Here is a 55,269-nt window from a genome sequence, read left to right as displayed (position 1 = left end):
CAAATGCCCCGCTCGGGTGGATGCCGACGTTGGTCGGCATATCTACAGGACTACAAGCCATCCACGCATGGCGTGGATCTACCGGCGCGTTGTGGCAATCACCAGCGTGGCAACCATGGCAAGCCCGGCCGCGACCCACAGATTCGCATGCAGGCCCACGCCATCCAGCAGCCGTCCACCGCCCCACGCGCCCATTGCGATGCCGATATTGAACACACCGACATACAGCGCGGTGGCGATCTCCACCGCGTGCGGGACTGCCTTCATCATCCAGCTCATCAGGCCGACCGACACGCCGCCATAGGCCAGGCCCCACAGCAACAGCACCACAATGCCGCCGGAGGGTGTGTCGCCCAGCCACAGGAACAACAACGGCGTCAGCAGCAGGCCGCAAGAGATCGCCAGCAGCATGCCGCGCGGGTGACGAGCGGCCAGTGGTCCGGCGATGAAGTTGCCCGCGATGCCCGCCATGCCATAGGCGAACAGCAGCGCGCCGATCCAAGCGGCATCCACGCCCGATCGCAGGGTCAGCAACGGGCGTACATAGGTGAACGCAATGAAGTGACCTGCTACCAGCAGCAGCGTCAGGCATAGGCCGCGCTGCAGGCCACGGTGGCCGAGCAGCCGCACGAACTGCGCCGGGCGCACCGACGCCACCACCGGCAACGCGGGAACCACCCACAGTTGCAGCAGCATCACCGCCGCACTGAACAGCGCCATCGCTGCGAACGCGAAGCGCCAGCCCAGGGCGTCGCCGATCAGTGCACCCAGCGGCACCCCCAGAACCGATGCTGCGGCCACGCCCCCGAAGATGATCGAGGTGGCCAGGCCGATGCGATGCGCCGGGACCAGGCGTGCTGCCAGCCCACCAGCGATGGCCCAGATCCCGCCCATGCAGAACCCCACCAGTACGCGCGCGGCCAGCAGCCAGCCGATGCCGGGTGCCAGCGCCGAAGCAACGTTGGCGACCAGCAGCAGCCCCAGCAGCACGCACAGGATGCGACGACGATCGATGCCACCGGCTGCGATCACCACCAGCGGTGCGAACAGGGCCGCCAGCAGGGCCGGCAGCGAGATCATCAGGCCGGCGGTGCCGGTGGACGCGCCGAGATCTTCGGCGACAGGGGTCAGCAGGCCCACCGGCAGCATTTCGGTGGTGACCACCGAGAAGGTGGCGAGGCCAACCGCAGAAACCGCCCGCCACGGATGGCGATGCACAGGCGCGGCATGCGCAGGCGATGAAGCGCTCACGGGATGATGCCTTCAGGGGTGGATGCGGCAGCCGGGCGCAAGGCACGTCGCGCGAGAACGGCCAACAGCAGCACGCCCCCGCCTGCCACCAGTGCAACGACAAAGCCGCTGCGCACGCCCCCCGCATCGACGCTCTGCCCGGACAGCGCCGCGCCCAGCGCCACGCCGATGTTCAATCCGGCCAGCAGCCAGGTCATGCCCTCGGTCAGGCGCGATTCGGGTACGCGTTGTTCGACCAGCGACATCGCCACGATCATCGTCGGCGCGAAGAACACCCCGGCCAGCAGCACCGCCACGGCCAGCGCGGGCAGGCTGCCGACCCACGGCAGCGGCAACGTGGTCAGTGCGGTGGCCACTGCGCCGGCCAGCAACAGGCGCCGCAACGGTGCCTGCAGCTTCAGTGCCCCGAACAGCAGGCCCGCCGCGCAGCTGCCCAGCGCATAGGCCGACAGCACCAGGCTGGCGGCAAGCGGCTGCCCCCGCTGTTCGGCGAAGGCCACGCTGGTGATGTCGACCGTACCGACAATCACGCCCATCGCCAGCATCAGCAACGCCAGCAGGCGGATCTCCGTGTGCCGCAGCAGCGAGCCCGACGGAGTTGCACCTTCGTGCTGCTGCAGCGGCGGCTCGGTGCCCCGCTGCAGCACCAATGCGGCGACGCCGACCACCAGCAACAGGGCGGCCGCCAGTACGCCGGCCTGTGGCCATACCGCCACCGACAGCCCCACTGACAACGGTGGACCGACGATGAAGGTCACCTCATCGAACACGGTCTCCAGCGAATACGCGGTCTGCAGCTGCGGGCGACCGCGATGGATCGCAGTCCAGCGTGCGCGCACCATTGCGGACACGCTGGGCATGCATCCAGCCAGCATGGCGGCGACGAAAAGCGCCCAGTCTGGCGCAGCCAGCAGCGTGCACGCGAGCAGCAGCAACAACCCTGCCGCACTGGCCGCAGTAGCCCATGGCAGCACCCTGCCCTGCCCGCGCCGGTCGACCCAGCGCGATACCTGCGGCGACAGCAGCGCGTAGGTCAGCACGAAGGTGGCAGACACCGCACCGGCCAAGGCATAGCTGCCGCGCAGCTGCGACAGCAGGGTGATGATGCCGATGCCGGTCATCGGCAGCGGCAGGCGGGCCAGCAGGCCGGCCAGGGCGAGGCCGGCGGTGCCGGGGGCGGCGAACAGGTCGCGGTAGGGGGTGGCCATCGGGATCTCCAGGGCAGCGGCTTGCCTGGCGCTCCCGGCGCCACGACAATACATACAGAGCGTATGAATAAGAGGCTACATTCATACGCGCCGTATGTAAACAATCATGCACTGCGTATGTAAGGAGTTCCGGATGGTCCGTCGCACCCGCGCCGAGATGGAAGAAACCCGTGCCAGCCTGCTGGCCACCGCCCGCCGCGTGTTCAGCGAGCATGGCTATGCCGCCACCTCGATGGATGACCTGACCGCCCAAGCCGGCCTGACCCGGGGTGCGCTCTACCACCACTTTGGCGACAAGAAGGGCCTGCTGGCCGCGGTGGTCGCCCAGCTCGATGCCGAGACCGACCTGCGCCTGCAGGCGATCAGCGATGGCGCGGATGATGCCTGGGACGGTTTCGTACAGCGCTGCCGTGCCTATCTGGAGATGGCGCTGGAGCCGGAGATCCAGCGCATCGTGCTGCGTGACGCGCGCGCGGTGCTGGGTGGCGCCTCACCGGAATCGCAGCGCCACTGCGTGCACTCGATGCAGCGCCTGATCGAACAGTTGATCGCGCAGGGCGTAGCGATGCCGGTGGATGCGCAGGCGCTGGCATCGCTGATCTACGGCAGCCTGGCCGAGGCCGCGTTCTGGATTGCAGAGGGCGAGGATGGCGACGCGCGCCTGCGGCAGGCGACGACGGCGCTGGAAATGCTGTTGCGTGGCTTGAAGTCGGCCGGGTGAGGCCCATCCACGCATGGCGTGGATCTACTGCGGCATCCGCTCTGGTAGAGGCCAACCTTGGTTGGCCCTTCTGCGGCATCGCGCGCAACGCGTGCCAACCAGAACCATGGCATCAGTAGATCCACGCCATGCGTGGATGAAGCTTTGTCGCGCAGCGCGTGCCAACCAAGGTGGGCACCTACCGGGGAACGGTGGGCCACTCGCGCAGCACCGACACCGGCACGCCCATGCGCGCACAGGCGCGGCTGGCGAGGCCATCGGGCAGCGCACGGCGGAACAGCGGCGCCATACCCTGCATCAGCTTCGCTGAAGCGGCCGCCTGCGCACGTTGGCGGCCGCTGCGTTCAAGCATGCCTTCGGCCCAGTCCGGCAGCAGTGCCGCACCGGCGCCAAGGAACACCTCGCGCGACAGCCCCGGCACCGGTACCGGCAGGCGCACGCCGGACAACACCTCCAGCACTTCACGCGAGCGCTCGTCCACACGCAGCTCCGGTTGCCGCGCGCAGAAGTACGCTGCCACCTCGGCTTCACTGCGCGGCACATCCACCGCACCCAGTGCCTCGGCCACGCGGCGGTACTCGTCGTAGTAGCGGTCGGCGATGTACGCCGGCACCTCGCGCCCGTAGCGACGGAAGCCCTGCAGGAAACCAAACGCCTCAGTCACGTGCACCCATGTCAGCAGTTGTGGATCGTCCGCCGCGTAGGGCTCGCCCTGCGCGGTCTGGCCGCGGATCTGTGCATGGATGCGGCGCACCTTGGCCACCAGCGCCTCTACCTCCCCGCTGGGTGCATAGCTGGTACCGGCGACAAACGCGGTGGTGCGACGCAGGCGGCCCACCAGGTCCTGGCGGAAATTGGAGTGGTCGTAGACCCCGGCCAGCGCGCGCGGATGCAGGGTCTGCAGCATCAGCGCACACAGGCCCCCGGCCAGCATCGAGGGGAACTCGGCGTGCAGGCGCCAGGTCACGCTGTCAGGTCCAAACCAGCCCGGGTCACCCAGCGGCTGGTCGTAATCGATGCCGCTCTGGCCACGCGGGAAGGCCTCCAGTACCCAGCGCCGGATCGGCGCGGTGACGGGGCGGGAGAGTCGCTGCAGCAGAGCCGGCATCGCAGGTCCAGGAAAAGCGAAAGAGTGGCCGCGAGTTGCGCGGTCAGCCCCGATTCTGGGCGATCACGACGCCGGCGGCGAGTCTTCGCACTCAGCCACGGTTTCATGTGCGGCCGCAGCACATTTCACCCTGCGACATCCTGTCGCAGGCTCCGGCCTCGATGCTGCGATGCAGCAACATTCACCGATTCAGAGAAGGCCCTTACGCGGCTTGGCATTGCGCCCATTGCACGGCTCGCTGGAAGTGCTAGAACTGGACTCGCCACACCGTCCAATGCTGATCGACGCACGTTCCACAAGGAGCCAGCCATGATTGCTTTGTTCAAGGGTTTGGGAATTCTGCTTCGCGACAACGAGCTCTACAGCAGCCCGTTCGATAAACAGGTTGCGCATTGGCGCAATCTCAGCGAGCAGCAGATCCGCGATGAAGTAGCCGTGCTGGCGCAGGCCAAGTGCCAATGGCTGATCGCCTCGATCGTCGGCTGGCAGGCGGCCTCGCTGCTGATTCTTGGCCTGATCGCCAACTACCTGTGGCGTGACGACTTCCATATCACGTTCACCCGCGTGGTAGTCGTGTTCGGCTCGTGGGTCTCGATCCTGTTCGTGATCTGGTTCATGGCCAACATGTTCGATCAGCAGGCCGGTTTCGAGCGCTGGATGAAGGCGTTCAACAGTCGCGCACGCATCAGCTCCAAGGCCGACAGCGTCGAGCACGTGGCCGAGGCCCTGGAACTGGCCGAGCATTACCCGGAAGTACTCGATTACAAGCAGGCGGTCACCGCCAAGCGCGAGCTGCGCCACGAGGACATCCGCATCATGACCGAGATCGGGCGCATGAAGCAGCACTCCGAACTGGTCGGCCGCCTCAACCACGTGGGCGAGAACGAGCACCACCACGACCTGACACTGCAGCCTGCCTACTGACCCTTCAGGGAAGCGGGGGGACCCACAATGCCACCGTGATCACTCACGGTGGCATTGTTCTTTCCGATCCTCGCTGACGCACTGGGCGAAGCCCTTCGGCAGGTCCCTGAACTCCTGAGTGGTGCCGACCGCCAACGCGAACGACCGTATCAGCGCTTTCGCACACGCGGCGTCAGGACGACAGGCCGGGTCCAGCAACAGGTAATGGCACTGACCGCTGCGGCTGGCCATGCACTCAAAACGCGCCACGCCGTCCACTACCGTGCGCTTGCTGTACAGCGTGTCCACGCCATTGGCAGTGGTGCGGGTGATCGCGGTTTCGGTGGACTTCTGGCAACCGGCAAGCGCCAGTGCAGCGAGGCCTGCAAGCAGGAAAAGACGCATGCAATGCTCCTGGTAGCGGAAAAGTGCGGTGCGGCTACATGCCGCGGAACAGGCTCATGAATGGTTGGCTGACAACCAGTGTTTCCGTCCGGCCCCGCAGCCGCAGCACACCGCGCCCGGTATCGTCGCGGCTGACCGCCGCCACAGCCTTCATGTTGACGATGGTCGAGCGGTGGATCTGGCGGAAGTGCTGCGGGTCGAGTACTTCCAGCAGTTCGCGCAATGGTGTGCGCAACAGGCTCTCGCCGGCAGCGGTGACCACGGTGGTGTACTTGTTGTCGGCACGGAAGTAGGCGACATCTTCCAGCATGATCAGCTGCGTCTCGCGGCCGTTGCTGGCGGTGATCCAGGCCAGCGGCGGGCGCTCGGCAGCACCCTGCGATGGACCCAGCCGCTGCAGCAGGCGTTCAAGCACGGCGTCATCCTGGCGCGTCGATGGCAGCCGCGACAGGATGCGCTCACGCGTCGCCAGCAGGCGTTCGTCACTGACCGGCTTCAGAAGGTAATCCATCGCGCCCTGCTCGAACGCGTCGATGGCGTACTGGTCATAGGCGGTGACGAACACCACCTGGGTGCGCGGGCTCAGCTCGGACAGCGAACGCGCAACTTCGATGCCACTGATGCCGGGCATGCGGATGTCGAGGAACGCGATGTCCGGCTGCGTCTCGGCCAGCTGCTCCAGCGCACTGGCGCCGTCCTCGCACTCGGCCACCAGCTTCAGCTCCGGCCACAACCGGCGCAGCTGTTCCACCAGTGACTGCCGCAGCAGTTCCTCGTCTTCGGCAATGAGGGCTTCAAGCGGCATGGCTGCGCTCCTTGTGTGTCTGCGGCAAGGTCATGGTTGCGGCCACACCGCTGGGGAAGTTGGCAACGATCGCCACGCCGGCCTGCTCGCCACAGGTCAGGCGCAGGCGTTCGCGCAGGTTCTTCAGGCCGATGCCGGTGCCGCTGGTGCCCTGGCCGAAACCGAGCCCGTCGTCGGCGACGGTCACGGTCACATGGTCATCGAAGCCACGCGCCAGGATCCAGATCGTGCCACCGCCGGGCTTGGGCTCCAGGCCATGCTTGATCGCGTTCTCCACCAGCGTCTGCAGTGCCATCGCCGGCAGGTGCACGCCATGCAGCTCATTCGGTACCTGCACTTCCACCGCCAACCGTGCGCCCATGCGGATGCGCAGGATCTCCAGGTAGGCGCGCGTGCGTTCCAGCTCCACCCCCAGCGTCGACACCGACTCGTCCACCTGCGGCAACGAGCTGCGCAGGTACTGGATAAGGTGGCCCAGCATCTGCTCGGCACGTGCCGGGTCGGTGCGGGTCAGCACCTGCGCGTTGGCCAGCGTGTTGTACAGGAAGTGCGGCTCCACCTGCGCATGGAGCAGGTTCAAGCGCGCGACCGACAGTTCCTTTTCCACCTGGGTCTGTTCGGCCGCGGCCTGCTCATCGCGGCGCTGGTCGGCCACGCGGCGGCTGATCGCGCGGGTAACCGCTTCGGCGTTCTCGAAGTTGCTGCCCTCATCCAGCGCCAGCAGATCGGCCCACCAACCGGCATCCGGTTCGAACAGCAGAGTGACGGTACTGGTGCCCTGCCCCGGCGTGACCGTCGCCAGCACGCTGTTGCGCTTGATCGCCAGCCGCGCCGGCAGGTTCCAGCGCGACGGCTGGCGGCCATTCCAGAGGTCCACCCGGCGCACGTAGGCGCGCACCTGCAGGCTGCCGGCCGAGCTTTCCACGTCTTCCACGCGCGGAAGTTCGGCAATTGCCGCTTCCACCACGGCATAGGCCTGGCCGGCATCCATCGGCAGTTCCACCTGGCGGCGCTGGCGCCCGGACAACGTGGTCGAATCCAATCGGCCGGCCACCAGCCAGACCCGGCGCACGTGGGTAATCGCGCTGCCCAGCGCGGAGATCATCAGGAACATCGCCAGCAGGCCGAACACCCAGCCCGGGCCATCGTTCATGCCGCTGAAGATGCCGCTCCAGACCATGCCGGCGACAACCAGCGCGGCGGCCCAGGCCAGCAGGTGGCGGATCAGGAGAGAGAGGCTGGCGAACACGGCGGCGCCTTGGAGGAAGGGGGTGAGCCGAGCATAGGGCGGCCCGCCGGGCAAACAAGCGGGCTGCGACGAAGGCCGGAAAAGCGGGGATGGAAAGCCATCTGGTAGTGCCGGCCGCTGGCCGACTCCCCACTTTCTCCGCATGCATCACAGGGATGCCGGCCAGCGGCCGGCACTACCCGGGAGGCGCCGGGCGAACCCGGCGCATGCCCTTACTTGCGCTGGTCGGCGCTGGCGTCACGCACGGCGCGGAACGATTCGTCCTTGCTCCAGTTCGGCCAGCTGCGCGTGTTGGCCAGCTGGTTGCCGAGCGTGTACAGCACTTCCAGGTCGCGGGCGGCACCGGCAAACACCCAGTCCGGCTGCCATTCGTCGCCCTGCTGGTGGTAGCGCTTGGCGGTGTAGTCCTCGGAGGCCTTCTTGCCTGCGGCCACCCCGCCGTCCACCCAGTCCTGGCCGGCCGACCACGACAGGGCCGGAACGCCACGCTTGGCGAACGGGAAGTGATCGGAGCGGAAGAACAGGCCGGCTTCCGGCTTCGGGTCCGGGGTGTAGCGGATATCCCAGCCCTTGGCCACGTCCTTCAGCTGGTCCAGCAGCTCGAAACGCGCGGCACCGTAGATGCCGAAGTCACGCGACGGCCCGAACGGCGCCATGCCGTCCATGTTGATCACCGCCACGGTCTTTTCCAGCGGATACAGCGGATGGGTGGCGTAGTACTCCGAACCCAGCAGGCCCTTTTCCTCGGCGGTGACCGCCAGGAACAGCACTGACCTCTCCGGACGCTTGGCCTTGGCGAAGCCACGGGCCAGTTCGATCAGCGAGGCGGTGCCACTGGCGTTGTCCAGTGCGCCATTGAAGATGCGGTCGCCACGCGCGTCGGGCTCGCCCACGCCGATGTGGTCCCAGTGCGCGCTGTAGACGATGGTCTCGTCCGGGTGGCGGCTGCCTTCCAGGCGTGCGGCCACGTTGTGCGAGGTGATCACTTCGGTCTTCACCGCGTACTTCGCGTCCAGGCTGGCGCCGGTCAGCGGCACCGGGGTGAAGTCGCGCTGCTGCGCCTTCTTCTTCAGCGCCTCGAAGTCCTGCCCGGCCGAGCGGAACAGCTCCACGGCCAGGTCGCGCTGGATCCAGCCTTCCAGCAGCGGGTGGCTGTCGGCCGGGTTGTCGCGCACCACGTCGAACATGGTGTTGGTGTTGGAGCCGGCCACCGTCGCCCAGCCGTACGACGCCGGTGCGGTCTCGTGCACGATCAGCACGCCCAGCGCACCCTGTCGGGCGCCTTCTTCGTACTTGTAGGTCCAACGGCCGTAGTAGGTCATGCCCTTGCCGTCGAAGTCACCCTGGCCGGTCTCGAAGTCCGGGTCGTTGATCAGCACGACGGCGATCTTGCCCTTCAGGTCCACGCCCTTGAAGTCGTCCCAGTTGCGCTCCGGGGCCTTCACGCCGTAACCGAGGAACACCAGCGGGGCCTTGCTGATGTCGACGTTGCTGGCCCCGTTCATGGCGGCGCGCACGGCAATCTGCTTGCCCTGTTCCAGCGGCAGGGTCTTGCCTCCCTGGTGCAATGCCAACTGCGGCGCGCCGACGATGTCGCCCTTGCGCAGCGGCACGGCCTGGGTCCACAGGCGCTTGCCGTCCTTGAGGTCGCCGCCCGGCTGCAGGCCGGCGTCGGCGAACTGCTTGCTGAGGAAGGCGATGGTCTTTTCTTCGCCGGCGGTGGCCGGGGAGCGGCCTTCGTAGGCGTCGGAGGCCAGTTCCTTGACGTCGGCGGAGATCCGCGCGCCATCGAATTTCGGGGTGGCCGCCATCAGTGCGCTCGACACCGACAGGGCCAGCAGGCCCAGTGCTACTCGTTTCATTGCTCTCTCCAGCAGGAAATCCTTCTGGAGTGTAATGGGATTCGGCAGGGCTGCGCCCTGCACCTGCCGATGCCAGGGCAACAGCAACAGCAGAAGCAGGCATTCGGTGGGATGGCGGGGTGGGTCCGGTTGCGGGGGACGCCGTAGACCCGTCCTTGGGGGCTTGGCCGCGGCATCCATGCCGCGGACACCCCCGCAACCGGACCCACCCCGCCTTCGACAGCTTCCCGGTGCTGTTGGTAGGTGTCGACCTTGGTCGACACGCATGGAAAACACGAAGGGGTCAGATCCCTTTCCCGGCGGGAAAGGGCTCTGACCCCATCGGTGTGTTGCTTGAGCCTGTTACCAGTTCGGGTCTTCGGCCGGCGCGGCAGCGGGCTTGGGCTTCGGCTTGGCGGCCGGGCGTGCGGCAGCTGCGGGAGCGGCCGAGGCAGTCGCACCTGCGGCGGCGGCGGCCGGCTTGCTGCCCAGCTTCTGGCGCAGTTCGATCTGGCCCGGGCGGAAACCGCCGCGCATCGCGTCGACGCCGTCTTCGATGGTGCCGTACGAGGTCTGTGCGGCCACGCGGTCGATGCGGATGGTGCAGCACGGGTGTTCGCTGCGGCCCAGCGAGCGGCCGGTCTGCGGGTCCTTCAGTTCTTCGCCCAGGCGCACGGCCTGCCAGCGCTGGCCGGCCTGCACGGTGTCACCGCCCTGGCTCAGCACCACCTGGTCACCGTCCACCGAGACCACCGACACCGGAAACAGCGTGGTGACGATGCTGGTGCCGATCTGGCCCGACAGCGATTCCATCATCGCCGCGGCCATGTTGCGGCCGTTGACCACGCGCGGCAGGGTGCTGGGGCCGGTCGAGGCCAGCTGGTGGTCGAAGCTGTCGGACATCACCACCTGGCCGGTAGTGGCGTTGATCAGGCGCAGGGTGATGCGGCCGCCACCGGAGTACGAGGTCACCTGGCGGTCGGACATGCGCAGGTTGCGCACGCTGCGCGGGTACTCGAAGCGTTCGATGGTCGGTATCAGGATCAGATCGGTCGCCAGCTGCTGGCCCACGCGCGCGGTGTCCTGCAGGCGCACGTTGCCGCTGTTGATGTGGTCGATCTCGGCCTGCAGTTCGTCGCCGAACTCGCGGTCCAGCACGATGAAGCGCTGGGTCTGGGTCAGCGTGTCGGACAGGCGCGCACGGATCGCGTCGGCCACTTCATCGGCATCCACGCGGCCATCGCCTACGGCGTAGCTGCCGGCCTTGGTGCGCGGCAGTGCAACCACGATCTTCGGCTTGCCCTGCTCGTCCGGTGCGCGGTACTGGGCGATCTGTGCACGCACGCGCACCTTCCAGTAGCTGCGCATGCTGCGGTGGGTCACGTCGGAATCGAACGAGCTTGCACCACGCTTGGCATCGACGCTGACCTTCTCGTCGTAGCTTTCCCTGACGCTGGCCGAGGCCGAACCGCTCTTGGCCGAGGCTTCGCCGGACGCAGTGGCCGACGCCGAGCCCTTGAAGCTCCAGCCTTCATCGCTGGCGCGCACGCGGGCGATGGTTTCCTCGTCCAGCTGCCGCACTTCATCCTGCGACAGGATTTCATAGCCCAGCACCGCGCCCTGCGAGCCGGCGATCATCTGCTGGGTGAACGCGTCGGCGCGGATATCGCCGACGTGTTCGCCATCCACATCCACATGCAGGCCTGCACGCAGGCCCTGCATCTGGCTGGCCACGCGTACGCCGTTGACCTGCGCCACGGCCGACTGCAGCGCCGCCAGCACCGCCAGTTCCGGGGTGCTGCCGATGCCGTCGGCTTCGCGCGCGACCTGTGTGGTGCCGCCGAAATCCGGCGTGCCACGCAGGGGCGCTGCTTCCACTGGCGCATTGCTGGCCAGTGCACTGGTTGCCTTGTCCTTGGCGGGCGCGGCGGCCGGGGTGTCCTGCTTGCCGCAGGCTGCAAGCAGCGCGGCGGCCAGGCCCAGGCCGATCAAACGGGTTGTCATACGCATGGAGATTCGCCTCGGATCAGATCGAGTCGAGCATCGAGTCGGCGTTGGACGGCACCTTCACCTTGCTCTTCCTGGCGAAGGTCACGGCCGACTTGGTCGAACCGTACAGGCCCTGGATGAAGCCCGGCGATTCCTTGGCCACCCATGCGCCCGCTGCCAGCTTGCGGCCAACGGTGGCCAGCTGGGTCGCGCCCAGGTTCTTCATGCCGGCGGTGAAGCTGCTGGCTTCGCCGCCCAGCTTCTGTGCTTCGGCTGCCGACGCCAGCAGCGAGACCAGGCCTTCGGCGTAGTGCTGCTTGGATTCAGCGTTCAGTTCCGGCTGAGCGGCCTGGCGCTCGTTGATCGCGGCCTGCGCAGCTTCGCTGACCGACACCGACTTCTTCATCGCATCGACGCTGACCGAACCCGACGACAGCGCCTGGCGCTCGGCTTCCAGCAGCTGCACCTGCTCGGCCAGGCCGAAGGCACGGGCGAACGAGGTCTGGGCCTGCAGCGAGTGCGACTGCGAGCTGACGAAACGACGCACCAGCGCTTCCTGCGCGGCTTCGTCCGGAGCGGCGGCGCTGGAGGCGCTGCTGCTGGAGGTGCCGGTGGCGGCACCGGCCAGGTCCTTCAGCTTGCCCAGGCCCGCGTGGGCCGGCATCGACAGGGTGGCGGCAGCGATGGCCACGACAAGAGCGGTATTGCGGATCATATGAGTGTCCTTTGGGAGAGACGGCCGCGAAGCGGCACGTGGGAATCGGTAACCCCAGCGCGATGCCGAGCGAGCTCGGCACCCACCGGGTGGCGGATCAGCGGACTGCCTTGACGTTCAGTTCGTTGATCATCTGCTGGGCGGCCTTCTCGGCAGCCAGCTGCAGGGCATTGGTACGGGCCACGGTTTCATTCGGGCCGGTGCCGGAGAACTGCACCGGGCCCACCGACGACACGGTGCGCGGGAAACGACCGGTCACGTCCAGCACCTTGCCGGTGACCGTGACGAACACGCGGGTGTTGCCGCTGGCCGGATCGCGGTCGCGCATGCCGACGTCCAGGGTACCGACGGCGATGTAGGGGATGTTGGCCGCACGGATGCCGTTGGCGGTATCGCGCAGGGTGGCGGCAGACAGGTCGTTGCCGGTGCTGAAGTCCTTGCGGATGCGCTCGATGCTCAGCAGGCCGCGCGATTCGCCTTCCACGTACTCGGCTTCAACCACTTCGTAGCCGGCGGCGCTGAAGGCACCGGTCATCGCAGTGTTCACTTCAGCGGCGTTGGCCACCTTCCAGCTGATGTTGTCGCTGCGCTGGGTGGTGCTGCCACCGCTGGTGACCGACACCGAACCGTTCTGGTTGATGCTGCCGTTGGTGCTGACCGAGTTGCTACGGAAGCTGTCGCCTTCACGGGTGTTCTCGCTGTAGCTGCTGCTGGCGTCGACGCGGCGGTATTCCTTGTCCTGGAACGACTGCACGGTGTCCTGCGAGCGTGCCATGAACAGGAAGGTCAGCAGCGAACGCTGCGAGGCGGTGGCACCGGCCACGGCCGAACCTGCGTCCAGCTTGGTCTGCAGCAGCGTGGTGTTGATCTCGGCGCGGACAGTGACGGTGTAGGTCTTGGCCTTCTTGTCTTCGGTGTCCGACAGCGGCACGGCGCTGAGCACATAACGGTCGATCTCGCCGATGAACTCGGCGCGGCGGGCTTCGAACAGGCGCAGCTTGGCCGCACCGGTTTCAGCGATGTACGCCTCCAGTGCATTGACCTTGGCCTTGTTCAGGGCCTGGGCGCGGGTGTCGGCGCTCAGGCGCAGGCCGTAGCTGGCCGAACCGGTACCGCGCGAACTCGCGGTCTGCGCGGCGACCGGCGAGGCCACCACCAGCGCGATGAGGATGAGCAGGATGGTACGCATCAACGACATGACTTGATCAACTCCTGGAGGGCTTGGGTCTGCTGCTGCAACGGGCGGCCGCCCGGCTTCTGTTCGTCCAGCCATGCGCGCGAATCGGCACGCTTGGCGGCGGCGCCGGCGAAGGCATCGAAGCCGGCCAGCAGGGTTTCGTAGCTGGCCGACCACTGGTCGACCTGCCACTGCGTGACCGGCACCACCTTGGTGGCGCCCTTGCGCAGCGGCTGTTCGAAATAGACCTTGCCGGAGAACGGTTCGGTCACTTTGGCGGTGAAGAATGCGCCGAACAGCATCGTCTTCATCGCCGGGGTTTCATTGATGACGCCGTTCTTCAGCGCATCGACCTGCACAGTGATGACGTAGTCCGGCTCGGGGATCTTCAGCTGGTAGACCTTGCCGTCGGCAAAGCGGGCGGCCATCGCACCACCGATCGCCTGGCCCGAGGCCGGCGGCAGCAGGCCGACGCCGGTATTGGACGACAGCGTCTTGGACAGTTCATGGGCCAGCGTGGCGCGCAGCGGGGTTTCCCACTTCGGGTCGGGCAGCTTGGCGCGGACCGCGTCGGACAGGGTTACGCCACCGACCTGCAGGCGACGCACGGCGGCATCGGGCAGCTTGGCCTGGGCGAGACTGGCGGCCAGCACCTGCGACAGGCTGGTATCGGCGCTGCCGTACAGCAGATCGGCGACGATCGCGTCGATATCGTCGTTGTCCGGCCGGTAATCCTGCACGTCGATGCGCTGCAGGGTCAGCGGATAGGACGCGATCACCTGGCGCTCGCGGAAATCGAAGAACAGTGCCTGCAGGGCCACTTCCACCAGCACTTTGTACTGGTTGCCGATCGGCTCGACCGAGACCAGTTCGCGGTCCAGTGCGGCGGCCAGCACCGTCGCGCTGGTGGTGCCGTCGAGCATCGCCACCGGCTGGTCGATCAGCTCCAGGTTCGCCGGCGGCCGGCGCTTGAGCGCCTGCGCCAGGGTCTGGTTCAGCGGGATCAGGCCGCGCTTTTCCAGCACGGCATGCGCATGCGGCGTGGTCGCCTGCACGGCAGCGGCATCCGCGGTATAGGCAAAACCGGCCCAGTAGGCCTGCTGCGATTTGTCAGCCGCCTGCGCGGCCATCGGCCACACGGCCAGGCACAGGGCACAGGCAAGCAGGCGCGCAAAAGCGCGCGATGCGCTCTTCGTCCTTGAATACATCCAACCGCTCCTCGGTCAATACGCACGGAATGCGGACGCTGATGCGTCCGCTGGGCGCGAAACATAGCCGCTCAGGCGCCTGCCGACAAGTGCTGCGTTCGTCGCAGTCACTCCTGGGGCGGCAGTCCGGCCCGTTGGCGCAGCAGGCCCCGCTCCGCCTGGTTCTGGCTGAGTCTGGCGGCTTCGGCAAAAGCCTGACGCGCGTCGAGGTCGCGCCCCAGCGCCTGTAGTATCTCCGCGCGCACCACCTGCAGGGGCGCGTACTCGCGCAGGCGTGCATCCACCAGCAGCGGCTGCAGTTGTGCCCACGCAGCGAACGCGCCCTCGCTGCGCAGCACCGCCACGACCCGATTCAAAGCGACAACCGGCGAAGGCATCACCCGCAGCAACTGGGTATAGAGCGAAGCGATACGTGGCCAGTCGGTGGCTTCAGCCCGACGCGCAGCCGCATGGCAGGCGGCGATGCGCGCCTGCAATACATAGGGATCATCAGCACCACCGGCGGCCAGCGCGCGGGCCAGCACCTGCTGCCCGCGTTCGATCTGCAGCCAGTCCCAGCGCGCGCGGTTCTGCTGGTCCAGCAGCACCGGCGCGCCCTGCGCGTCGGTCCGTGCCGCAGCACGCGATGCCTGCAGTTCCATCAGTGCCAGCAGGCCCAGCACCGGCGGCACCGGCAGCCGGTGCGCCAGGATGCGTGCGAGCCGCAGTGCCTCCTCGCACAGCGCCGGACGCATCCAGTCATCGCCGGCGCTGGCCGCGTAACCTTCATTGAAGACCAGGTAGATCGCCTCCAGCACCGAAGCCAGCCGCTCGGGCATCGCGTCCGCGCGCGGCACCTCATAGGGCACCTGCTTCTGCGCCAAGGTGCGCTTGGCGCGCACGATGCGCTGGGCGATGGTCGGCTCGGGCTGCAGGAACGCACGTGCGATCTCGACGGTGGTCAGGCCACCGAGCAGGCGCAGGGTCAGTGCCACCCGCGCATCGGCCGGCAGCACCGGATGACAGGCCACGAACATCAACCGCAGCAGATCGTCACCCAGATCATCCTCCAGCGCCTGGCTGTCATCCGGTGCCGGCAGCGCCGCTGGGTGCAGTTCCTCGCCCCACTGCGCATGCTGCTGCGCCACCCGCTGGTGTTGGCGCAGCACATCGATGGCACGGTTGCGCGCAGTGGTCATCAGCCAGGCTCCGGGGTTGTCCGGGATGCCCTGTTCCGGCCAGCGCTCCAGCGCGGCCAGCCAGGTGTCCTGGGCCAGCTCCTCGGCACGGCCGACATCGCCCCCGAGCAGCCGCGCCAGGCGCGCGATCAACACCGGCGATTCCATCCGCCAGAGGGTTTCCAGACGCTGCGTCAGTGCGGGATCGGGCATGCGCCGATCACAGCACGCAGGCCCGGCCCGCACAAGCGCCGCAGCTCACGCTTCAACAACCGGCTTGAAGCCGCCCCAGAACATGCGCCTGGTATCGAACGGCATGTCCTTCGGGCCCAGCGACGCCAGCCGCGGGTCGGCCATTACCCTGGCGTTGATGCGGTCGCGCGCCGCGCGCGAACGGAACACCACGAAGGCGACGATCACCGTTTCGCCCGGCTTTGCCTTGACCGCACGCGGGAACGAGGTGCTCTTGCCCGGTTCCACATCGTCAGCCACGCATTCCATGTACTGCAGCGCGCCATGGTCCTTCCACACCGCACCGGCCTTGCGGGCAAGGCGGCGGTAGGCCGCCACCTTGTCCTGTGGGCACGGCAGCACGTAAGCATCCACGTAAGCCATGAGGGTTCTCCCTTGCGGCGGCCGTCAGCCCGGCTCGCCGTCCATGTGTGCGATTTCCCAGAGATGGCCATCCAGGTCCTGGAAGCCGCGCTGGTACATGAAGCCGTAGTCGCGCGCCGGCTGCGGTTCGCTGGCACCTGCAGCCAGTGCCTTGTCCACCAACTCGTCAACTGCCTTGCGACTGGGGGCCGAGAGCGCATTGATCACTTCCGTGTGAGTGTGTGCATCGGCAATCGGCTTGTTGGTGAACTGCTGGAAAAAAGGTTGGGTCAGCAGCATCACGTAGATGCTCTCGCTGATGACCATGCCAGCCGCATCGTCATTGGTGTAGGTGGGATTGAAGCTGTAGCCCAACGCGGTGAAGAACGCCTTCGACTTCCCCAGGTCCTGCACGGGCAGGTTGACGAAGATCATCTGCGGTTGTGGTGCGCTCATCGGTGAAGCTCCTTGTGGATGACAAAAAGGGGGATCAGGGCTGCTTCATGCAGTTGACCATCCACGGCTTGCCGTAGCGGTCGATCAGCATGCCCCAGCGGTGGGCCCAGAACGTTTCGGCAATCGGCATCTGCACCTGGCCACCTTCGGCCAGCGCCGCGAACACGCGCTCGGCTTCCTCGATGCTGTCGACGTCGACATTGATGGTGGTCGAGCCACCCTCGCCGCCGCCGGGACCGTCGGCCGCCATCACGATGGCGCTGCCGATCTCCAGCTGGCTGTGCGCGACGTGGTCCAGGGTTTCCGGCGGCATCTCGTTGCAGCCCGGCGAGCCGTCGGAGGGCGGCATGTCGCGGTACTTCATTTCCGAGGTGACCTGGCCACCCAGCGCCTTGGCGTAGAACGCCATCGCCTCATGGGCCTGGCCGCTGAAGCCGAGGAAGGGAATCAGTTTCATGGCAATACTCCGTTGTGCGGTTCTAGGGCAGTAGTGCCGGGTCGTGCCCGGCAGGGAGATGAATCGGGTCAACCTTCCAGCTGTGCACGCAGACGCTGTTCCTGCTGCTGTAAGTCGGGGGTGAAGGCTTCACCGAAGTCTTCGGCTGAAATCAGCGGACGCAGCTCCAGCGTGCCGCCACTGTTGAACGGCGCACGGCTGGCCCATTCAACGGCCTCGTCCAGCGACCGCACCTCCCACAGCCAGAAGCCGGCGATCTGTTCGCTGGCAGGACCGAACGGACCGGCCTCGACCTTGGGTGCCCCGCCGCCGAAATGAATGCGACGGCCGCGCTGGGTGGCGTGCAGGCCTTCACCGGCGAGCATGATGCCGGCGGCCACCAGTTGTTCGTTGAAGGCGCCCATTTCGGACAATTCCTGTTCGCTGGGCATGCGGCCGGCTTCGGAGTCGGCGTTGGCCTTCACGATCACCATCACTTTCATTGCGGTCTCCCGTGGGGACGCGTGGTGCGTGCCCTTCATTGGGTACAACGAACCAGGGGGCTGGGAATCGACACGTCTGTTGGAAATTTTTTTCTTGCGCGGAAAGCGCGCCTTCGGCGAGGGTCGGCGAACGGCGGAGCCCCTCCGTGGTGGGGTTGGGTTGGTCGCTGAAAGCTGGGTTCCTGTGGGCGGGCCGGGCGGGTGGGATTGGCGGGGACGCCGTGAACCCGTCCATGGGGGCTTAGCCGCGGCATCCATGCCGCAGATACCCCGCCAACCCCACCCGCCCGGCCCCAGACAGATTCCGGTAGCCGAACCACCACGGGAAGATCAAGAGAAAAAGGCAGAAGCAAAGGCAACAGCAACGGCGGTTGGCTGGCGGGCTCGGCTTTGCGAGCGAAGCGACCCGCTTTTGCTCTTGTTTGTGATTTTCCGTGGTGGATCAGCTGCAGAGATCTGTCCAAGGCCGGGTGGGTAGGCGGGGCGGGGGTGTCCGCGGCATGGATGCCGCGGCCAAGCCCCCATGGACGGGTTTACGGCGTCCCCCGACCCGCCTACCCACCCGGCCAACCGCCAGAAACCCAGCTTTCAGCGACCAACCCAACCCCACCACGGAGGGGCTCCGCCGTTCGCCGATCCCCGCCGAAGGCGCCGCCTCCCGCGCTGCAACATGCTCACGCGCAAACCTGCGCGATCATGGACACTCCGCCCCCCGCCAGGACCGTCCCATGCAGCAGTACCTGCTTCTGATCTATATCGAGCCTGCCCTGCTGCAGGCCCTGCCCATCGAAGAATTCAACGCGCTGATGCGCGACTGCCTGGCCCACGCCGACAAGCTGCAGGCCGAAGGCACGCTGCTGGCCGCGCAGAAACTGCAGCCGGTCGACACTGCACAGACCCTGCGCGTGCGTGATGGCAACAGCCGTGTTCTCGATGGCCCGTTCGCCGAAACCCGCGAACTGCTGGCCGGCTTCAACCTGATCGTCGCCCGCGACCGCGACGAAGCCATGCGCATCGCCCGCGACTTCCCATGGGCGCGCTTCGGCAGCATCGAGGTGCGGCCGCTGGAAGACATGGACGCCGAGCGCGAACGCTGCGGCGCCCCGGCTGCCGCTATGGCAGCAGCCGTACTCTGATCTCGCGCGGGCCGACGCCTTCGTTGCCGCTGTAGTCGCGCACGCTGGCGCGCACGATGTACTCGCCCGGCGGCAGCGCCGCCGGCTGCCAGCGCCCGGTTTCCATCAGGCCGTCACGCACGGTGTTGGTGGCCAGGTAACGGAAACGGGTCACCGCGCTGCCATGCACGGTGATGCCGCTGTCGGGGGCGTAGGCCACCCGCACCGCCTCCTTCTGCGGCGGCATGCGGTTGAACACGATGTTCCAGCGCGGCTGCTCGTAACCCTGCAGCGGCTGTCCGCCGGCATCGAGGATCTGGTAGCCCACCTGGTACATGCCCAGGCGACGACGCGGCAGGTTGTTGTCGACCTGGTCCCAGGCCTCGATCACGATCTGCACGCCGCGGCCCTGGCGCGCCACCATCACCACGCCATCGCTGCCGGCGGCCATCGGCTGGTCGTTGTCATCCAGCAGCGCCACATCGGTGATGCGCGGTGCGAAGTGGTCGGCGTAGTTGTGGAAGCCCAGCGCCACGGCATTGGTCTCGAAACCACCGGTACCCACGGCCAGGTGCACGTGCGCCTGGTTGTTGATGCTGCCCAGGCGGTCGCCGACGTGGATGCGCATGCCGCGGCGCACGCGCATCCGCTCCAGCTTGCCCTGCTCGTCATACAACGCCTGCCAGCGCGCATCGTAGGGCTCATCGCGCGGGGTGCGGCCGACCCGCATGTGGATGTACTTGAGGCGGTCCACCGCCAGGCCCTCGGCCTGCTCGCCCAGGTTCCAGGCGGCCACCGGGCTGCTGATCTTGCCCTCGGCAATCGCCAGTACGGTCTGGCCCACGTCACCGCGCACGTCGAAACCGCCATGCAGGTGGTGGCGGCTCTCGCCGGTGAAGTTGCCGCGCACCTCACCCAACGTACCGACCACTTCATGCCAACCGTCCTGCGGTGCCAGCGGCCAGCGACCGCCCGTCTCAGGCAACGCCGCATCGGCAGCCGGGCCGACCAGTGCCGGTGCCGGTAGTTCGCCCACCGGCAGCGGGCGCAGGCGATGCAGACGGTAGCTGGCGGCGTCGGCCACCAGCACGCTGCCATCGGCATCCATCGCCAGCCCGCTGGGGCGGGCCAGGCGCGGCAGGCGACCATTGCCAACCAGCGCGATCTGGTGACCCTGCGGCGTCACCTGCACGATGCGGCCATCAAGATCGCCCACGTACAGCACACCGTCGTGCGTGGTGGCCAGCGACAGCGGCCCATTGATCACGCCACCGGCGGCGACCACGGTGCTCACCGTGCCGTCGGCGCCTACGCGGCGCACCGCGTTGTTGAACAGGTCGGCCACCAGCAGCGCGCCCTGCGCATCGAAGGCCAACGCCACCGGCGTGTCGAAGCGCGCAGCGGCGCCGGTGCCATCGGCCAGGCCCGGCCGATCGCCGCCGGCCAGGGTGCGCACGTTGCCATCGGTACCGATCACCCGGATGCGGTCATTGAAGGTATCGGCCACGTAGACCTGGCCCTGCGCATCCACTGCGATGCCCATCGGCGCATCGAAGCGTGCCTGCGCGGCAGGGCCATCGGCGTGGCCCTGTTCGCCACCGGCCAGCGTGGTCACCTGGCCATCGGTGCCGATGCGGCGGATGGCATGGTTGCCGGTGTCGGCCACATACAGGTTGCCCTGCGCGTCGGCGGCAATGCCCGACGGCGTATTGAAACTGGCCTGCAGTGCCGGGCCATCAACGCGCCCCTCGCCCTGCCCGGCCACCGTTTCAACGCGACCATCGGGCAAGCGGCGGCGGATCCGGTTGTTGTCGCCGGCATCGGTGAAATAAACGCTGCCATCGGCACTGCGCAGCAACGCGTACGGATCGGCGAAACGTGCCTGCGCGGACGCGCCATCGCGGTCACCCGGGTGGCCATCGCCGGCCAGCGGTTCGATCTGCGCGGTCCACGCCAGCGGCGTGGGAACCGGACCCGCCGGTTCAGCCAGCGTATGCAGCGGTGTCTCCCACCAGGTTGCGGCCAATGCCACTACCGTCGCCAATGCTACGCCTGCCGCCATCCATTGCCACCGTGCCATCGTGCTGCGCTGCCTGCCTGCTGTCTGAAGAGGCACCGACAATAGTCGCTGAACGCACGATCCGCCATGGCCAATCGTGCGGTCAAACGCCAGAGTTCCATCCATCGCGCTTGTTCTCGCTGGCTGCAGCGGGTTCAATGCGGTTCCCACGGATGGAAATCCTCCATGCCCCGCATCCTCCCCGTCGCCGCCCTGCTGTTTGCCGCATTGGCCAGCACATCCGCCACTGCTTCGATCACGGTGGTGCCGCAGAAGCCGGCCGTCACCGCCGATGCGATGCACCAGGCCTATGCCACGCGATGGGATGAAGCCATCCAGCAGTCGCGCAGTGGCAACACGCTGGGCGCACTGATCGCAATGGAACGGCTGATGGAAGATCCGATGCTGGATGATTTCGATGCCGAACACCGCGGCCGCGCCGCGCAGGTGGCCGGCTGGACCGCAATGGTGCAGAAGAAGCCGGAGCAGGCCCGACGCTACCTGCAGCGCGCACAGGAAGCACTGCCGGACGACGCGCAGATCCTGCTGACCCTGGTCTCGGTGGAACTGTCCGAGAACCAACCGGCACCTGCCACGAAGCACCTGGTGCAGGCGCTGAAGCATGCCGACGCGCCGTTGCCGGTGGACCACCACGCGATCAACTACCTGCAGTTCCGCCTGCGGGACCAGCCCCAGCAGCGCATGGAACTGCTGCAGGCGCTGTTCGACAACGGCTGGAAGAGCGGCGGCCTGGAACCCACCGGGCTGTGGCTTGCACTGGCCACGCTGCAGGCCGACAACGGCCGTGGCGACAGGATTCCCGCCACGCTGGCGCGCATCACCGGCCCCGCCGAGATCATCCGCCTGCGCAGTGACAAGCGGTTTGATCGCTATGTCGACCGCGCCGATGCCCGCTTCGATCCGGTGCAGGCTGCACAGAAACACCTCGACGAACTGCGGGTCTCCGACCTGCTCGACCGGGCGCTGGACGCACGCATGGCCGAGTTCAGCAGTACGCTGCTGATGCTGGACCGCAACGAGGAAGTGCTGGCACTGACCGATGGCATGGCCGGTGCGGCGGCCGAAGGTGAGTCGCCCTCGGCGGCGGAAGCCGAATGGGTGGCATGGCTGCTCAACAGCCGGCTTACGGCGCTGCGCCGGTTGGGCCGTACCGACGATGCGCTGGCCACAGCCAGGCTGGCCGCACGCATCGGTGCGCTGGGCCCGGATGGTGCCGAGCACCAGTTCAACGTCGGTTTCGTGCTCAGTTCGCTGGGCCGCATGCAGGACGCTGCTGCCGCAGTGAATGACATGCCAGGCCTGGCCGGTTACGGCAAGGCGGCCCAGGCACTGCTGCAGTTCGCTGCCGCCCGCGAACGCGGCGATGCCCAGGCAGTGGAAGCCGCCCGCTCGGTGATCCTTGCCCAGCGCGACGACGCACGCCTGTTCCATCGCGAGATGCTGCTGGACGAAGGCAACCTGGACGGCGCAGCCGCAGTGCTGATCGAACAGCTGCGCTCCCCCACCGACCGTGGCGAGACGCTGGCCTCCCTGCAGGACATGCACACCTACCCCTCGCTGCCCGGTGACGTGAAGATCGATGCGGCCTGGCGTGCGCTGAAGCAGCGCGCCGACGTGCAGGCCGAGGTGGCACGCGTCGGCCGCATTGAGCGCTACGACCTGGTCAGCGCTTCCACTTCGCGCTGAGCCGATTTTCTGTGGCGCCGAGCGTGGGCTCGGCACTACACCTTCCGCCTAGCGGGCTGGCACCTCGGTACGGATGCCCATCGCTTCGCGGTAGCGTGCATACAGGGCCATCACCTTGTCCACATAGGCCAGGGTTTCGGCGTAGGGCGGCACGCCCTTGTAGCGGGTGACTGCACCGATGCCCGCGTTGTAGGCGGCCGCCGCCAACGGCCGATCGCCGTTGTAGCGGCGCAGCAGCGCGCGCATGTAGCGCGCGCCGCCCTCGATCGACTGCTGCGGCGAAAACGGATCGCGCACGCCATATTCCTGTGCGGTCTCCGGCATCAACTGCATCACGCCCTGTGCGCCCTTGGTCGAGACCGCCAGCGCATCGAAGTTGCTTTCGGCATGGGCAATCGCGCGCAGCCATGCGTCATCGACACCCGTGGCCTTGGCCGCGGCCTTGAACTGCTTGGCGTGCTGCGCCAACTGCGGCTTGCCGACCTTGCCCAGGCCTTCGTGGGCAGGTTCGCCCGGCGGCGTGGCCACTGTGAACTTCAGGAACACCCGCGAGCCGGGCAGGTTGCGGGTGGAGTAGACCAGCACGCCATCCTGCTCGCGCTCGTACAGCACGCCGCTGAACACGCCCATGTTGCCCCACAGGTTCGGGGTCTGGATGGCGTTGTCGTCGATTTCCTTCGGGGTGCAGCGTGAACCGGGTTCCGGCGCGGTGGCCAGGCTGACGGTGTTGCCCTGCACGCAGCGGTAGACGGTGCGCGCGGCGGCCAGCCCGGGCCACAGGCTGGGCAGCAGCAACAGCGCAAGCAGGAGAGGGTGACGGGGCATGGCGGCCGGATCATCCGGCCGCGCCCGCTAATGTTGGGTGAATGGGGGCCGGCAGGGCTGCGCCCTGCACCCGCGCGGGCACCGGCGCCGGCGCCGGCGCCGGCGGCGGTAGAGTCGACTGTCAGTCGACTATCGCGCGCAGCGCGGGGTTTTCCGGAAGCCCACGGGAGAGCAGTCGACTAACAGTCGACTCTACCGACGTTCCCGATTTCCGGCATTGCCGCCCCCCGCATCCCCGGTCATTTCGCGGTCCTCCGACGCACCCAGTACCCCACGCCCAGCAGCACGAACCACACCGGGCTGGCGATCAACGCTTGGCGGGTGTCGGCCTGCAGGCTCAGCAGCACCAGCACGGCGGCGAAGAACACCAGGCAGGCCCAGCACATGGCAACACCGCCGGGCATCTTGAAGATCGATGCGGCATGGCGCTCCGGATAGCGGCGGCGATAGGCCATGTAGGCCACCAGGATCAGCGACCAGACGAAGATGAACAGCACCGTCGCCAGCGTCGTCACCAGGGTGAAGGCGGTCACCAGGTTCGGAATCAGGTAGATCAGCAGCGTGCCACCGAGCAGGCACAGGCACGAGAACAGCAGGCCGCGGGCGGGCACGGCGGCGCGTGACAACTTCGACAACCCGCGCGGGGCGTGGCCCTCTTCGGCCAGGCCGTACAGCATGCGGCTGGTGGAGAAGATGCCGCTGTTGGCCGAGGACGTGGCCGAGGTCAGCACCACGAAATTGATCAGGCTGGCGGCGGCAGGGATGCCGGCGAGCACGAACAGCTGCACGAACGGGCTCTTGTCCGGCACCACCTGGCGCCACGGGGTGACGGCCATGATCGCGATCAGCGCCAGCACGTAGAAGATGATGATGCGCACCGGGATCGAGTTGATCGCCTTGGGCAGGTTGCGCTCGGGGTCGGCGGTTTCGGCGGCGGTGGTGCCGACCAGCTCGATGCCGACAAAGGCGAACACCGCAATCTGGAAGCCGGCGAAGAAACCGACCAGGCCCATCGGGAACATGCCGCCGTCGTTCCACAGGTTCGACAGCGACGCGGTGTGGCCGCTGGGCGAGGTGAAGCCCCACGCCACCAGGCCGGCGCCGGTGATGATCAGCGCGCAGATCGCCACGATCTTGATCAGCGCGAACCAGAATTCCATTTCGCCGAACAGCTTCACCGTCACCAGGTTCAGCGACAGCAGCAGCATCACGCACGCCAGCGCCGGCTTCCAGGCGTCAAGCCCGGGGAACCAGAACTGCGCGTAGGCGGCAATGGCGATCACATCGGCGATGGCGGTGACGATCCAGCAGAACCAGTACGTCCATCCACAGAAGAAGCCGGCCCAGGGGCCGAGCAGGTCGGTGGAGAAATCGATGAAGGATTTGTACTGCAGGTTGGAAAGCAGCAGCTCGCCCATCGCGCGCATCACGAAGAACAGCATCGCGCCGATGATCAGGTAGACGAAGACGATGGATGGGCCGGCCAGGCTGATGGTCTTGCCTGAGCCCATGAACAGGCCGGTGCCGATGGCACCACCGATGGCGATCAGTTGCAGGTGGCGGTTGGACAGGCTGCGGCGCAGGTGCTCGGGGGGCGTTGCGGGCTCGGTCATGGGCGCGGGCAAAAGGGCGGGCGAAGCGTTCGACGGTAGTCCTCCGCAGGCCGGAGCGCCAGCGTCGAATGGGCCAATCCCGTCAAACTTGGCCGCTTTCATCACAATGTGACCGAATACCGGATTCATCCCATTCCGCCCGGCCCGGCGCCATGCTCAGATAGCCGCACCTGCCCAAGGATCGGCCCGACCATGCGCCCTGCCCTGCCCGCCCCGCTGGAGCCCCGGCCATGAGCCGGCTGCGCGTGATCATCGGCGGCACCGCACTGGCGCTGCTGGCCGCAGCCGTGCCGATCGCGGTGATGGCCTATGCCACCTGGGACCGTGCGGTCAGTGTCGAGCAGCAGCGCCTGCGCGACATCGCCGGCCGCACCCTGCGCCGCGCCGACCAGTCCTACCTGGAAGCGCTGGCCGCGTTGAAGTCCGCCGAGGCCGGCGCCTACGATCCGTGCGGGCCGGACCACATCCGGCGCATGCAGACGCTGGTGATGACCTCGCCGTCGGTCGACCAGATGGGCTACTTCGAGGGTGGCAAGCTGCGCTGCACGTCGTGGGGCCCGTTCCTGTCGGACGTCAACCAGCCCAGGTCCGACCACGTCACCAGTGATGGCGCCGGCATCGCCGTGGATGTGCGCCCCGAGGCAAGCGGACGGCGCCAGGTCCTGTCGATCCTGTATGGCAACTACGACGTGCTGGTCGATCCGCGCCGCTTCGTCGATGTCATCGCCGACCCGAACGTGCGCCTTGCCCTGGCCAGTCCGGACGGCCGCCTCCTGGCCAGGCAGGACGGCATGGATCCGGCATTGCTGGAAACCCTACTGCGCGCGCCCGGTGAGGGCCTGGACCACAACACCCTGTACGCCACCGCGCGCAACGAAGAGTGGCTGGCGATCGCAACCACGCCGCGTACCGCGCTTGCCGCGACCTTCCGCCAGCAGGCCTGGCTGTTCGTGCCGATCGGCGTTCTGCTGGCCGCCATCGGTGCCGGCCTGGTGATCTGGCTGTCGCGTCGCCGCCTGTCCCTGCGCGGCGAGCTGGCCACGGCGATCCGCCGCCGCGAGCTGTACCTGCACTATCAACCCATCATCGAACTGGATACCGGCATCTGCGTCGGCGCCGAGGCGCTTGTACGCTGGCAGCGCCCGGATGGCACCCAGGTGCGGCCGGACCTGTTCATTCCGCTGGCCGAAGAGGCCGGCATGATCGCCGCAGTCACCGATCTGGTGATCGAGAACGTGGTGCGCGACATGCGCGAACTGCTGGTGGCCGACCGCAGCGCGCACATTGCGATCAACCTGGCCGCCGAAGACATCAGCAGCGGCCGTGCGCTGAAGATGATCTCCAAGCACATGGCCGGCAGCGGCATCCTGCCGCAGCAGATCTGGATGGAAGCCACCGAGCGCGGCTTCCTCGATCTGGACCGCGCCCGCACGATGCTGGCACAGGCACGTCGGGCCGGGCACAGCGTGGCCATTGATGATTTCGGCGTCGGCTTCTCCAGCCTGCAGTACCTGGAGCAGCTGCCACTGGATGCGCTGAAGATCGACAAGTCGTTCATCGATGCGATCGGCACCGAGAGCGCGACCAGCCCGGTGACGCCGCACATCATCGACATGGCCAAGGAGCTGGGCCTGTGGGTGGTGGCCGAGGGCGTGGAAACCGAGGCACAGCTGGCGTACCTGCATACCCGGAAGGTCGAGTTCGCGCAGGGCTGGCTGTTCTCGCGGCCGCTGCCACGGGATGAGTTCGTGGCGTTCCACCACAAGCGGCAGCAGCGCTATGGCGCGGCGCGGGAGCACATGCAGAATCCGCGCAGCGTGCCGATCGAGCGTGAGGGGGGGGAGTAGGACGGCGAACGGCGGAGCCCCTCGTGGCGGGTCGCGTATTGCTATCCCAGGGTTGGCCGGGACGGTCGGGTTCGCGGGGGACGCCGTAAACCCGTCCGTGGGGGCTTGGCCGCGGCATCCATGCCGCGGACACCCCCGCGAACCCGACCGTCCCGGCCTCTGACAGGTTCCGGCGGCGTCCCGCCACGGAATCAACGGAAGAAGGCAAAAGCAAAGGCAAACGCGGGTCGCTGCGCTCGGTGGATCCACGCCATGCGTGGATGGCGTGGACCGCGGTAGTGCCGGCCGCTGGCCGGCACCGCGCCATCACTGATCGTCGCCTACACCCAGGCCTTCGGCCGTGCCAGCAGCCACGCCACGCTCACCGCCAGCAGCAGCAACGGCAGCCATCCCAACTGGTTCGGGCCGCCCGCCTGCAGCAGCACACCCCCTGCAACGCCTCCGGCGGCGATGGCGAGGTTCCAGCCGGTCACCAGCATCGACTGCGCCAGATCCGCGGCGGCACCCGCACGCCGTGCCAATGCGGTCTGGAACAACGTAGGCACCGCACCGAAGGCCACGCCCCACAGGATCGTCGCCAGCAGCAGCGCGGTCGCGTCGCCCGGCCACAGCAGCAGCGCCAGCACCGGCACGATGAAGCCGATCACCGCCGCCCACACCAGCGTGCGCAGATGACGGTCCACGCCCCAGCCCGCAATGCCGATGCCGGCGATGGCGGCCACGCCAAAGGCCAGCAGCAGGCGGTCCAGCCACGGGCCGGCGCCGGCCTCCACCGCCAGCGGTTCGATGTAGGTGTAGAGCACGTTGTGCGCCAGCACGTACAGCACCATCACCAGCAGTGCACTGCGCACGCCCGGCATGCGCCACACCGTGCCCAGCGGTATGCGCCGGCCAGCACCGGCGGCGGGCAAGGCCGGCAGTGCCCAACGCGCATACGCCAGCAGCCCCACGCCCAGCACGCTCATCAGCGCGAACGCCCAACGCCAGCCGATCTGCTGGCCCAGCAAGGTGCCCGCCGGTACGCCCAGTGACAGCGCCAACGGCGATCCGACCATCGCCACCGCGATTGCCCTGCCCTGCAGCGACGGCACCACCATGCGCGCGGCGTAACCGGCCACCAGCGACCACAGCAGGCCACCACTCACGCCGGCCAGGAAACGCGCGGCCAGGATCAGCGGATAGCTGCTGCTCAGTGCGGTCAGCGTGTTGACCAGCACGAAGCCGGCAATCGCAGCGAGCAGCAAGGGGCGTCGCGGCAGGCGCTGGGTCAGTGCGGTCATCGGCAAGGCGGCCATCACCGAGCCCAGTGCGTACACGCTGACCAGCTGGCCGACCGCCGCATCACTCACACCGAGGCTGTCGCCCATCGGCCGCAGTACACCGGCCGGCAGGGTCTCGGTCAGCAGCGTGATGAAGCCGCCACCGGCCAACGCCAGCAGGCCGGCCCATGGCAGGCGCGTGGCTTCACCGGCGGGGCTGGCTGCATCGATGGCATGGCCGCTCATCGCACGGTCCCCATATCGGCATACACCGCATCGCGCAGTTGATCGACGAAGGCACCGTCCATGCCTTCGTAAAGGGTGTTGGTCAGCGCCACCACGCTCAGCCCGCGCACAGGATCGACAAACCAGCTGTGCCCGTAGGCACCGCCCCAGCGCCATGTACCTGCGTTCTGCGGCGTACCGCTTGCGGCCGCATCGCGCAGCACCGCAAAGCCCAGGCCGAAGCCCCAGCCGGCCGGTTCCGGCGGTCCCTGCTCGCCGACCTGCGGGCTGGCCATCTCCGCTGCCAGTGCGGACGGCAGGAGGCCTGAACGCTGCACATCACGCAAGGCTTCCAGCACCGCCATCACGTCATCGGCGGTACCGACCAGGCCGGCCCCGGCCGAGGGGAAACGGCTGGCATCGGTGGCGCGCGCGAGGCTGTATTCGATGCCGACCGTACCCTCGAACGGAGCGACCACCTCGCCTTCCTGCAGGCGATGCGGCTGCGGCGCGTCGCTTACATAGGGGGTGGCCAAGCGTGCCGCGTTGCGCGCAGCAAAGGCGGTGTCGCGCAGGCCCAGCGGTGCGGCCAGCAAGCGCTCGTACAGTGCCTGCAGCGTTTCACCCGTCGCTGCTTCGGCAACGGCACCGGCAACGTCCACGCCCAGCGAGTAGAGCCATTGGCTGCCCGGCGCGAACAGCAGTGGCGCCTGCGCGATGCGGCGCACGTTGTCGGCCAGGGAGAGCGGGTTCGCGTCCAGGCCATCGCTGACCCCAGCGCGCGCATACGGGCCGTCGGCATCGGCTTCGAGGAAGCGATAGCCCAACCCGCTACTGTGGCTGAGCAGTTGGCGCAGGCTGATCGGCGGCGTGCTGCCGTCGGCCAGTGCCGGGCGGAAGTCCGGCAGCCAGCGCTGCACCGGCATATCGAGGTCGAGCACGCCCTCTGCTACCAGGCGCAGGATCACCGTGGTCAGCAGCGGCTTGCTGACCGATGCCAGCCGGAACAACTGGTCGCGCTGCATCGGCGTGGCCGTCTCGCGATCGGCCAGCCCGGTCGCGCTGGCGTGGCGCAGCACACCGTGCTCGCGCACCAGCACCACCGCACCGACCAGGCGCTGCGGGTGCACCTGCTGCAGCAGCCGCTGCACCGATGGCAGTGTCGGCGTGGTTTCAAGGGAAGGAGCGGCATTCATCGCGGGAATCCGTGGGGAGTGGCCCGCCACGTTAGGCAGCACGGCGCAGCGCAAAAAGCCGGTTGCCGCTCCGGGCATCATGGACCGTGCAGTCCGCAATCGGCATCATGGCCGGAACTGCATGGCCGCAACGGTCCCCATGCCACCCCGCACCACAGTGTTGCGATGGCGGAGCCGTCCACTACGGCCGCGCCGACCTACCCTGCCGCTTTCATTGCCCACACGCCCATGTCAGTCCTGGACAACCTCGCCAACCTGCAGACCTTCGTGCACGCAGCCGATACCCGCAGCTTCGTCGAGACCGGGCGTCTGCAGGGCATCGCGGCCTCGGCCGCCGGCAAATGCGTTGCGCGGCTGGAACAAGCATTGGGCGTGCGCCTGTTCCACCGCAGCACGCGCAGCATCACCCTCACCGCCGAGGGCCAGCTGTTCCTGGCGCGTTGCCGGCGCATCCTCGACGAGCGCGATGCCGCACGCACCGAGCTGGCACAACCGCACGCCACGCCTCGCGGCACGCTGCGCATCGGCCTGCCGTTGGTGGGCGACCTGACCCTGCCGCTGATGGCCGAGTTCATGGCGGCCTATCCCGATATCCGCCTCGACCTCGATTTCAGCGATCGGCTGGTCGACGTCATCGAGGAAGGTTTCGATGCCGTACTGCGCGTCGGCGAGCCCAGCGACTCACGCATGAACGCACGACGCCTGGGTGTGTTTCCACGCCGCATCGTCGCCTCACCCGCCTACCTGCAGCGGCGCGGCACGCCGCGCACACCGGCCGATCTGATGCAGCACACGCTGCTGCACTATCGCTTCCCCAGTACCGGCAAGCTGGAACTGTGGCCGATCCACTGGCCCGACCAGGAAACACCGCAGGAGCTGCCGGTGCACATGGTGGCCAACACCATCGAAGCGCGGGTAGCGCTGGCACTGCGCGATATCGGCCTGGCGTTCGTGCCCGTGCACTCGGTGCGCGATGCACTGGCCGACGGCCGCCTGGTCACCGTTCTGGACGAGCACGTGCACTCCTGCGGCATCTTCCACCTGCTGTGGCCCTCCGGCCGCCACGTGCTTCCGAAGCTGCGGGTGTTCATCGACTTCGTCAGCGCGCGCCTGGAAACCGTGCCGTAGGCGATCGATCCACCCCATGCCCGGCCCACAGTAGATCCACGCCATGCGTGGATGCCTTTATAGAGTCGCGCCATCAAACCATTCAGCCAGCCCCGCTATACTGGCCCCTCATTCCTCCCAGAGGCTCGCGACCAATGCGCCATTGATGCCGCCGTCTTCCCACCAGACGGCCTGACTCTTCCCGCCCCTGCGCGCAGGGGAGAACCCGGCATCCATGGAGGTCGCATGACCCCGCATTCCCTCACGCTCGATCGCGTATCGTATCGATTGGCCGACGGCCGCCCGCTGTTCTCCGATCTGACGTTTTCCTTCGAACCGGTCGCCACCGGCCTGGTCGGTGCCAATGGCGCCGGCAAGAGCGTGCTCGCACGCCTGCTGGCCGGACGGTTGCTGCCCGACACTGGCCAGGTGCGCGGCACCGGCCGCGTGTTCCTGTTGCCGACGCCCGGCTATCCACCCGCCGGCACGGTCGGTGAACTGGCCGGCGTCGGCGCGGAACTGGCCGCACTGCAACGCATCGAAGCCGGCAGCGTGGACGAGGCCGACTTCGCCTGCGTCGGCGACCGCTGGGATCTGCGCGAACGTCTGCAGCAGCAATGGCAGGCGCTTCGGCTGCCCGACGATCTCGATCCCGCCCAGCCGGCCGCGCGCCTCAGTGGTGGCCAGGCCATGCAGGTCGCGCTGTCCGGTGCCTGGGCCAGCGGTGCCGATTGGCTGATCCTGGACGAACCCAGCAACCACCTCGATGCACGCCATCGCCAACAGCTGTACGAACGGTTGCAGCAGTGGCGCGGTGGCCTGCTGGTGATCAGTCATGATCGCGAGCTGCTGGCGCACATGCAGCAGATCGTCGAGCTCGATGGGCGCGGGCTGCATCGTTACGGCGGACCGTGGCAGCACTATGCCGATGCGCGCGCCGCCGAGCGCGAAGCTGCCGCCGCCCAGCTCGACCATGCGCGCGCCCAGCACCGCCAGCAGCAACGCAGCGCGCGCGAACAGCACGAACGGCAACAACAACGCCAGGCGCGTGGCAACCGCGATGCGAAGCAGGCCAACCAGGCCCCGATCCTGCTCGGCCGGCAGAAGCAGCGCGCCGAGGCCAGCCACGGCCGCGCACAACAGGTGCAGGCCGAACGCCTGCAGGCCAGCGCAGAGCATCTGCGCGCAGCGGCATCGGCGGTGCACGCGGCGCCGGAACTGGCACTGTTCGCCGGTGCGGGTGACCGGGGCAGCATGCGCCTGCTACAGGCCGAGGCGCTGGTGCTGCCACATGGCTGCAGTGCACCGTTGCAGCTGGAGATCCGCCGCGGCCAGCGCATCGCCGTGGTCGGTGACAACGGCAGCGGCAAATCGACCCTGCTGCGTGTGCTGGCCGGCCAGCTGCCTGCACGCAGTGGCACCGTGCAACGGCATGCGCCACTGGCCCTGCTCGACCAGCAGCTGCTGGGGTTGTCCGGCGAGCGCAGCATCCTCGACACCGTGCAGGCCGCCAACCCGGGCGCGGACCCAGGCGAGCTGCGCACGCGGCTGGCCCTGCTCGGGCTGGATGCACAGCGCATCCAGCGGGCAGCCCGCAGCCTCAGCGATGGCGAACGCGTGAAAGGTGCGCTGGCCAGCGTGCTGTACGCCGATCCCGCGCCCCAGCTGTTGCTGTTGGACGAACCCGGCAATGCGCTGGATCTGAGCGCATTGCAGGCGTTGGAGGAACTGCTTGCGGCGTGGCCGGGCGCGCTGGTGATGGTCAGCCACGACCGGCACCTGCTGCAGGCATTGCGACCGACGCAGGTGTTGCAGGTCACCGCCAACCACTGGCAATGGCGCGACAGTCTGTAGAGTCAAGCCATGCTCGACTCCGCCATGCATCCATCCACGCATGACGTATCGACCAGGGGGTAGTGCCGGCCGCTGGCCGGCAACCCATGGATCCTTAATGCACCGTCAACGCTTCCACACCGGGAACGCCTGCGGCAACTGCTGCCACAGCAATGGCCCCGCACGCAGCTCCTGGTCGTTGAGCAGGCACGCATCCAGCTCCGCACGCACCGCGCGCTCATCCATGTGCACGCCAATCACCACCAGTTCCTGGCGGCGATCCCCCCACAACGGGTGCCAAAGCCGCTGCATCGCCGTGTGCGCTGCCTCATCCGGGAATTCTTCAGGCCCCGGGAGCGGCGCGCTCCAGCAATCGGCCTGCTGCCGCGCCCATCCGAGGTCGCTGTAAGGCAGCGGTGTCGGCGGCAACAACGGCGCGGTGTCTTCCAGCCCGGCCCGCACGCGGTCACGTGCGGCGTACCAGAAGCCCGCCGCCTGCGTGCGCGTCGCCGCGCCCACGGTGTTCAGCTCACCCACCCAGTCCATGCGGTTGGCCAGCCAGAACCAGCCTTTGCTGCGGATCACGCCGGGCATGCCGGACTGCAGCGCGCGGGCGAAGCGCGCCGGGTGGAACGGACGTCGCGAGCGGTAGACGAAGCTGCCGATGCCGTACTCCTCGGTTTCCGGTGTGTGCTCGCCCCGCAGTTCCTTCACCCAGCCCGGCGCACGTTGCGCACGCTCCATGTCGAAGCGACCGGTATCCAGCAGCTCGGCCAGCGGCACATCGCCGAAGCTGGACAGCAGCAGCTTCGCGTCGCGGTTCAGGCCACGCAACACGGCCAGCGTGCCCTGCAACGCTTCGTCATCCACCTGGTCCACCTTGCTGACCACGATCACGTCGGCGAACTCGACCTGCTCGCATAGCAGGTCAACCACACCTCGATCATCCTCCGGGCCGGCCTGCTGGCCGCGCTCGGCCAGTCGCGACGTCGAGCCGAAGTCGGCAAGGAACGCGCTGCCGTCGACCACCGTCACCATCGTGTCCAGCCGCGCGATATCACTCAGGCTGAAGCCATGTTCGTCGCGCACCGCGAAGGTGGCCGCCACCGGCATCGGCTCGCCGATGCCCGTCGATTCGATCAGCAGATAGTCATAGCGACCCGCATCGGCCAGGCGCCGCACTTCCTGCAGCAGATCATCGCGCAGCGTGCAGCAGATGCAGCCGTTGCTGAATTCCACCAGCGTCTCTTCAGTGCGGCGCAGCTCGGCGCCACCCTCGCGCACCAGCTGCGCATCGATGTTGACCTCGCTCATGTCGTTGACGATGACCGCCACGCGCAGGCCTTCGCGGTTGCGCAGGATCTGGTTGAGCAGGGTGGTCTTGCCGGCCCCGAGGAAGCCGGACAGCACGGTGACCGGAAGGCGACGGTCGGCGCGGGAAGCAGTGTTCATGTCGGAGCGGGTTGGCTGCGGAACGGAAATGTTACTGTATAACAATTGTTGCGCAAGGAACCTCCCGCGATGAAGTCGCCTTCTGCCGCCCTGCTTGATGCCGGCGCGGTCGCCCTGTCCAGCCTGTGCCTGCTGCACTGCCTAGCGCTGCCCCTGCTGGCCGCCGCGCTCCCCCTGTTCGGCACCTGGGCCGAAGCGGAATGGGTGCATCTGCTGTTCGTGGCCATCGCCCTGCCGCTGACCGGCTACGCGCTGTGGCGGGCCGAGCGCCGTCACCCGCTGCCGGTGCTGGCCTGGGCCACCGCCGGCGCCGGTCTGGGCCTGTTGCTGGCCGGCGCGCTGGCGCTGCCCTCGCATGACTGGGAAACGCCGATGACCGTCACCGGCAGCCTGCTGCTGGCCGCCACGCACATCTGGAACGCACGGCACCGGCACGGGGGTAGAGTCGACTGTTAGTCGACTGCTCTTCGCTCGGGCTGCATAGAACCCCGCGCTTCGCGCGATAGTCGACTAACAGTCGACTCTACCGCCCCCCGGCCTATTTGCCGTAGCGGCGCAGCAGCTCCACCAGCACCGCGGCCTCGTCCGCCCGCTGCTGCGGGTCGTCGGCACCCACCACGTGTTCCTGCAGGTGCTCGTGCAGCAGCTCCATCAACAGGCTGTGGGCGGCACCGCGCACGGCGGCGACCTGCACCAGCACGTCCGCACAGTCGCCGGCTTTACCCTCGGGCTGGTCCAGCGCCTGCTCCAACGCCGCCACCTGGCCCGCGATGCGGCGCACCCGGGTCAGCAGCTGCTTTCGATTCTTGTGCACATGCGCCATGGCGGGATCATATACCCTATGGGGGTATCCACTCCAGCTCCCGCCACCATGCACTTGGACGCCCTCGCCGCCGCCCGTCGCCACGAACACCGCTTCGACGACGGCAACCCGCTGGCCGAACGCAATACCCGCCGCGCCCTGTGGCTGACCGTCGGCATGATGCTGGTGGAGATCGTCGGCGGCTGGTGGTTCAACTCCATGGCCGTGCTCGCCGACGGCTGGCACATGAGTTCGCACGCGCTGGCGCTGGGCCTGGCGGTGTTCGCCTACCGCTGCGCGCGCCGCTACGCGCACGACCCGCGCTTCGCCTTCGGCACCTGGAAGATCGAGATCCTGGCCGGCTACACCAGCGCCATCGCCCTGCTCGGCGTCGCCGCGCTGATGGCCGTGCAGTCACTGCAGCGGCTGTGGGTACCGGCGCCGATCCACTACAACGAAGCCATCGCCATCGCTGCGGTAGGCCTGGGCGTGAACCTGCTCTGCGCATGGTGGCTGCACGACAGCCCGGGCCACGCGCATCACCACCACGGGCATGACCATGGCCATCATCACGGGCATGACCACCAACACCACGATCACGGCCATGCGCACGGTCACGACCTCAATCTGCGCTCGGCCTACGTGCACGTGCTGGCCGACGCCGCCACCTCGGTGCTGGCCATCGTCGCCCTGCTCGGGGGCAAGCTGCTGGGCCTGACCTGGCTGGACCCGGTGATGGGCCTGGTCGGCGCCGTGCTGGTCACGGTGTGGGCTGTAGGCCTGCTACGCGACAGCGGCCGCATCCTGCTCGACGCGCAGATGGACGCACCGGTGGTGGCCGAAGTTCGCGAAGTGATCGAACAGGGCCCCTGGCCGGCGCGCCTGGCCGACCTGCACGTCTGGCAGGTCGGTCGCGGCAAGTACGCGGTCAGCGCCAGCGTGGTTACCAGCGACGCCCGCCTGGATGCGGATACCGTGCGCAACGCACTGGCGATCCATGAGGAGCTGGTGCACGTGACGGTGGAGATTCACCGCATCGTGTGATCCATACCGGGTAGTGCCGGCCGCTGGCCGGCAACCTCATGAGCTTCGGACCCAAACTGCAGTTGCCGGCCAGCGGCCGGCACTACCCTAGAGCTTCAACATCATCCGCAGCAGGTACATCAGCAGCGGCAGCGCACTCAGCACCGCACCACCGATGCCGATCCACGGCCAGCGCTCGCCGCGCACGCGCGAGGCCACCGCCAGACCGCAGCCCATCAGTGCCGCGCCCAGCACGCCCACACCCAGCCCTGCGGCCATGCCATTACCGCCTGCGGCCACCGCCGCCTGCGCAGCCAGGCTGCCTGCCCCCCAGCCCACCACGATCCCCAGCCAACTGGCCATGCCGCACCACGGTGCCTTGCCCTTCGCCATCCGAAAACCCCTGTGTCCTTGCCGAATTTCTGTACGGACCACGCCCGTGTGCTGCCTACACTAGCCGCACCTGCCCCATCGGGACATCCCATGCGCACGCTCCGCCTGCTGCTGCCCGGTGCCCTCCTGCTGCTCACCGCCTGCAGTGGCGATGCCGGGCTTCCTTTCAGCGCCGATCCGTTGCAGGGCTGCTTCGCCACCGGCGCGCGCAAACCGGCCGACTTCCGCATCGACAAGGAAGGCGGCCAGTACTTCGTCTCCTTCAGCCGCGGCGACCAGTGGCAACGCGAGCCGAATGCCCTGCACAAGGCCACCCGCAGCGAGATCAGCCGCTACTTCCGCGATGACGCCGAGCAGATCGACAGCGCGTTGATCCGCATGGCCGGCGGCTTCGGCATCTTCCACTTCAACAAGGACGCGACGTTGAAGGGCAAGGCCAGTGATAGTGACTACATGGCGCTGATGCTGATCGGGGCTGGGCCGGTGTATGCAGTGAGGTGCCCGTAAGACGCAATGATTCTGATGGCGGCTCAGGGCACTATGGGTGCATCCTGTCTCCTTTGAGGAGCGATGCCAATGCTGCTGTTTCTGCTGCTTGCGGTAAGCGCACCGAAGACCCAGGGTGCCTATGACGAAGTCCGGCAGCTGCCCGATGGCCAGACCCTGATCATGCGCACCCTGGACTGGGATCTCGGTGATGGTCGCCACGAGCGCGTTATCGTGCACTGGCTGCTGCAGGAAGACGGCAGCCTGCGCTACGACTTTGATCGGCAGCCACCGGAAACCCAGGACGTCCACCGTCGATCGTGCGCGCTGCAGGGCATGCAGCCCTCACGTGGCGTCGGCATGCTCTCGGGGGAAGGAACCACGCACGGCTTCAGCTGCACCAGCCGGCGGTAGCGCCGAGCCCACGCTCGGCTCCTTCCGTCTACATCCACGCATGGCGTGGATCTACTGCAGCAGCCACGCGTGGCCCCGGCAACAGCTGCGGTAACATGCCCTCCCCCGAACCGCCCCGGTACCCGCCGTGCCCCACTACACCGGCCCCCTGCTGACCCGCGACAGCGCTGACACCCTGCGCCGTGCCCATGACAAGGGCGCTGCCGAATGGCAGGGCTCGCTCGACCTTGGCCGCAGCGAGGACAGCGTGGCGCTGGATGCCGACGGCTTCCACTTCCGTGGGCAGCGCTACCCGTGGCCGGGCAAGCTGAAGGACCGCACGCTGTACTACTGGGACGGCGAGGACTTCGCGCCGATCTCGCGCTACAGCGGTTCGCTGATCAAGCTGGTGCCGACCGAATGGGGCGCACCGACCTTCGAGATCGACGGCATCAAGATGCTGCCGACCTCCAAGCTGTCACCGTTCGAGGACGCGCGCCGCAAGGTCGAGCTGGTCGCCCCGGCCGGCAAGGTCATCCTCGATACCTGCGGCGGCCTGGGCTACTTCGCCGCCTGCGCGCTGGAGGCCGGTGTCGGCCAGATCCGCTCGTTCGAGAAGAATGCCGACGTGATGTGGCTGCGCACGCTCAACCCGTGGTCACCGGATCCGGACTCGGCTGCGGCCGGTGGCCGCCTGCAGTTCAGCCACGGCGATGTCTCGCAGCAGATCGAACAGGTGGCCAGCAACAGCGTCGACGCGATCCTGCACGACCCGCCGCGCTTCGGCATCGCCGGCGAACTGTACTCGCAGGTGTTCTACGACCACCTCGCCCGCGTCATCCGCAAGGGCGGGCGCTTGTTCCACTACACCGGCGCGCCGAACAAGCTGACCAGCGGCCGCGATGTGCCGCGTGAAGTGGCCAAGCGCCTGGAAAAGGCCGGCTTCAAGGCCGAACTGGCGCTTGACGGCGTGCTGGCCGTCAAGCGCTGAGCCTCATTCCGAGTCCACCTTCGCCAGCTTCATCACCCACTTCGGCACTTCCGGTTCACCGGCGTAGAATTCCTTCGGTTTCTTCTCCGCCATCGCCCAGCGGTGCAGCCAGCTCGGGCCGTAGCGACCACTGTAGCCTTCGGCACCACGTGCATAGGCCGGGTCACGCATCGCCTCGTCCAACGAAATGAAGCGATAGCCGCGCCGCTTCGTCGCCGCCACCAGTTCGGCGAACGTGGCTGCATTGAGTTCATTCGCGTGCATCAGCCAGACCTGCGGCAGCGCGTAGCCCAGCAGCGCCTGCGACTGCTTCTCGTAGTAGTCCAACTTGTTCAGCATGTATGGCACATAGCCCTTGCGCAGCTGCGCCAGCGTCGCCTCGCGCGCCGGGGAATCCGGCTGCTCGTTCATCACGTTGGCATAGGCGAACGCCCACACCCACTCGCCGTTGTCGACCGTCACCGGTGCCACGCGGTAGCCATGCTGCTTGAAGAACACGTCCATCTCCGCGCGTTCTTCCGGCGTGCGCCCGGCACGCAGATAGGGGTGACGCATCCATTGCGGCTTCAGCCCGCGCTCGGCCAGCAACGGCCGCAGCACCGCCTCGCCACGCAGGAAATCCTGCTGGAACGCAGGCACGCCCTTGGCGTTCAGGTCCATGTGCGAGTAGGTGTGGTTGCCCAGCACATAACCGGCGTCCAGCCAGTCGCGCAGCATCTGCACCCGCGCCGGCTGCACCTGCCCATCGATCTCAAGCTTGTTCCCGTTGACGAAGCCAACTACCGGCACACCCGCCTGGTGCAGCTGCGCCATCAGCGCTTCGTGCCGCACCTGAAGATCCGGCGGAACGATCTCGTCCACCCGCGCCCAGGGCAGGTCGTCGATGGTCACCGCGATCCGGCGATCCACTTCAGCGGCGTGTACCGCCAACGAGCAGAGCAGTAGCGGTACAGCACGCAGCAACCAACGCATCAGCACATCCTTGCAGGAGCGAAGCGCAGACTGTAGCGCGATTGCGGGCGCGTGGTCGGTCACACACCCCTCAGGGGCTGGGCGACTGCACCTGACGTTCGCGCACGATCGCCCGCCACAGCATGAATCCTGCAGCCATTGCCACCAGCATCAACGCGACCAGCACCAGGGCAAGGTCATCGGGATTGCGCAGCAACGGCGCATGCTCATGGGTGAGGATCTCGAACACCACCTGCTGCGCCTGTGCCAGCGGCAGCCGGCCCTGTTCGCCCAGTTCCACCAGGCACGCCGCCGGAGACAGCTTGGCCACGCTGGTCCATGCCATGTCGTACAGATGCAATGCCCTGAGCGCCAGCGCCAGGATCGCGGCGTGCAGGGCCATCACCCCCCAGTTGGCGCGTCGCAGGCGTTCGGACAGACGCCCCAGACGGTAGACGCTGATCGACATCGCGCCCAGCAACGCCAGTACCACGCCTGCCATCGGAATCCACTGCAACGGTTGCCAAGGTGCAAGCGCAGCGGACCGCGCCAGCAGCTGCTCTGCAACCTGCATGCGCGCGACAGGATCAGGCCCACCGCATGCGTCATCCACCGGCTCCAGCAGCAATCCCACGCGGTAGTGGAAGAAGCCGGCTGCAAGGGCTACCGCCAGCAGCGCCACCACCTGCAGTGCCAGCAGAATCGGGCCAGGACCACAGATACGACAGAAGCGGGCAGCAGCAGAGACCATGGGTTCATCCGTGACAACAAAGGACCATCCTAACCAAGCGCCCTGTGCTTGTCGGCTGGCGGATACGACAACCGCCGCGTGGTCCCGGTAGGATGTGGATGAGCATGGATGGTCGCATGTAGAGGTGTTGTGGATGGTCACGCTGTATCTGTGGGTGCGAACGCTGCTTCCGCTGCTGGCGTTCGTGATCGCGTGGATGCTGCTGTCGCGCCTGATCAAGGCCCGCGTGGCGCGCCTTCCACGGGTGCCCTTGAACCTGCCCGAGCACAGCAGCAGCCCGCGCAGGAAGGACCGGCGCATCTACGCACGCAAGCTGCGGCGCAGACCGGGCCTGCGCACCGCAACGCGCCCGGCCACCGCGCCGCGCAGCTGGAACCTCGCGGCGGTGTTCGTTTCGTTCTCTGCGTTGATTGCCGCCGTGCTGGTCATGCCGGATGGCGCGCGCTTCCAGGTGCTGGTCGAGAGCCTTACAGGCTACCCGGCCACGATTGCTGAAGTACATGTTCCCGCTGCCGGGCAGCCTCTCGTGCTGCAGGCGTGGCAGCCCGCACTGGCGCAGCTGTCACGGCCGGTAACAATGCGCTACCCGATCGGGCGCACCGGCGGCCAGCATGACGCGCACGCCACGCTGCCGGTACAGGTGAGGCATCAGAGTGATCGGCTGCAGGTGGCTACGGCCGCGCCGGTGGATTCCGAGCTGCTGCGTGCAGAGCTTGCGCGCTTGGCGGGGCTGCCGACGGAGGCAATCACTGTCCGCCAGAGCGAGATCTCACCGTGGCTGGAACCCGGCTGGACGCCGCTGGACGGCATGTAGATGCCGGGCCAGGCCAGGCTGCTGTTGCAGTAGATCCACGCCATGCGTGGATGGGGCACCGTGCGGGGTCGAGCACGGCTCGACTTTACAGATCAGGATCCGCGCGGCAGCTTCGCGGCCCACATGTTGTCCACCAGATTCGGATAACGCCGCCCATTCTCTTCCGCCCGCTGCCGCGCCGCCTCTTTCTGCGCAGGCGACAGCGGCTGCGAGGTCTGGCCCTTGGGGTTGGGCTTCTTCCACGGGGGTGTCTTGGTCTGGCGCATGGCCGCAGCTTACCGCTTCAGGAAGTTCAGCAGCGCCAGATTGAAGTGGTCCGCATGGCTGGTATTGCACCCATGTGGTGCGCCTTCCAGGATCACCACTTCGCTGCCCGGAACGGCCTGGTGCGTGCGCTGGCCCGAGCCTTCAAACGGCACGATGGCATCGCTGTCACCGTGCAGGATCAGGGTTGGCACCGTGATCTTCTTCAGATCGTCGCGGAAGTCGGTAGTGGCAAACGCCTGCATGCAACCCAGCGCCGCCGTCTGGTCGGATTGATGGCAAAGCGCGATTGCGGCCTGGCGCGTCTCTTCAGTCACCATCAGCTGGCCATTGGCACTGAAGAAATCGCGGGTGAAGCCATCGAAGAACGCCTCGCGATCCTTCTCCAGACCGCTGCGCATTTCGTCGGCCTTCTCCTGGGTGAGCGGACCTTCCGGATTGTCCTCGCCGCGCAGCAGATACGGCGGCACCGCTGCTGCAAACACCACGCTGTGCAGGCGCTCCTGCCCGTGATTGGCCACATACCGTGCAACCTCACCGCCGCCCATCGAGAAACCGACCAAGGTGACGTCGCGCAGGTCACGTTCCTCGATCACCCCGGCCAGATCCGCCGCCAGCGTGTCGTAGTCGTAGCCCTCGGCGGGCTTGTCGGAACGGCCGAAGCCGCGCCGGTCGTAGCTGATCACCCGGTGTTGGGCGTCGCGGAGGATCGACACCTGCGTCTTCCATGCATCGGCGGAAAGTGGCCAACCGTGAATCAGAATGACCGGTCGGCCGTCGCCACCGGTGTCTTCAACGTGCAGGCGGACGCGGGAAGCAGGCATGGAACCTCCTGTGGAAGGGGAGGATTTCAGGCTACGGGCCGGCCCCTATCGCGACCGTGATGGAATCGCCGGCCGCCATGACATCCCCTGCACAGACCACGGCCCCGACGCTGGAGCCGAGCCGCCAATGCGGGCATTCACTCCGTGGTACGGCCGTTTCGTCAGACGCCGGCTGCAGCGCCCCGAACGCCATGCGAGCCTGCGTGAACCCTCCTTGGAGCTTCGCCATGCTGCTGCTCACCCTGCCCCTGCTGGCCGCCGGCCTCGCCGCCGCACCCGCGCCCTCCGATGACCTGCGCGAGCAGATCCGCCAGGCCGACACCCAGCTGTTCGCCGCCGCCTTCGAGGCCTGCGATGCCGAGAAGGCCGCCGCGATGACCACCCAGGACATGGAGTTCTTCCATGACAAGGATGGCAAGTCGGCCAGCAGCCGCGAAGACTTCCGTCGAAGCGTGGCCCACATGTGCAGCAATGCGCGCAAGGGCGGCTGGAGCCTGCGCCGCGAGCGGGTGGAGCCTTCGCTGCAGGTGTTCCCGCTACACGACGAGCGGGCGCTGGAGATCGGCGACCACCGCTTCCACGAACGCGGCAAGGACGGCGTGGAGCGCTGGGTGGGCCAGGCCCGCTTCATCCAGGTCTGGCGTCGCGTGGACGGGCGCTGGTTGGCCGAGCGGGTGATCAGCTATGACCATCGGCCGGCAACGAAATGAACCCGTCGGCGACTGTTCACTCGCCCTGACCAAGACCATTCAGCCCACGGTCTCCTCCAGATCGCGGGCGTAGTAGCTTGCTGCCTGAGCCAACTCCGCGCCGATGGCGTCGCACAGGTGCGTTGGGGAATCGACCCGTACGTTGCTCCCGAAGCCCATCAGCCACCAACGCAAGGTCTGGTCGTCCTCCACCGTAGCGCGCAGCCGGATCCATCCATCACCCAGATCACTGATCGTCTGATCTTCGGACAGGGGCGTCTCCCTGAGATGCTCCGCAGCCTGCGCCCGGAAGCGCGCCTCCAGCACGATGCGTCCTTGCCCCTGGAACGCGGTGGCGGTGGTCGTCGCATAGCGCTGGAAGTCGAAGTCCGGCAGGCTCCTGGCCTCCATCTCCAGCACCCGGGTTCCACTCAGGCGATGCAACGCCAGGTGGCGGATGTCCGTATAGTCCCGCAGCATGCAGACAAGGTACTGCGCAGAACCGCGCATCAGCAGCCCCAGAGGATGCATGATCATCTCCTTCGGCTCGTCCTTGCCTTTGCTGCGGTACCAGCCTGACAGGCAGCGTCGGGATGCCAATGCCCTGTGGACATCCACCTGTACGGCCGTTTCCACCTCGGGGGCGAGCAGGTTCGGGCCCATGGGCAGGATCGCGGTCCTGCTGGCCCACTCCCCCCAGCCCGACGTCGAGACTTCCGCCCGCGCCATGTCGAACACGGGCATCAGCTCATTCATGGCCGTTGCCGGGAGCAGCTGACGCAGATGTGCATGCGAAAGCAGCAGTGCAACGCTCTGCGAAATCGACAGCCTGGGCGTGAAGGCGAAGTTCGCTTCCCTGGACCAACTCCAGCCAAAGGGTTTTTCACTGTCGTCGGCAATGAGCTGGAACCGCGTGGACAGGTTCTGGAGGTCCCGTTCAATGGTGCGACTGCTGGTCCTGAAGCCCAGCGGCTCCAGATTCTCCAGTATCTGCCTGACGGATATCCTGCGCGGAGCGCGCGGGATCATGCGCAGCATCTCCCACTGCCGCATCAACGTGTCGTTCGAACGGATCTTCATATCAATCTTCCCTTCCAGAGCCGACAGGCAACAAGAGCCCCACCAGAACGGCGTGGGGCTCTGCCCATCGTCAAGCCGCCTTGGCGGGCTCCTCGCCCTTCATCACCACCATCGCCGCATCCACATCGGCCACGGTCTTCTCGGTCGAAAGCACCAGAGCTCCTGCGTCATCCAGGATCGGGGTATCGATCATCACCTTGATCAGCTGGGCAATCTTCACGGCACGGAAAACCCGCTCCCGCGCCTGCTGGGGGAAACTACTGAAATCGCAGCCGTGCTCCCGGATGACATCACGGATATCGGCTACACCACGACGCAGCGACATGCACAGCTTGGAGAACGTCCTGTTGGCGAGCGTTGTAACGGTCTCGACCGCTGCCAACTGTTCGGCGGCCAACACGGCCTCGTCGTAATGGGTTCGAGCAACCTCTTTGTTACGGCGTGCATCGGCCAGCGCGGCTTCAGCCTTGCTGCCCACCACGTAGCCAAAGATCGCCAGCGCCGGACCGGCAACCAGGCCACCCAGCACCAGGGTGCCGCCAGCCATTCCGAATCCGCCCGCAGCCAACGAACCGCCGCCCAGCCACGCCAGCGTTGCGTTGGTTGCTGCAACACCGCTGAGGGTCGAAATGGCAGTGCCGGTGCTGGCACTGGCCAGCAGCATCGTCCCGTTGTACGCACCAAATGCCAACGCGGCGCCACTTCCCAGCCCGGCGCCCAGGCCCAGGCCCGAGTCCATCAGCAACTGGTAGTCCCGCTTCAGGCCTTCCAGCGACGCCGTGGTGAAATCGCCCTGCACCAGCTTGTCCAGTTCGGGTGAGCCGATCCCCTCAACGTTCTTGAGCTGGCCAAATGCATCGATGAAGTCTGCGATCCCCCCATTGAAAGCACGCAGTTTGCGTGCACCATAGTCCTCAAGCACCGTATTGGTACGCTTGCGCTGCGTCTCCAGCAACGACGAGCCCTTCTCGATCAGCCCTTTTGCATCGGCGTTGGCGATGCCGGCATCCTTGTGATCGACCACGGCCTTGCCGCCCTTGTAGATGCCATACAGCGCGCTGGCCGCCATCGCGGCCCCGACTACGATTGGAATCATGGGTAACTCCTTTTACTCAAGAATGATGGCAACGGTACGGCTGGCCTCGCGATTGATACTTTCCGCGCGCTCAAGCAGGTCGTTGTAGATGTAGTCGTCAATACCGAAGATATCGGCCAGGCGACGCAGCTGTGCTTCCTCGACACTCGACACTTCACCGTCGGCCAGTGCAAGCAGCATCAACTCATACAGCATCACCTTCGGTACGGCCGGCTGCGCGGCTTCGACCATGGCCTTGTCGATCAGCGAGTCGAGCACCTCGCACGCCACCCGTGCCCGCTCCACCGGGTCGCTCTGGCGCACCAGCGGCATCGTCTGCAGGCGCGTCAACAGTTCCTTCGTCACCCCGTCGGACCGATATACCTTGCCGCACTCACGGGAAAAGCTGTCGAAGATCGCACGTTCGTGTTCGGATTCATCCAGCGAAACCTTGCTCAGGTTGGTATCGCCAGTCACTTCTTCGTGGGTCTTTCCGTCCCACAGCATCGGGTTGTCACTCACGCTCAGCAGGCGCGCAACCTTCAGGAAGGTTGCCTGCTCGGTGTCTGGAAGCAGATAAAGGAACATCGTATCTCCAAGGTCCTGGGATCACACACGGAAGCCGGCGTGGCCAACCTGCCCGGAAGGCCACGACCAGAAATGGGTTCGATTGATCAAAGCCGAAGCGGCTCGTCACCCGTCATGAACAGATCAAACTCCTGCAGCGAAGCAAACTGCAGGCGGCTGCCCAGCAGAAGGGCAAAGCGGTTGATTGCAGCCGCGAATCCATCGGCGTCAATCTCCGGCTGGGTGGTATCGAGTGCACACAGCAACTGGGTCGTCTCGTCATTCAGCACTGGAAGCTCGGCCGCAATGAACTGCGCCAGCGCCAAGCGCTGCGCCAGAATTTCTTCACGGGCAGCTTTATTGAGCTCGATTGCCAAGGCCAGCCTCTCGGCAGCCAGATCTGCACTCCGGGCCGCCTCCAACGTTTCCCGATAGAAGATCGATGAAAGCGTGCAGCCAATCATCCCGCCGATGGCGGCGCCAACCACCGGGACCGGAATCGCGATCTGGCCCAATGCCGCCATCATGGCCGAAGCCATCATGCCGGAACCCTTCTCACCGATCTCATCCAGGAACTGGACGCCGTCGATCTCACCCCTGGCGTAGCGGCGTATGCAGCCGGTCATGGTCACGCAGACGTCGACCACCATGGCCGGAGCGGCTGTACGGGAAAGGACCTGCAGGCTCTGTCGGCCTGACTGCTGCATCACTGCGGTCAATGCGGCCCCGGACGCAGCCGTTGCGTAGCCCATGCCGGCAGAGACGGCACCATCCACCAGGACTGCGCGGCCCGCATCAATCATCCCCTTGCGCTCGGTTGCCACCGCATAGGCATTGGTCGCCATGCTGATCGCCGCGCCAACCATGAACGCCCCGCGCGCGCCTTCAAGACCTGCCCTGTGGCTGGTATGCGCGATATCGCGCACCGTCGCCATCCGCGGATGGGTACGATAGAACTTCGCATCGTCACTGGTCAGCCCCGTATCCAGAAGGTTGCCGGCCAGCTGCTCATAGTTGTCTGCCTTCGCACGAAGATGCAGTGCGACCTCAGGCTTGCCCCTCGCGTCGACCACGTCCGCCTGACGGCGCAGATCTGCTGCCTGCGCCCGGCAATGTGCCTCGGCATCGACGTACTGCTCCGAGGGCAGCTCCAACTTCAGCCCACGATAGCGCGAGAACTCTCCATCGGGCGCAGCGATCTTCTCAAGGAGCCGGTCACGGTTGCCCACGAACTTCATCTGTGACTGGCTGCCTTCAATGATCTGGCCATCCAGCACCCTTATCCGATCAACGCGATCATCGTTCCGCCGGTACTGGGGATGGTCATCACTGCGCACCGTGCGAACGGGTGACCCACTGATGATGGCCTCGGCATTGTCACGACTGGTCGCTGCGACCTCAGCCGCATAGCCGGCCTGCTGGGCAATGCTGTTTTCCGGACGTACCGGATCAAGCTTGTACCCGGAGATCTTCTTCAGGCCATGGGTAAATTTCTGACCGGTCAGTTCGTCTCTTCCGGTATACCCTTTGATGTATTCGGCATTAGCATTGCCATAGCGTTGGACAGTCTCCAGCGTTGACATCGTCGTCGCTGCGTCCAGGATCTGCCTGCCCGACGTTTCGCGGGCACTGTCATCTGCATTTGCATTGGGTTCCATTGCGTTTTCCTCCGTGACGCAAAGCATCCAGCTGTGGGCCAATACCCAGGCATGCTTCGCCCGCGGGTTTGGCTGGGAGATCCATCTTCGGCGTACATAGCGACAAACCATGTCGTAACGCCTGATCTCCCGGATCATCGACAGCACTTCCGAAAACTTTAGGCCTATTGCGAACTTTTCGTGGCCGATTGCGACGACACATCGCACTGCGACACAGATTGTCGGAGGAATCCGCATATTCCTCTCCGGGGAGGCCACGCAGGTGCTGGGCCTCCCTTCCTTCCATGACCTGACGAGGAACGCCATGTTCAGAATCATCGGTGCCACCGTGGTGTACGGGCTCGCGCTGTATGGCCTGGGATGCTGGGTACGTGACAGCCACGAAGTACGTGACACGAGGTAGACCTTTACTCCTGTCGAAACCCGGATGACCTCAGCGGTCGACAGCAGGCAATCCCCTCACCGGACAGCGAGGGAACACAGATCAGGATGATGGAATCCCCAAAAGAGAGATTGATGAACAAGCGTCATTCCGAGCTCGTGATCTTCATTGACAATGTCGTCGCAGAACTTCGCCCGGTGCTGGCCTGGATCGAGCGCCATCCGGTCCTTATTGCGTCGATTGCCGTACTTCTGCCCAGCGCAGGCATCCTCTACTACGCCGTCAGGGAAGAGCTGCCTCTCAGCCTGCTTTCGTCCGATGCCGTTTCCGCACTCCCCATGATGCTTGCGGTGACCGGGCTGCGCGTCCTTGCCCTGGCCGTCATGTTCCTTTCCCCCATCGTACTGTCACCCAATCGGTTCTCGTACATCCCAGGCCAGGGAATCAAGCTGCTGCCGGACGATCTGGCGAGCCGGAAGAGGACGCTCTGGCGCTGGAGCCTTGCGCTGATCACTCCGGGCGTACTGCATTTCAGCGGAATCTATGTCGCATCCTTCTACACCGAGATTTCAGACGCAGCACTGTGGTTCAGTACGATTGGCTGCCTGCTGATCTTCGTTCTCTTTTCCCGCTGGGCGAAGCCCGATGACAGGAAGCAGAAATGGCTTTCCTTGGATAGCTACTTCCTGCTGGGCATGGGGCTCATGCAACTGCTGTCCATCAACACGATCATGCGGCTCATGCTCGGCCTGGTCTCCAGGGAAAGTGATCTGGTGATTGGCATGTGCCTGCTCACGGCCGCAGTAGCATTGGGCATATTCCAGTCCATCGTCATCAGAGTGGTCGATGAACTGAGTGGACGATACGGCGTTGGTGTACTTGCACTCTCGTTCGCCTCGATCATGGTCACCGTGGCCATGCTCTTCCCTCCGACCGGTGCATACCTGGCCTCGCAGGTTGTCAATCCGCCAAGCGGAAAATCCCGCGGCTGCATGACGCTGGATCTGCGATCGCGTGACAGCGCATCCCGCAAGCTCCTGACCGGTGATGGTACCGCTACCCATCCGGTCAACGTTGTCTACTCGACCAGTTCCGTGCTGCTTGTACGCTTGAAGGATGACGACAGCAGGACCATCCATCGCATCCCCATGGACCAGGTTACCGAGTTCAACCCGTGCCCGCGGGAAACAGACACCGAGAAGCCATCCGGGGCACAAGGAAGCTGATGCCCTGATCCGAGCAGGGCTCGCCCGTGCCAGACGCACGGGCGGCCCCTTAGCCGCTTACAACTGAATCCGCGCCACGCTCTCGTCAGCGCCCTTGTCGTCCTTCTCGCCGTTCTTGATGCTCACGAACAACACGTTGTTCTTCGCATCCAGCGCCAGGCTGTTCGGGTGGGTCGGCACCGTGTAGGTGGCCACCTTCTGGTAGCTGTCGCTGTTGTAGGCCGTCACCGTGCCCGCCTCGCGATTGGTCACGTACAGGCGCTTGCGCGGTGCATCCAGCAGGATGCCCAGCGGGCCGGCGTCGGTCGGAATGCTGGCCAGTTCCTTGCCGGTGCTGCGGTCGAGCACCAGCACACGCTGGCCCGGATGCTTGCTGACCAGGCCACTGCTCTTGGCCTGGTAGCCACGCAGGAATTCCGAGCCCTGGTCGGTCACGAACAGGCGCTTGCCGGCCGGGTCCAGCGCGATGTTCATCGGCTGCTCGGCGGCGATCCTGTGCTGCGCCACCACCTTCTTCGAATCGGTATCCACTACCACCAGCTCGGCCAGCAGGTTGCTGGTGTACACGCGCTTGTTGGCCGCATCCAGTGCGAGGCCCGGCGCCTTGGCATTGCCCAGGCCATCAATGGTGTTGATCACCTTCAGCGTGGTGGTATCGATCACGAACAGCACGCTGCTCACGTCCGGCTGGCTGCTGTGGCCGGTCACGTACAGGCGGTTGGCGGCGCTGTCGACCACCAGCTCGCGCAGGTCGTGGGTGTAAGCGGCCTTGCCGTCCTTGCCGGTCTTCTTTTCCATCAGCTGGATGGTGCCGACCGCCTTGTTCTGCGCGGTGTCGACCACGGTCACCGACAGGTCCACGGTGTTGCCCACGTACAGGCGGTTGTGGGCGTCATCGAGGACCACACCGAAGGCTTTGCGCTCCAGCGGAATGCGGGTTTCCACGGCCAGCGTGGCCGGGTTCAGACGCAGCACCTGGGCCGGGCAAGCGTCATCGCCGAAGCCGCCGGAGGAGGCCACGAACACGGCGTTCTGCTTCGGGCTGTAGGCCAGCTCGTACAGGCCCTTGGCCACGGCCTGGCGCTGTACGGCGGTGGTGGCGCTGGCGGCAGGTGCATTGTCGGCGAACGCCGAGGGCGCGCCGAGGCTGAGCGAAACGGCAACGGCCAGGGCGGCCGAGCGGAAGAGAGGATTACGGAACATGCGAGCGTCCTTGAATGGGCACGGGAAGGTGTCCTGGCTCGCTGGGCCGTACTGCGACGGCCCGCCCCGCATCTGTCTGCGCAGGGTGGGCTGGCTGGGGTTGCGGGGGAATGGTAGCAGGTGGGGGGCGTGGCGTGCGCCGACGCGCGTATGGCAGGCGCGCGGATTATTGCTCCTTCAACCGCAGTGAATCGGCCACATCGGTCTTGGCCGCCACTTCAGTGGCGATGCTTGCGCGGCGGTGCCCCGGGTCGTTGCGGTCGCCCTGCACGATGAAGATGCTCTCTGCCGCATGGCTGCTTTGGGTCGGCCGGCTGAGCAGCACGTGGTCCACGCGCGAGAGATTGTTCTGCTTGGCCAGCACCAGCAGGCTCGCGCTGATGCGCTGGCTGGCCGCATCGAACGGGCGGCCGTGCGCGGCATCCAGTTCGGCCACTTTCTGGATCAGCTGCGAGATCAGGCGATGGTCCGGATGTGAGGGGTCCAGCAGCGTGCCGGCCACTTCGATCGGCGTCGGTGGCGGCTCATCGCTGGCGCGGTCACCCTGGCGATGGTGCTCGGCCTCGCGCTCGGGCATCGCGTGATGGGTTTCGGCATTCAGGTCGCTGCCCGGGAACGGCGCGGCAATGCACTGGATTTCCGGCAGGTTGAACAGCACCGCGAACTCGCCCAGGTTGCTGCCGCCATCCAGCGGTGCCGGCAGCGGATGCAGGCCCGCGTAATGCAGCGCTGCCCATACGAAATCGCTGCAACGGTTGATGGTGGCCGGGCGATCCACATCGAATTCGAACTCGGCCGGTTCCTCGGCGAAATCACGCAGGCAGCCGTAATGCTCCTCAGTGATTTCCAGGGTGCGGCTGTAGTACGGGTCCAGATGCTCGTCGGCATCGTCGTGGCGCACCTGCGCGTACTGCACGCCGGTGTGGGTATCGCCCAGCGCCTGGCGCGGCGGTGCGAAGCCGTAGCTGTGGGCCTCGTCGCCCGCCGCCACCTGCAGGTACATGTGGCCGCGCGGCGAGATGCCTCCGCTTTTCAGTGGGGTGCCGGGGGCGGCCAGGTACAGCGTTGCGGTGTAGCGTGTTGCCTGCTCCATGCCTGTTCAGCCTTGATGGGTACTGCGGTCCTGGGCGGATGATGGCATAGGTGGGATGGGAGGCAGGTGGAGATGGAAGCAGTTTCGAGGCCAAGGCGCTCGAAACTGTGATCTTCCGTGCAGTCGCTGGAAGTCAGCCCATCTGCAGCGGCGCCCGGGTTTGTTCCAGGGCCGGCTCCTGCGGCGCCAACAAGGCGCGCTCCTGCTGGGCCTGCGAAATCTGCTCGACCTTGGCGAATGACTGCTCCACCGGTGTTCGCGCAGCCTCCTCCGCCGTCATCGAAGCTCGCACATGGGCAGGATCGTTGAGCTCCCCCTGCACGACGAACAGTCGCTGCGGCGAACCATCGCTTGGAGCATTGCCCAATACCACATGGTCGACATGCTCCAGCCCGCTCTCCTTGGCCGTGGCCAACAAGCCCACTGAGATCCGCTCGCTGGTCCCATCGTAGGAGCGGCCATGCGCCTCATCAATGCCCGCTATTCCCTTGCGGATGGAATCGAGCATATCGCGATCGCCCTGCGGCAGTCGCTCATCGCTGATGATTCGCTGCATCAACGTTCTCTCCGGCATTTTGTTGTAGTGCTCGCTATTCAGCGCGCTATCTGGAAAGGGCGCGCGGATGCTGCGGATGTACTCCACATTGCTGAGCGGTTTCAGGCCACCTTCGAAGCTCTTGTCCTGCATGAAGAGAAGGTTGGTTCGATGAAGCCCCGCGTGATTCAGTGCGCCCCACGTGTAGTCGATACAGCTGTTTTCTACACCGTGATACTCGGTATTGAATCCATGCTCGCCGGGCTTTGTGCCAAATTCCACCAGCTTGTCGTACTGCTGCTTGCTGATCTCCATCGTCCGCGTGTAGTACGGGTCTTTGTACTGCTCGGCGTCATTGTTGTAGACCATTCCGGGCCCAGTGACGACGCCATGCTCGATGGGTGCAAAGCCAAAGCTCACCTCGTCCTTGCCATGTGCCACTTTGTAGTAGACGTGGCCGGCGCTGGATGTCCCTCCCGCCAGCAGCGGCGTGCCGGGAGCGGCAACGAAGATTGTGACTGTGTACTTGTCGTCCATGACGCACTCCTACTTCGACTTGTTTACGTAGGCCACCAGCAACTCGGCTTGCGTGGCCGCCAATCGATCATCAGGCTTCAGTACCTGCATGCTCAGCCTGTAGTGGCCAGGCTGCAGTTCCTGAGCCCAAGCGAGGGCAAGTTGTGTGTGGTGACTGTCAGGCGCCTCCAATCCTGCTGACTGCAGAGACTGATGATCGACGTCATCCAACCACCCGCCTTCCACCCGGCCCATGGGTCCGATGGGCTCAATACGCGCGGGCGTACCTGCCACCGACTCCACCCTCACCAACGGAACAGGAATGCGCTTCTGCGCCTCCAGCCGCTCCAGTTTCACCTCGGCGGGTAGGCCCATACTGCGGATCTCACGGCTCGTATTCAGTGATTTCAGCCCGTCTTCTCCACCCACCCGGATTCCAAGAAACAAGGTTGGCGAGGAGCTTTTCCCTGGGGGCGGCAGGGTGAACTCGACCACCATGGGTGTGGTCATTGCTACCAGCGGCAGCGGCCTGATGAAGGGCACCAGGGTCCCGTTCTCTGCCGGAGCACGCGGCCCGGGTACCGCCTCCGAGCTGGCTCGGCAGCCGCTCAGCAGGGAACCTGACAGTATCAAGGCCAGGCAGACCAACCATCTTCCTTGTCGAAACATCGCTTTTCCTCTTCCAGGGCTCATCGAAGCCGTTGAAGGCGCCTTCGCCCGTACTTATACACCCCGGCCGCAGATGATTCTGCGACGAAGTTCGCTGCGTCGCGGCTCCTGCGACTGGGAGTGATCAAAGTCGACCACGCGCAATGGTGCGCTTACGTACACGCATAGGGGGTAGTAAATGGACCGCTACTTTGTGAACAGAACGCCGCAGGCCAATGGAGACCATGAGGTGCATAGACAGGGATGCTATTGGCTTGCTCGCGCCCAGTCCACACAGGACCTCGGCTTGCACACCAGCTGCAGGACGGCTGTGGCTGAAGCCCGGAGGTGGTACCGGCAGTCGAATGGCTGTGCCACTTGCGCTGCAGCTTGCCATACGAGTTGATCAACGGCCGAAAGCGAAGCGGATGCGGCCCCGCCAAAGTTGGGCGGGGCCGCACCGTCAAAGCCGCTGAGACAGGCCCAAGCCTCCCCCGTCCCCACTGGAGGATGCCCATGACCAAGATCCACCCCACATGGCTGGAAGCCTTCGACAAGGAGCTCCTCCACCTGTTCGCCATCGACCACCGCGACGCCGGCATGGATGAGTACCTGCTGGGCTGCTATGCGGACCTCCCACCGCGCGAGGCGGCTCTGGCGTTCGGCAGCGACTACGACCTGGAGCGCGACGATGCGCTGTGGCCAAGACCAGGCGTGCCTATGTGATCCGTGCAGCAGTCCGGCACACCGGCATTCAAGGCAAGCGATGCCAAGGGATGGCCGCTATGCTGGCAGCGCACCGGAATGGAAACCACGTACGCCCCGCTTCAACACCGCCCCGGCACTGAACCTCGTTCTGATGCTGCTGGGCGCTACACCCGCCATGGCCGTGGCGGCAGACCCGCAGGTTTTCACTGAAGTGTTCGTAGAGCGCGGTGACAATCCCACCTTCGAGCTGCAGCAGGCGCCTGCCATTGAGTATTCAACGGCCCCTGCCACGCCGCCCGATACCTTCCTGCAGGCTCCCATGCAGGTGGTGCTGGTTGCCCAATTGGATGAGCTGGGCCACGTTTCCAACGTGATGGTGGCGCGGTCCAGCGGAACTGCGGGAGTTGGATCGTGCGGCCCTTACCGCAGCGGATAAGTGGCGCTTTGATCCGGTCGTGGTTGAGGGCGTCGCGCTGCATGCGCGGGTGCGGGTCCATCTGACCTTCGCGCCCACAGCCGAAGCGCCGCCCGGCTGAACCGCTGCTCCAATCTGTCGCAATTGGTCCTACGCCGTGGCCCTGGCTGCGGGCATTCCTGCGTTTGGAGCCAATAGCGCCAAGCCCTTCAAGACCGTTGCGGCGCAATCGCTTGCCGGCTTAACACCGTGTGCGACAATGCCGAAAGCGTCAGGACTGACAATCGTCGGTTCTGCAGTTTCTTGGCATTTGGCAGCTGCGCGGGTATCTCTTGGCGTGCCACCGGAAAAGGGTGGCGCGGGGTTCGAAAGCCCGTTCAGTAGCCTTGTGTTTTGCGCTTGTCAGCCGGCGTCACCTCGCGTGGCGCCGGCTGGCAATCCGTTCGCGTTCCATGGCGGGCGGTGCGTGGGGGTCTTCGGACCCACCGGCTTGGTTACTGTCCGGCTTTCGAACCACGCATCGTCCGCCGCCTTTATCGGTGGCGCTGCTGTCTGTCCTGTACGGAGCATTGCCATGAACACATCGGACTTCCGTTCCCTGCACGCGCAGTACGATCCGTACAACGCCGAACCCGAGCGCGAGCCGTCCGTCGATCCCAACGCCTTCGTCGCCACGCTGCACCGCATCGGAACCGGTGCGGCTGCGGACGGCCAACCTTGGCCGGAGCGGCATCAACTACCTGGGCGGTGTCTTCAACTGGCGGATGCGGATTGCGCGCTGGCGGGGCTCCGTGTGGTGGCGGAGCTGATGTTGGCTGCGGAGCGGACTCGGCAGAACGGTGCGCCCGAGGAGTACCTGGGGGATCGGGTTATGGAAGGATTGAAGATGGCGTGTTTGGCGTTGACGGCGCAGGTGACTGAGCGGTTGCAGGTGCGGGAGTAGAGCGCACCTCGCTACGTACATCGAGTGCAATACGCGGATCGTACGCTGGGTCCCAAGCATTCGCCGCTGTCTGAGCCATTTAGCCTCCAACACTGGCCTCACTATGCCGAGCCGGACTTTGCTTGCCCTGACGACGGCAGCGCTATTGGGATTGATCATTGGAGGGACGTACGCGCCGGCCACCACAATGAGTCTTGAGAGCTACCCAAGACTCACCGACTCGGAGTTTGCTCTGTTTCAGGCCGACGCCGAGAGCTTCGCCGAAGCGTTGGCTTGCCAAGGCGTCACCATCGGAAAGCATGATTCAAGTAGACGCTTCTTTGATATGAGCGTACTTGGCGATGTCATTCTGTTCGTGGACAACTCTGGGGCAAGTCTTCAGATAGTCACCATGTCTACGGTCGCAAGCGATGCAATGGAGCTACAGCGCTGGAAAGATGGATGGGGCTCACCAGAGAGACGCAGTAGGAACCTGAGCGCACCTGAGAACAGCTGCCCTAGGTCTGCGTCCCAGTAGCTCCCTATCTTCACCCTGTCGAGGAAGCCAAACGCGTCAACCAATGACACAAGGAACCTGGTTCTGGCTAGAATCCTGGGCAGTTAGCTTTCGGGACAGGGATCTAGGATGGAACTCCCATTCGAGGTGGGCGCGCTCTACAACCGTCAAAAGCAGATCCATGGTGTATTTGGCGGGCAACAGCAAGGCGGCATTTCGACGCCCAAGGAGCATCCGCTAGTTGTGTAAACCCACCACGTTGTTCAGCAGGACTCTGGAAATAGGTGGCTGGCCACCGATCCCCATGTGAGGGCGGTGCCAGTTGTAGTGGTGCAGCCATTGGGTCAGCACGGAATTGCGCTGGTCCGAGGAGGCGTAT

The 55,269-nt window shown here is 66.2% G+C and carries 55 protein-coding genes; 18 read left to right on the top strand and 37 right to left on the bottom strand.

The features are described 5' to 3' along the window. Positions 1-78: 78 nt before the first annotated feature. Positions 79-1,251 carry an MFS transporter gene (locus tag AC5P5X_RS18940; RefSeq protein WP_111189073.1) on the bottom strand — a complete coding sequence of 391 codons (1,173 nt, stop codon included), beginning with the start codon at positions 1,249-1,251 and terminating at the stop codon, positions 79-81. Beyond that, positions 1,248-2,459: an MFS transporter gene (locus tag AC5P5X_RS18935; protein WP_111189072.1), complete on the bottom strand. Its 1,212-nt coding sequence runs from the start codon at positions 2,457-2,459 to the stop codon at positions 1,248-1,250. The genes AC5P5X_RS18940 and AC5P5X_RS18935 overlap by 4 nt, the downstream gene beginning before the upstream one ends. Before the next feature lie 133 nt (positions 2,460-2,592). On the opposite strand from AC5P5X_RS18935, the gene AC5P5X_RS18930 reads away from it, so the two are divergent. Beyond that, complete coding sequence (locus AC5P5X_RS18930; RefSeq protein WP_005407901.1) at positions 2,593-3,180, top strand: TetR/AcrR family transcriptional regulator; 588 nt, start codon at positions 2,593-2,595, stop codon at positions 3,178-3,180. A gap of 178 nt (positions 3,181-3,358) precedes the next feature. On the opposite strand, the gene AC5P5X_RS18925 is transcribed toward AC5P5X_RS18930, so the two are convergent. Beyond that, positions 3,359-4,288 carry an oxygenase MpaB family protein gene (locus AC5P5X_RS18925; RefSeq protein WP_087802836.1) on the bottom strand — a complete coding sequence of 310 codons (930 nt, stop codon included), beginning with the start codon at positions 4,286-4,288 and terminating at the stop codon, positions 3,359-3,361. Between the two features lie 309 nt (positions 4,289-4,597). On the opposite strand from AC5P5X_RS18925, the gene AC5P5X_RS18920 reads away from it, so the two are divergent. Beyond that, positions 4,598-5,212, top strand: coding sequence for a hypothetical protein (locus AC5P5X_RS18920; protein WP_005407899.1), 615 nt, complete (start codon positions 4,598-4,600; stop codon positions 5,210-5,212). A 39-nt stretch (positions 5,213-5,251) separates the two neighbouring features. Here AC5P5X_RS18920 and AC5P5X_RS18915 read toward each other — a convergent pair whose 3' ends face one another. The 13 genes from AC5P5X_RS18915 to AC5P5X_RS18855 form a co-directional block, all read right to left on the bottom strand. After that, positions 5,252-5,596: a hypothetical protein gene (locus tag AC5P5X_RS18915; RefSeq protein ID WP_111189071.1), complete on the bottom strand. Its 345-nt coding sequence runs from the start codon at positions 5,594-5,596 to the stop codon at positions 5,252-5,254. Between the two features lie 34 nt (positions 5,597-5,630). Next, entirely contained in the window at positions 5,631-6,401 is a 771-nt protein-coding gene (locus AC5P5X_RS18910) for a LytR/AlgR family response regulator transcription factor (RefSeq protein WP_005407897.1), read from the bottom strand. Then, positions 6,391-7,650, bottom strand: a complete 1,260-nt coding sequence (locus AC5P5X_RS18905) for a sensor histidine kinase (RefSeq protein ID WP_005407896.1) — start codon at positions 7,648-7,650, stop codon at positions 6,391-6,393. Before AC5P5X_RS18905 ends, AC5P5X_RS18910 begins: the two co-directional genes overlap by 11 nt. Positions 7,651-7,862: 212 nt before the next feature. Beyond that, entirely contained in the window at positions 7,863-9,512 is a 1,650-nt protein-coding gene (locus tag AC5P5X_RS18900; protein ID WP_049449782.1) for a M28 family metallopeptidase, read from the bottom strand. 342 nt (positions 9,513-9,854) lie between these two features. After that, the gene (locus AC5P5X_RS18895) at positions 9,855-11,501 is read right to left on the bottom strand and encodes a CsgG/HfaB family protein (protein WP_043033936.1); all 1,647 of its coding nucleotides are present in this window, start codon (positions 11,499-11,501) and stop codon (positions 9,855-9,857) included. A gap of 16 nt (positions 11,502-11,517) precedes the next feature. Further along, positions 11,518-12,195 carry a hypothetical protein gene (locus AC5P5X_RS18890; RefSeq protein WP_012479008.1) on the bottom strand — a complete coding sequence of 226 codons (678 nt, stop codon included), beginning with the start codon at positions 12,193-12,195 and terminating at the stop codon, positions 11,518-11,520. Positions 12,196-12,292: 97 nt separating this feature from the next. Further along, positions 12,293-13,393, bottom strand: a complete 1,101-nt coding sequence (locus AC5P5X_RS18885) for a hypothetical protein (RefSeq protein WP_495216035.1) — start codon at positions 13,391-13,393, stop codon at positions 12,293-12,295. Beyond that, a complete protein-coding gene (locus AC5P5X_RS18880) occupies positions 13,384-14,580 on the bottom strand; it encodes a hypothetical protein (protein WP_033833696.1) in 1,197 nt (398 codons plus the stop codon). The genes AC5P5X_RS18885 and AC5P5X_RS18880 overlap by 10 nt, the downstream gene beginning before the upstream one ends. 107 nt (positions 14,581-14,687) lie before the next feature. Then, positions 14,688-15,950: an RNA polymerase sigma factor gene (locus AC5P5X_RS18875; protein ID WP_049395632.1), complete on the bottom strand. Its 1,263-nt coding sequence runs from the start codon at positions 15,948-15,950 to the stop codon at positions 14,688-14,690. 45 nt (positions 15,951-15,995) lie between these two features. Further along, the gene (locus AC5P5X_RS18870; protein WP_111189070.1) at positions 15,996-16,352 is read right to left on the bottom strand and encodes a DUF1428 domain-containing protein; all 357 of its coding nucleotides are present in this window, start codon (positions 16,350-16,352) and stop codon (positions 15,996-15,998) included. A gap of 24 nt (positions 16,353-16,376) precedes the next feature. Then, positions 16,377-16,787 carry a VOC family protein gene (locus AC5P5X_RS18865; RefSeq protein ID WP_005407888.1) on the bottom strand — a complete coding sequence of 137 codons (411 nt, stop codon included), beginning with the start codon at positions 16,785-16,787 and terminating at the stop codon, positions 16,377-16,379. 34 nt (positions 16,788-16,821) lie between these two features. Then, on the bottom strand, positions 16,822-17,244 hold the full coding sequence (locus AC5P5X_RS18860; RefSeq protein WP_005407887.1) for a VOC family protein: 423 nt from the start codon (positions 17,242-17,244) through the stop codon (positions 16,822-16,824). 68 nt (positions 17,245-17,312) lie between these two features. Then, a complete protein-coding gene (locus AC5P5X_RS18855) occupies positions 17,313-17,726 on the bottom strand; it encodes a YciI family protein (protein WP_005412103.1) in 414 nt (137 codons plus the stop codon). A gap of 728 nt (positions 17,727-18,454) precedes the next feature. On the opposite strand from AC5P5X_RS18855, the gene AC5P5X_RS18850 reads away from it, so the two are divergent. Next, complete coding sequence (locus AC5P5X_RS18850) at positions 18,455-18,862, top strand: YciI family protein (protein WP_111189825.1); 408 nt, start codon at positions 18,455-18,457, stop codon at positions 18,860-18,862. Here AC5P5X_RS18850 and AC5P5X_RS18845 read toward each other — a convergent pair. Next, complete coding sequence (locus AC5P5X_RS18845) at positions 18,840-20,921, bottom strand: NHL repeat-containing protein (protein WP_111189823.1); 2,082 nt, start codon at positions 20,919-20,921, stop codon at positions 18,840-18,842. The two genes, AC5P5X_RS18850 and AC5P5X_RS18845, sit on opposite strands and share 23 nt — an antisense overlap. 165 nt (positions 20,922-21,086) lie before the next feature. Here AC5P5X_RS18845 and AC5P5X_RS18840 point away from each other — a divergent pair, with 165 nt between their 5' ends. After that, positions 21,087-22,607 carry a tetratricopeptide repeat protein gene (locus tag AC5P5X_RS18840; protein ID WP_111189821.1) on the top strand — a complete coding sequence of 507 codons (1,521 nt, stop codon included), beginning with the start codon at positions 21,087-21,089 and terminating at the stop codon, positions 22,605-22,607. A 48-nt stretch (positions 22,608-22,655) separates the two neighbouring features. On the opposite strand, the gene AC5P5X_RS18835 is transcribed toward AC5P5X_RS18840, so the two are convergent. Together AC5P5X_RS18835 and cycA are read right to left on the bottom strand one after the other, a co-directional pair. Then, entirely contained in the window at positions 22,656-23,432 is a 777-nt protein-coding gene (locus AC5P5X_RS18835) for a lytic transglycosylase domain-containing protein (RefSeq protein ID WP_111189820.1), read from the bottom strand. Between the two features lie 239 nt (positions 23,433-23,671). Further along, complete coding sequence (gene cycA, locus AC5P5X_RS18830) at positions 23,672-25,045, bottom strand: D-serine/D-alanine/glycine transporter (RefSeq protein WP_005412098.1); 1,374 nt, start codon at positions 25,043-25,045, stop codon at positions 23,672-23,674. Positions 25,046-25,275: 230 nt separating this feature from the next. Here cycA and AC5P5X_RS18825 point away from each other — a divergent pair, with 230 nt between their 5' ends. Then, positions 25,276-26,892 (top strand): EAL domain-containing protein, encoded by a 1,617-nt coding sequence (locus tag AC5P5X_RS18825; protein ID WP_165711226.1) that lies wholly within the window; start codon positions 25,276-25,278, stop codon positions 26,890-26,892. A 320-nt stretch (positions 26,893-27,212) separates the two neighbouring features. Here the strand turns inward: AC5P5X_RS18825 and AC5P5X_RS18820 are convergent, their stop codons facing one another. Together AC5P5X_RS18820 and AC5P5X_RS18815 are read right to left on the bottom strand one after the other, a co-directional pair. After that, complete coding sequence (locus AC5P5X_RS18820; RefSeq protein ID WP_099561784.1) at positions 27,213-28,397, bottom strand: MFS transporter; 1,185 nt, start codon at positions 28,395-28,397, stop codon at positions 27,213-27,215. Then, complete coding sequence (locus AC5P5X_RS18815; protein WP_111189819.1) at positions 28,394-29,572, bottom strand: serine hydrolase domain-containing protein; 1,179 nt, start codon at positions 29,570-29,572, stop codon at positions 28,394-28,396. Before AC5P5X_RS18815 ends, AC5P5X_RS18820 begins: the two co-directional genes overlap by 4 nt. A gap of 228 nt (positions 29,573-29,800) precedes the next feature. Between AC5P5X_RS18815 and AC5P5X_RS18810 the strand changes: the two genes are divergently transcribed. Further along, entirely contained in the window at positions 29,801-30,700 is a 900-nt protein-coding gene (locus AC5P5X_RS18810) for a LysR family transcriptional regulator (RefSeq protein WP_495216034.1), read from the top strand. Positions 30,701-30,925: 225 nt separating this feature from the next. Next, positions 30,926-32,533, top strand: coding sequence for an ATP-binding cassette domain-containing protein (locus AC5P5X_RS18805; protein WP_111189818.1), 1,608 nt, complete (start codon positions 30,926-30,928; stop codon positions 32,531-32,533). 105 nt (positions 32,534-32,638) lie between these two features. On the opposite strand, the gene AC5P5X_RS18800 is transcribed toward AC5P5X_RS18805, so the two are convergent. Next, complete coding sequence (locus AC5P5X_RS18800; protein WP_111189817.1) at positions 32,639-33,964, bottom strand: GTP-binding protein; 1,326 nt, start codon at positions 33,962-33,964, stop codon at positions 32,639-32,641. A gap of 69 nt (positions 33,965-34,033) precedes the next feature. On the opposite strand from AC5P5X_RS18800, the gene AC5P5X_RS18795 reads away from it, so the two are divergent. Continuing rightward, on the top strand, positions 34,034-34,420 hold the full coding sequence (locus tag AC5P5X_RS18795; protein WP_049453406.1) for a MerC domain-containing protein: 387 nt from the start codon (positions 34,034-34,036) through the stop codon (positions 34,418-34,420). Positions 34,421-34,502: 82 nt separating this feature from the next. Here the strand turns inward: AC5P5X_RS18795 and AC5P5X_RS18790 are convergent, their stop codons facing one another. Next, entirely contained in the window at positions 34,503-34,787 is a 285-nt protein-coding gene (locus AC5P5X_RS18790; RefSeq protein WP_005407873.1) for a metal-sensing transcriptional repressor, read from the bottom strand. A gap of 48 nt (positions 34,788-34,835) precedes the next feature. Here AC5P5X_RS18790 and dmeF point away from each other — a divergent pair, with 48 nt between their 5' ends. Next, positions 34,836-35,810 (top strand): CDF family Co(II)/Ni(II) efflux transporter DmeF, encoded by a 975-nt coding sequence (gene dmeF / locus AC5P5X_RS18785; protein ID WP_111189816.1) that lies wholly within the window; start codon positions 34,836-34,838, stop codon positions 35,808-35,810. Positions 35,811-35,897: 87 nt separating this feature from the next. Here dmeF and AC5P5X_RS18780 read toward each other — a convergent pair whose 3' ends face one another. Then, positions 35,898-36,182: a hypothetical protein gene (locus AC5P5X_RS18780; RefSeq protein WP_111189815.1), complete on the bottom strand. Its 285-nt coding sequence runs from the start codon at positions 36,180-36,182 to the stop codon at positions 35,898-35,900. 90 nt (positions 36,183-36,272) lie between these two features. Here AC5P5X_RS18780 and AC5P5X_RS18775 point away from each other — a divergent pair, with 90 nt between their 5' ends. The 3 genes from AC5P5X_RS18775 (at position 36,273) to AC5P5X_RS18765 (ending at position 38,052) form a co-directional block, all read left to right on the top strand. Further along, the gene (locus AC5P5X_RS18775; RefSeq protein ID WP_111189814.1) at positions 36,273-36,689 is read left to right on the top strand and encodes a hypothetical protein; all 417 of its coding nucleotides are present in this window, start codon (positions 36,273-36,275) and stop codon (positions 36,687-36,689) included. Positions 36,690-36,758: 69 nt separating this feature from the next. After that, the gene (locus AC5P5X_RS18770; RefSeq protein ID WP_111189813.1) at positions 36,759-37,082 is read left to right on the top strand and encodes a hypothetical protein; all 324 of its coding nucleotides are present in this window, start codon (positions 36,759-36,761) and stop codon (positions 37,080-37,082) included. Between the two features lie 127 nt (positions 37,083-37,209). Then, complete coding sequence (locus AC5P5X_RS18765; RefSeq protein WP_111189080.1) at positions 37,210-38,052, top strand: class I SAM-dependent methyltransferase; 843 nt, start codon at positions 37,210-37,212, stop codon at positions 38,050-38,052. Positions 38,053-38,055: 3 nt separating this feature from the next. Here the strand turns inward: AC5P5X_RS18765 and AC5P5X_RS18760 are convergent, their stop codons facing one another. Further along, complete coding sequence (locus tag AC5P5X_RS18760; RefSeq protein ID WP_111189081.1) at positions 38,056-39,024, bottom strand: polysaccharide deacetylase family protein; 969 nt, start codon at positions 39,022-39,024, stop codon at positions 38,056-38,058. 70 nt (positions 39,025-39,094) lie between these two features. Next, the gene (locus tag AC5P5X_RS18755) at positions 39,095-39,754 is read right to left on the bottom strand and encodes a hypothetical protein (protein WP_043033956.1); all 660 of its coding nucleotides are present in this window, start codon (positions 39,752-39,754) and stop codon (positions 39,095-39,097) included. 133 nt (positions 39,755-39,887) lie between these two features. On the opposite strand from AC5P5X_RS18755, the gene AC5P5X_RS18750 reads away from it, so the two are divergent. Further along, on the top strand, positions 39,888-40,568 hold the full coding sequence (locus AC5P5X_RS18750; protein ID WP_012478985.1) for a hypothetical protein: 681 nt from the start codon (positions 39,888-39,890) through the stop codon (positions 40,566-40,568). Positions 40,569-40,660: 92 nt separating this feature from the next. Here the strand turns inward: AC5P5X_RS18750 and AC5P5X_RS18745 are convergent, their stop codons facing one another. Next, the gene (locus AC5P5X_RS18745; protein WP_005412082.1) at positions 40,661-40,834 is read right to left on the bottom strand and encodes a hypothetical protein; all 174 of its coding nucleotides are present in this window, start codon (positions 40,832-40,834) and stop codon (positions 40,661-40,663) included. A 9-nt stretch (positions 40,835-40,843) separates the two neighbouring features. Continuing rightward, positions 40,844-41,656, bottom strand: a complete 813-nt coding sequence (locus AC5P5X_RS18740) for an alpha/beta fold hydrolase (RefSeq protein WP_111189082.1) — start codon at positions 41,654-41,656, stop codon at positions 40,844-40,846. A 227-nt stretch (positions 41,657-41,883) separates the two neighbouring features. Between AC5P5X_RS18740 and AC5P5X_RS18735 the strand changes: the two genes are divergently transcribed. Further along, complete coding sequence (locus AC5P5X_RS18735; RefSeq protein WP_111189083.1) at positions 41,884-42,366, top strand: YybH family protein; 483 nt, start codon at positions 41,884-41,886, stop codon at positions 42,364-42,366. A gap of 39 nt (positions 42,367-42,405) precedes the next feature. Here the strand turns inward: AC5P5X_RS18735 and AC5P5X_RS18730 are convergent, their stop codons facing one another. The 4 genes from AC5P5X_RS18730 to AC5P5X_RS18715 form a co-directional block, all read right to left on the bottom strand. After that, a complete protein-coding gene (locus tag AC5P5X_RS18730) occupies positions 42,406-43,425 on the bottom strand; it encodes a helix-turn-helix transcriptional regulator (RefSeq protein WP_049397217.1) in 1,020 nt (339 codons plus the stop codon). 70 nt (positions 43,426-43,495) lie between these two features. Then, complete coding sequence (locus tag AC5P5X_RS18725; RefSeq protein ID WP_043033961.1) at positions 43,496-44,521, bottom strand: hypothetical protein; 1,026 nt, start codon at positions 44,519-44,521, stop codon at positions 43,496-43,498. A gap of 12 nt (positions 44,522-44,533) precedes the next feature. Further along, positions 44,534-45,088, bottom strand: coding sequence for a tellurite resistance TerB family protein (locus AC5P5X_RS18720; protein ID WP_033833675.1), 555 nt, complete (start codon positions 45,086-45,088; stop codon positions 44,534-44,536). An 86-nt stretch (positions 45,089-45,174) separates the two neighbouring features. Then, positions 45,175-46,725: a hypothetical protein gene (locus AC5P5X_RS18715; RefSeq protein WP_146257423.1), complete on the bottom strand. Its 1,551-nt coding sequence runs from the start codon at positions 46,723-46,725 to the stop codon at positions 45,175-45,177. A gap of 516 nt (positions 46,726-47,241) precedes the next feature. On the opposite strand from AC5P5X_RS18715, the gene AC5P5X_RS18710 reads away from it, so the two are divergent. Continuing rightward, complete coding sequence (locus tag AC5P5X_RS18710; RefSeq protein ID WP_049397219.1) at positions 47,242-48,333, top strand: hypothetical protein; 1,092 nt, start codon at positions 47,242-47,244, stop codon at positions 48,331-48,333. A 57-nt stretch (positions 48,334-48,390) separates the two neighbouring features. Here AC5P5X_RS18710 and AC5P5X_RS18705 read toward each other — a convergent pair whose 3' ends face one another. The 4 genes from AC5P5X_RS18705 to AC5P5X_RS18690 form a co-directional block, all read right to left on the bottom strand. Beyond that, entirely contained in the window at positions 48,391-49,536 is a 1,146-nt protein-coding gene (locus tag AC5P5X_RS18705) for a YncE family protein (RefSeq protein ID WP_111189085.1), read from the bottom strand. Between the two features lie 166 nt (positions 49,537-49,702). Next, positions 49,703-50,629 carry an XVIPCD domain-containing protein gene (locus AC5P5X_RS18700; RefSeq protein ID WP_111189086.1) on the bottom strand — a complete coding sequence of 309 codons (927 nt, stop codon included), beginning with the start codon at positions 50,627-50,629 and terminating at the stop codon, positions 49,703-49,705. 133 nt (positions 50,630-50,762) lie between these two features. Continuing rightward, entirely contained in the window at positions 50,763-51,701 is a 939-nt protein-coding gene (locus AC5P5X_RS18695) for an XVIPCD domain-containing protein (RefSeq protein ID WP_111189087.1), read from the bottom strand. A 9-nt stretch (positions 51,702-51,710) separates the two neighbouring features. Continuing rightward, entirely contained in the window at positions 51,711-52,178 is a 468-nt protein-coding gene (locus AC5P5X_RS18690) for a hypothetical protein (protein ID WP_239504358.1), read from the bottom strand. Positions 52,179-52,844: 666 nt separating this feature from the next. Between AC5P5X_RS18690 and AC5P5X_RS18685 the strand changes: the two genes are divergently transcribed. The 3 genes from AC5P5X_RS18685 (at position 52,845) to AC5P5X_RS18675 (ending at position 54,394) form a co-directional block, all read left to right on the top strand. Further along, a complete protein-coding gene (locus AC5P5X_RS18685; protein WP_181453204.1) occupies positions 52,845-53,054 on the top strand; it encodes a hypothetical protein in 210 nt (69 codons plus the stop codon). 133 nt (positions 53,055-53,187) lie between these two features. Continuing rightward, complete coding sequence (locus tag AC5P5X_RS18680) at positions 53,188-53,472, top strand: hypothetical protein (protein WP_258391084.1); 285 nt, start codon at positions 53,188-53,190, stop codon at positions 53,470-53,472. Positions 53,473-54,025: 553 nt separating this feature from the next. Then, on the top strand, positions 54,026-54,394 hold the full coding sequence (locus AC5P5X_RS18675; RefSeq protein ID WP_049459197.1) for a hypothetical protein: 369 nt from the start codon (positions 54,026-54,028) through the stop codon (positions 54,392-54,394). Between the two features lie 733 nt (positions 54,395-55,127). Here AC5P5X_RS18675 and AC5P5X_RS18670 read toward each other — a convergent pair. Beyond that, positions 55,128-55,269, bottom strand: a 142-nt coding sequence (locus AC5P5X_RS18670; RefSeq protein ID WP_495216036.1) for an integrase core domain-containing protein, incomplete at its 5' end; no start/stop codon positions are given.

It is taken from the genome of Stenotrophomonas sp. YJH_SMC_91 (assembly GCF_059368495.1).
This window is presented reverse-complemented; position numbering and strand designations above follow the sequence as displayed.

Coding starts and splice junctions, on each gene's coding strand:
- AC5P5X_RS18675 (WP_049459197.1), top strand. CDS start 54,026: ATGAACACATCGGACTTCCGTTCCCTGCACGCGCAGTACGATCCGTAC.
- AC5P5X_RS18910 (WP_005407897.1), bottom strand. CDS start 6,401: ATGCCGCTTGAAGCCCTCATTGCCGAAGACGAGGAACTGCTGCGGCAG.
- AC5P5X_RS18930 (WP_005407901.1), top strand. CDS start 2,593: ATGGTCCGTCGCACCCGCGCCGAGATGGAAGAAACCCGTGCCAGCCTG.
- cycA (WP_005412098.1), bottom strand. CDS start 25,045: ATGACCGAGCCCGCAACGCCCCCCGAGCACCTGCGCCGCAGCCTGTCC.
- AC5P5X_RS18925 (WP_087802836.1), bottom strand. CDS start 4,288: ATGCCGGCTCTGCTGCAGCGACTCTCCCGCCCCGTCACCGCGCCGATC.
- AC5P5X_RS18800 (WP_111189817.1), bottom strand. CDS start 33,964: ATGAACACTGCTTCCCGCGCCGACCGTCGCCTTCCGGTCACCGTGCTG.
- AC5P5X_RS18840 (WP_111189821.1), top strand. CDS start 21,087: ATGCCCCGCATCCTCCCCGTCGCCGCCCTGCTGTTTGCCGCATTGGCC.
- AC5P5X_RS18810 (WP_495216034.1), top strand. CDS start 29,801: ATGTCAGTCCTGGACAACCTCGCCAACCTGCAGACCTTCGTGCACGCA.
- AC5P5X_RS18740 (WP_111189082.1), bottom strand. CDS start 41,656: ATGCCTGCTTCCCGCGTCCGCCTGCACGTTGAAGACACCGGTGGCGAC.
- AC5P5X_RS18850 (WP_111189825.1), top strand. CDS start 18,455: ATGCAGCAGTACCTGCTTCTGATCTATATCGAGCCTGCCCTGCTGCAG.
- AC5P5X_RS18815 (WP_111189819.1), bottom strand. CDS start 29,572: ATGAATGCCGCTCCTTCCCTTGAAACCACGCCGACACTGCCATCGGTG.
- AC5P5X_RS18725 (WP_043033961.1), bottom strand. CDS start 44,521: ATGATTCCAATCGTAGTCGGGGCCGCGATGGCGGCCAGCGCGCTGTAT.
- AC5P5X_RS18685 (WP_181453204.1), top strand. CDS start 52,845: ATGACCAAGATCCACCCCACATGGCTGGAAGCCTTCGACAAGGAGCTC.
- AC5P5X_RS18770 (WP_111189813.1), top strand. CDS start 36,759: ATGCTGCTGTTTCTGCTGCTTGCGGTAAGCGCACCGAAGACCCAGGGT.
- AC5P5X_RS18695 (WP_111189087.1), bottom strand. CDS start 51,701: ATGGACGACAAGTACACAGTCACAATCTTCGTTGCCGCTCCCGGCACG.
- AC5P5X_RS18775 (WP_111189814.1), top strand. CDS start 36,273: ATGCGCACGCTCCGCCTGCTGCTGCCCGGTGCCCTCCTGCTGCTCACC.
- AC5P5X_RS18900 (WP_049449782.1), bottom strand. CDS start 9,512: ATGAAACGAGTAGCACTGGGCCTGCTGGCCCTGTCGGTGTCGAGCGCA.
- AC5P5X_RS18790 (WP_005407873.1), bottom strand. CDS start 34,787: ATGGCGCATGTGCACAAGAATCGAAAGCAGCTGCTGACCCGGGTGCGC.
- AC5P5X_RS18755 (WP_043033956.1), bottom strand. CDS start 39,754: ATGGTCTCTGCTGCTGCCCGCTTCTGTCGTATCTGTGGTCCTGGCCCG.
- AC5P5X_RS18745 (WP_005412082.1), bottom strand. CDS start 40,834: ATGCGCCAGACCAAGACACCCCCGTGGAAGAAGCCCAACCCCAAGGGC.
- AC5P5X_RS18865 (WP_005407888.1), bottom strand. CDS start 16,787: ATGAGCGCACCACAACCGCAGATGATCTTCGTCAACCTGCCCGTGCAG.
- AC5P5X_RS18915 (WP_111189071.1), bottom strand. CDS start 5,596: ATGCGTCTTTTCCTGCTTGCAGGCCTCGCTGCACTGGCGCTTGCCGGT.
- dmeF (WP_111189816.1), top strand. CDS start 34,836: ATGCACTTGGACGCCCTCGCCGCCGCCCGTCGCCACGAACACCGCTTC.
- AC5P5X_RS18715 (WP_146257423.1), bottom strand. CDS start 46,725: ATGGAACCCAATGCAAATGCAGATGACAGTGCCCGCGAAACGTCGGGC.
- AC5P5X_RS18885 (WP_495216035.1), bottom strand. CDS start 13,393: ATGTCGTTGATGCGTACCATCCTGCTCATCCTCATCGCGCTGGTGGTG.
- AC5P5X_RS18890 (WP_012479008.1), bottom strand. CDS start 12,195: ATGATCCGCAATACCGCTCTTGTCGTGGCCATCGCTGCCGCCACCCTG.
- AC5P5X_RS18825 (WP_165711226.1), top strand. CDS start 25,276: ATGAGCCGGCTGCGCGTGATCATCGGCGGCACCGCACTGGCGCTGCTG.
- AC5P5X_RS18705 (WP_111189085.1), bottom strand. CDS start 49,536: ATGTTCCGTAATCCTCTCTTCCGCTCGGCCGCCCTGGCCGTTGCCGTT.
- AC5P5X_RS18680 (WP_258391084.1), top strand. CDS start 53,188: ATGCTGCTGGGCGCTACACCCGCCATGGCCGTGGCGGCAGACCCGCAG.
- AC5P5X_RS18875 (WP_049395632.1), bottom strand. CDS start 15,950: ATGCCCGATCCCGCACTGACGCAGCGTCTGGAAACCCTCTGGCGGATG.
- AC5P5X_RS18730 (WP_049397217.1), bottom strand. CDS start 43,425: ATGAAGATCCGTTCGAACGACACGTTGATGCGGCAGTGGGAGATGCTG.
- AC5P5X_RS18750 (WP_012478985.1), top strand. CDS start 39,888: ATGGTCACGCTGTATCTGTGGGTGCGAACGCTGCTTCCGCTGCTGGCG.
- AC5P5X_RS18855 (WP_005412103.1), bottom strand. CDS start 17,726: ATGAAAGTGATGGTGATCGTGAAGGCCAACGCCGACTCCGAAGCCGGC.
- AC5P5X_RS18710 (WP_049397219.1), top strand. CDS start 47,242: ATGAACAAGCGTCATTCCGAGCTCGTGATCTTCATTGACAATGTCGTC.
- AC5P5X_RS18700 (WP_111189086.1), bottom strand. CDS start 50,629: ATGGAGCAGGCAACACGCTACACCGCAACGCTGTACCTGGCCGCCCCC.
- AC5P5X_RS18920 (WP_005407899.1), top strand. CDS start 4,598: ATGATTGCTTTGTTCAAGGGTTTGGGAATTCTGCTTCGCGACAACGAG.
- AC5P5X_RS18780 (WP_111189815.1), bottom strand. CDS start 36,182: ATGGCGAAGGGCAAGGCACCGTGGTGCGGCATGGCCAGTTGGCTGGGG.
- AC5P5X_RS18720 (WP_033833675.1), bottom strand. CDS start 45,088: ATGTTCCTTTATCTGCTTCCAGACACCGAGCAGGCAACCTTCCTGAAG.
- AC5P5X_RS18820 (WP_099561784.1), bottom strand. CDS start 28,397: ATGAGCGGCCATGCCATCGATGCAGCCAGCCCCGCCGGTGAAGCCACG.
- AC5P5X_RS18880 (WP_033833696.1), bottom strand. CDS start 14,580: ATGTATTCAAGGACGAAGAGCGCATCGCGCGCTTTTGCGCGCCTGCTT.
- AC5P5X_RS18860 (WP_005407887.1), bottom strand. CDS start 17,244: ATGAAACTGATTCCCTTCCTCGGCTTCAGCGGCCAGGCCCATGAGGCG.
- AC5P5X_RS18805 (WP_111189818.1), top strand. CDS start 30,926: ATGACCCCGCATTCCCTCACGCTCGATCGCGTATCGTATCGATTGGCC.
- AC5P5X_RS18795 (WP_049453406.1), top strand. CDS start 34,034: ATGAAGTCGCCTTCTGCCGCCCTGCTTGATGCCGGCGCGGTCGCCCTG.
- AC5P5X_RS18760 (WP_111189081.1), bottom strand. CDS start 39,024: ATGCGTTGGTTGCTGCGTGCTGTACCGCTACTGCTCTGCTCGTTGGCG.
- AC5P5X_RS18845 (WP_111189823.1), bottom strand. CDS start 20,921: ATGGCACGGTGGCAATGGATGGCGGCAGGCGTAGCATTGGCGACGGTA.
- AC5P5X_RS18735 (WP_111189083.1), top strand. CDS start 41,884: ATGCTGCTGCTCACCCTGCCCCTGCTGGCCGCCGGCCTCGCCGCCGCA.
- AC5P5X_RS18935 (WP_111189072.1), bottom strand. CDS start 2,459: ATGGCCACCCCCTACCGCGACCTGTTCGCCGCCCCCGGCACCGCCGGC.
- AC5P5X_RS18895 (WP_043033936.1), bottom strand. CDS start 11,501: ATGCGTATGACAACCCGTTTGATCGGCCTGGGCCTGGCCGCCGCGCTG.
- AC5P5X_RS18870 (WP_111189070.1), bottom strand. CDS start 16,352: ATGGCTTACGTGGATGCTTACGTGCTGCCGTGCCCACAGGACAAGGTG.
- AC5P5X_RS18835 (WP_111189820.1), bottom strand. CDS start 23,432: ATGCCCCGTCACCCTCTCCTGCTTGCGCTGTTGCTGCTGCCCAGCCTG.
- AC5P5X_RS18690 (WP_239504358.1), bottom strand. CDS start 52,178: ATGGTGGTCGAGTTCACCCTGCCGCCCCCAGGGAAAAGCTCCTCGCCA.